55 protein-coding genes, 1 pseudogene and 1 riboswitch (1 of these 57 cut by a window edge) are annotated in these 56743 nt (G+C 58.5%); of the genes and pseudogenes, 32 read left to right on the top strand and 24 right to left on the bottom strand.

Annotation, left to right across the window (positions count from 1 at the left end; translation table 11 throughout):
* Positions 1-1386: 1386 nt before the first annotated feature.
* The 3 genes from PH547_RS04150 to PH547_RS04140 all read right to left on the bottom strand — a co-directional run bounded on the left by PH547_RS04150 (position 1387) and on the right by PH547_RS04140 (position 3613).
* Positions 1387-2292, bottom strand: a complete 906-nt coding sequence (locus PH547_RS04150; protein WP_104823671.1) for an MBL fold metallo-hydrolase — start codon at positions 2290-2292, stop codon at positions 1387-1389.
* A gap of 128 nt (positions 2293-2420) precedes the next feature.
* Positions 2421-3029: an NAD(P)-dependent oxidoreductase gene (locus PH547_RS04145; protein WP_104823670.1), complete on the bottom strand. Its 609-nt coding sequence runs from the start codon at positions 3027-3029 to the stop codon at positions 2421-2423.
* A gap of 26 nt (positions 3030-3055) precedes the next feature.
* Positions 3056-3613, bottom strand: a complete 558-nt coding sequence (locus PH547_RS04140; protein WP_285167471.1) for a protein-disulfide isomerase — start codon at positions 3611-3613, stop codon at positions 3056-3058.
* On the opposite strand from PH547_RS04140, the gene PH547_RS04135 reads away from it, so the two are divergent.
* The 5 genes from PH547_RS04135 (at position 3511) to PH547_RS04110 (ending at position 8741) form a co-directional block, all read left to right on the top strand.
* Entirely contained in the window at positions 3511-4098 is a 588-nt protein-coding gene (locus tag PH547_RS04135; RefSeq protein WP_285167470.1) for a substrate binding domain-containing protein, read from the top strand. The genes PH547_RS04140 and PH547_RS04135 overlap by 103 nt on opposite strands.
* An 851-nt stretch (positions 4099-4949) precedes the next feature.
* Positions 4950-6557, top strand: coding sequence for a bifunctional AfsR/SARP family transcriptional regulator/alpha/beta hydrolase (locus PH547_RS04125; protein WP_245463859.1), 1608 nt, complete (start codon positions 4950-4952; stop codon positions 6555-6557).
* A gap of 178 nt (positions 6558-6735) precedes the next feature.
* Positions 6736-7575 carry an alpha/beta fold hydrolase gene (locus PH547_RS04120; RefSeq protein ID WP_104823665.1) on the top strand — a complete coding sequence of 280 codons (840 nt, stop codon included), beginning with the start codon at positions 6736-6738 and terminating at the stop codon, positions 7573-7575.
* Positions 7576-7659: 84 nt separating this feature from the next.
* A complete protein-coding gene (locus tag PH547_RS04115; RefSeq protein ID WP_104823664.1) occupies positions 7660-8058 on the top strand; it encodes a hypothetical protein in 399 nt (132 codons plus the stop codon).
* Between the two features lie 212 nt (positions 8059-8270).
* Positions 8271-8741, top strand: coding sequence for an MEKHLA domain-containing protein (locus PH547_RS04110; protein ID WP_104823663.1), 471 nt, complete (start codon positions 8271-8273; stop codon positions 8739-8741).
* Between the two features lie 18 nt (positions 8742-8759).
* Here PH547_RS04110 and PH547_RS04105 read toward each other — a convergent pair whose 3' ends face one another.
* The 3 genes from PH547_RS04105 to PH547_RS04095 all read right to left on the bottom strand — a co-directional run bounded on the left by PH547_RS04105 (position 8760) and on the right by PH547_RS04095 (position 10590).
* Positions 8760-9173, bottom strand: a complete 414-nt coding sequence (locus tag PH547_RS04105) for a hypothetical protein (RefSeq protein WP_245463857.1) — start codon at positions 9171-9173, stop codon at positions 8760-8762.
* A 2-nt stretch (positions 9174-9175) separates the two neighbouring features.
* A complete protein-coding gene (locus PH547_RS04100) occupies positions 9176-9487 on the bottom strand; it encodes a hypothetical protein (RefSeq protein WP_285167469.1) in 312 nt (103 codons plus the stop codon).
* 311 nt (positions 9488-9798) lie between these two features.
* Positions 9799-10590 carry a S24 family peptidase gene (locus PH547_RS04095; RefSeq protein ID WP_104823660.1) on the bottom strand — a complete coding sequence of 264 codons (792 nt, stop codon included), beginning with the start codon at positions 10588-10590 and terminating at the stop codon, positions 9799-9801.
* 159 nt (positions 10591-10749) lie between these two features.
* Here PH547_RS04095 and PH547_RS33825 point away from each other — a divergent pair, with 159 nt between their 5' ends.
* The 5 genes from PH547_RS33825 (at position 10750) to PH547_RS04075 (ending at position 13785) form a co-directional block, all read left to right on the top strand.
* Entirely contained in the window at positions 10750-10956 is a 207-nt protein-coding gene (locus tag PH547_RS33825) for a hypothetical protein (protein ID WP_104823659.1), read from the top strand.
* On the top strand, positions 10953-11201 hold the full coding sequence (locus PH547_RS04090) for a hypothetical protein (protein ID WP_104823658.1): 249 nt from the start codon (positions 10953-10955) through the stop codon (positions 11199-11201). Before PH547_RS33825 ends, PH547_RS04090 begins: the two co-directional genes overlap by 4 nt.
* Positions 11202-11289: 88 nt before the next feature.
* Positions 11290-11454, top strand: coding sequence for a hypothetical protein (locus PH547_RS04085; protein ID WP_285167466.1), 165 nt, complete (start codon positions 11290-11292; stop codon positions 11452-11454).
* A gap of 305 nt (positions 11455-11759) precedes the next feature.
* A complete protein-coding gene (locus PH547_RS04080) occupies positions 11760-12848 on the top strand; it encodes an NAD(P)H-dependent flavin oxidoreductase (RefSeq protein WP_104823623.1) in 1089 nt (362 codons plus the stop codon).
* A 76-nt stretch (positions 12849-12924) separates the two neighbouring features.
* Positions 12925-13785 (top strand): sugar phosphate isomerase/epimerase family protein, encoded by an 861-nt coding sequence (locus PH547_RS04075; RefSeq protein WP_104823622.1) that lies wholly within the window; start codon positions 12925-12927, stop codon positions 13783-13785.
* A 141-nt stretch (positions 13786-13926) separates the two neighbouring features.
* Here PH547_RS04075 and PH547_RS04070 read toward each other — a convergent pair whose 3' ends face one another.
* From PH547_RS04070 to PH547_RS04060, 3 genes are all read right to left on the bottom strand, one after another.
* Entirely contained in the window at positions 13927-14133 is a 207-nt protein-coding gene (locus PH547_RS04070; protein ID WP_104823621.1) for a hypothetical protein, read from the bottom strand.
* Positions 14134-14435: 302 nt separating this feature from the next.
* Complete coding sequence (locus PH547_RS04065) at positions 14436-14732, bottom strand: hypothetical protein (protein WP_104823620.1); 297 nt, start codon at positions 14730-14732, stop codon at positions 14436-14438.
* Positions 14733-14866: 134 nt separating this feature from the next.
* Positions 14867-15838, bottom strand: coding sequence for a polysaccharide lyase family 20 protein (locus tag PH547_RS04060; protein WP_104823619.1), 972 nt, complete (start codon positions 15836-15838; stop codon positions 14867-14869).
* 220 nt (positions 15839-16058) lie between these two features.
* Between PH547_RS04060 and PH547_RS04055 the strand changes: the two genes are divergently transcribed.
* Complete coding sequence (locus tag PH547_RS04055) at positions 16059-16547, top strand: heme-degrading domain-containing protein (RefSeq protein ID WP_104823618.1); 489 nt, start codon at positions 16059-16061, stop codon at positions 16545-16547.
* Positions 16548-16590: 43 nt separating this feature from the next.
* On the opposite strand, the gene PH547_RS04050 is transcribed toward PH547_RS04055, so the two are convergent.
* Complete coding sequence (locus tag PH547_RS04050; protein WP_104823617.1) at positions 16591-17847, bottom strand: AGE family epimerase/isomerase; 1257 nt, start codon at positions 17845-17847, stop codon at positions 16591-16593.
* Between the two features lie 267 nt (positions 17848-18114).
* Here PH547_RS04050 and metH point away from each other — a divergent pair, with 267 nt between their 5' ends.
* On the top strand, positions 18115-21891 hold the full coding sequence (gene metH / locus PH547_RS04045) for a methionine synthase (protein ID WP_285167463.1): 3777 nt from the start codon (positions 18115-18117) through the stop codon (positions 21889-21891).
* A gap of 55 nt (positions 21892-21946) precedes the next feature.
* On the opposite strand, the gene PH547_RS04040 is transcribed toward metH, so the two are convergent.
* From PH547_RS04040 to PH547_RS04030, 3 genes are read right to left on the bottom strand one after another with little or no spacing between them, the layout of a single operon-like run.
* Positions 21947-22711, bottom strand: coding sequence for a GntR family transcriptional regulator (locus PH547_RS04040; RefSeq protein ID WP_104823615.1), 765 nt, complete (start codon positions 22709-22711; stop codon positions 21947-21949).
* Positions 22708-23592, bottom strand: coding sequence for a glucosamine kinase nucleotide-binding domain-containing protein (locus PH547_RS04035; protein ID WP_104823614.1), 885 nt, complete (start codon positions 23590-23592; stop codon positions 22708-22710). Before PH547_RS04035 ends, PH547_RS04040 begins: the two co-directional genes overlap by 4 nt.
* Positions 23593-23628: 36 nt before the next feature.
* A complete protein-coding gene (locus PH547_RS04030) occupies positions 23629-23919 on the bottom strand; it encodes a hypothetical protein (protein ID WP_158704474.1) in 291 nt (96 codons plus the stop codon).
* A gap of 223 nt (positions 23920-24142) precedes the next feature.
* On the opposite strand from PH547_RS04030, the gene PH547_RS04025 reads away from it, so the two are divergent.
* From PH547_RS04025 to phnF, 7 genes are all read left to right on the top strand, one after another.
* On the top strand, positions 24143-25402 hold the full coding sequence (locus PH547_RS04025; protein ID WP_104823613.1) for an ABC transporter substrate-binding protein: 1260 nt from the start codon (positions 24143-24145) through the stop codon (positions 25400-25402).
* A 305-nt stretch (positions 25403-25707) separates the two neighbouring features.
* Positions 25708-26661 carry a carbohydrate ABC transporter permease gene (locus PH547_RS04020; RefSeq protein ID WP_104823612.1) on the top strand — a complete coding sequence of 318 codons (954 nt, stop codon included), beginning with the start codon at positions 25708-25710 and terminating at the stop codon, positions 26659-26661.
* 12 nt (positions 26662-26673) lie between these two features.
* Positions 26674-27513, top strand: coding sequence for a carbohydrate ABC transporter permease (locus PH547_RS04015; protein ID WP_104823611.1), 840 nt, complete (start codon positions 26674-26676; stop codon positions 27511-27513).
* Positions 27510-28574 carry a Gfo/Idh/MocA family protein gene (locus tag PH547_RS04010; protein WP_104823610.1) on the top strand — a complete coding sequence of 355 codons (1065 nt, stop codon included), beginning with the start codon at positions 27510-27512 and terminating at the stop codon, positions 28572-28574. The genes PH547_RS04015 and PH547_RS04010 overlap by 4 nt, the downstream gene beginning before the upstream one ends.
* A gap of 13 nt (positions 28575-28587) precedes the next feature.
* Complete coding sequence (locus PH547_RS04005; protein WP_104823609.1) at positions 28588-29592, top strand: ABC transporter ATP-binding protein; 1005 nt, start codon at positions 28588-28590, stop codon at positions 29590-29592.
* Between the two features lie 163 nt (positions 29593-29755).
* Entirely contained in the window at positions 29756-30442 is a 687-nt protein-coding gene (locus PH547_RS04000; RefSeq protein WP_104823608.1) for a class I SAM-dependent methyltransferase, read from the top strand.
* A 1-nt stretch (position 30443) separates the two neighbouring features.
* The gene (gene phnF / locus PH547_RS03995) at positions 30444-31172 is read left to right on the top strand and encodes a phosphonate metabolism transcriptional regulator PhnF (RefSeq protein ID WP_104823607.1); all 729 of its coding nucleotides are present in this window, start codon (positions 30444-30446) and stop codon (positions 31170-31172) included.
* 5 nt (positions 31173-31177) lie between these two features.
* On the opposite strand, the pseudogene PH547_RS03990 reads toward phnF, so the two are convergent.
* From PH547_RS03990 to PH547_RS03960, 7 genes and pseudogenes are all read right to left on the bottom strand, one after another.
* Positions 31178-31528 (bottom strand): annotated as a pseudogene (locus PH547_RS03990) (VOC family protein).
* Between the two features lie 57 nt (positions 31529-31585).
* Complete coding sequence (locus PH547_RS03985) at positions 31586-32062, bottom strand: 6,7-dimethyl-8-ribityllumazine synthase (RefSeq protein WP_104823606.1); 477 nt, start codon at positions 32060-32062, stop codon at positions 31586-31588.
* Positions 32063-32152: 90 nt separating this feature from the next.
* Positions 32153-32300: riboswitch (FMN riboswitch) on the bottom strand.
* 90 nt (positions 32301-32390) lie between these two features.
* On the bottom strand, positions 32391-33452 hold the full coding sequence (locus tag PH547_RS03980; protein ID WP_104823605.1) for an ABC transporter ATP-binding protein: 1062 nt from the start codon (positions 33450-33452) through the stop codon (positions 32391-32393).
* Between the two features lie 11 nt (positions 33453-33463).
* Positions 33464-34252 carry an ABC transporter permease gene (locus PH547_RS03975; protein ID WP_104823604.1) on the bottom strand — a complete coding sequence of 263 codons (789 nt, stop codon included), beginning with the start codon at positions 34250-34252 and terminating at the stop codon, positions 33464-33466.
* A complete protein-coding gene (locus PH547_RS03970; RefSeq protein WP_104823603.1) occupies positions 34249-35142 on the bottom strand; it encodes an ABC transporter permease in 894 nt (297 codons plus the stop codon). The genes PH547_RS03975 and PH547_RS03970 overlap by 4 nt, the downstream gene beginning before the upstream one ends.
* A gap of 71 nt (positions 35143-35213) precedes the next feature.
* Positions 35214-36317, bottom strand: a complete 1104-nt coding sequence (locus tag PH547_RS03965; RefSeq protein ID WP_104823602.1) for an ABC transporter substrate-binding protein — start codon at positions 36315-36317, stop codon at positions 35214-35216.
* Positions 36318-36501: 184 nt separating this feature from the next.
* Positions 36502-37374: a MurR/RpiR family transcriptional regulator gene (locus tag PH547_RS03960; protein WP_104823601.1), complete on the bottom strand. Its 873-nt coding sequence runs from the start codon at positions 37372-37374 to the stop codon at positions 36502-36504.
* A gap of 179 nt (positions 37375-37553) precedes the next feature.
* On the opposite strand from PH547_RS03960, the gene PH547_RS03955 reads away from it, so the two are divergent.
* From PH547_RS03955 to PH547_RS03930, 6 genes are all read left to right on the top strand, one after another.
* The gene (locus PH547_RS03955; protein ID WP_104823600.1) at positions 37554-38321 is read left to right on the top strand and encodes an N-formylglutamate amidohydrolase; all 768 of its coding nucleotides are present in this window, start codon (positions 37554-37556) and stop codon (positions 38319-38321) included.
* 130 nt (positions 38322-38451) lie between these two features.
* On the top strand, positions 38452-40023 hold the full coding sequence (locus PH547_RS03950; protein ID WP_104823599.1) for an amino acid permease: 1572 nt from the start codon (positions 38452-38454) through the stop codon (positions 40021-40023).
* Positions 40024-40172: 149 nt separating this feature from the next.
* Positions 40173-41543 (top strand): glutamine synthetase family protein, encoded by a 1371-nt coding sequence (locus PH547_RS03945; RefSeq protein ID WP_285167458.1) that lies wholly within the window; start codon positions 40173-40175, stop codon positions 41541-41543.
* A 161-nt stretch (positions 41544-41704) separates the two neighbouring features.
* The gene (locus tag PH547_RS03940) at positions 41705-43090 is read left to right on the top strand and encodes an aldehyde dehydrogenase family protein (protein ID WP_283051063.1); all 1386 of its coding nucleotides are present in this window, start codon (positions 41705-41707) and stop codon (positions 43088-43090) included.
* A complete protein-coding gene (locus PH547_RS03935; protein WP_283051061.1) occupies positions 43087-44235 on the top strand; it encodes an iron-containing alcohol dehydrogenase in 1149 nt (382 codons plus the stop codon). Before PH547_RS03940 ends, PH547_RS03935 begins: the two co-directional genes overlap by 4 nt.
* Positions 44236-44513: 278 nt before the next feature.
* Positions 44514-45227, top strand: coding sequence for a ParA family protein (locus PH547_RS03930; protein ID WP_285167457.1), 714 nt, complete (start codon positions 44514-44516; stop codon positions 45225-45227).
* A 67-nt stretch (positions 45228-45294) separates the two neighbouring features.
* Here PH547_RS03930 and PH547_RS03925 read toward each other — a convergent pair whose 3' ends face one another.
* The gene (locus tag PH547_RS03925; RefSeq protein ID WP_245463852.1) at positions 45295-46746 is read right to left on the bottom strand and encodes a L,D-transpeptidase; all 1452 of its coding nucleotides are present in this window, start codon (positions 46744-46746) and stop codon (positions 45295-45297) included.
* A 223-nt stretch (positions 46747-46969) separates the two neighbouring features.
* On the opposite strand from PH547_RS03925, the gene PH547_RS03920 reads away from it, so the two are divergent.
* The 3 genes from PH547_RS03920 to PH547_RS03910 all read left to right on the top strand — a co-directional run bounded on the left by PH547_RS03920 (position 46970) and on the right by PH547_RS03910 (position 48659).
* On the top strand, positions 46970-47809 hold the full coding sequence (locus tag PH547_RS03920) for a DUF4432 family protein (RefSeq protein WP_285167456.1): 840 nt from the start codon (positions 46970-46972) through the stop codon (positions 47807-47809).
* A 73-nt stretch (positions 47810-47882) separates the two neighbouring features.
* Positions 47883-48221 carry a protein tyrosine phosphatase family protein gene (locus PH547_RS03915; RefSeq protein WP_028752425.1) on the top strand — a complete coding sequence of 113 codons (339 nt, stop codon included), beginning with the start codon at positions 47883-47885 and terminating at the stop codon, positions 48219-48221.
* A gap of 93 nt (positions 48222-48314) precedes the next feature.
* A complete protein-coding gene (locus PH547_RS03910) occupies positions 48315-48659 on the top strand; it encodes a RidA family protein (RefSeq protein ID WP_104823592.1) in 345 nt (114 codons plus the stop codon).
* A gap of 42 nt (positions 48660-48701) precedes the next feature.
* Here the strand turns inward: PH547_RS03910 and PH547_RS03905 are convergent, their stop codons facing one another.
* From PH547_RS03905 to PH547_RS03895, 3 genes are all read right to left on the bottom strand, one after another.
* Entirely contained in the window at positions 48702-50360 is a 1659-nt protein-coding gene (locus PH547_RS03905) for a thiamine pyrophosphate-binding protein (RefSeq protein ID WP_104823591.1), read from the bottom strand.
* Positions 50357-51559, bottom strand: coding sequence for a succinate--glutarate CoA-transferase (gene caiB / locus PH547_RS03900; protein ID WP_104823590.1), 1203 nt, complete (start codon positions 51557-51559; stop codon positions 50357-50359). The genes PH547_RS03905 and caiB overlap by 4 nt, the downstream gene beginning before the upstream one ends.
* A gap of 161 nt (positions 51560-51720) precedes the next feature.
* Entirely contained in the window at positions 51721-52653 is a 933-nt protein-coding gene (locus PH547_RS03895; protein WP_285167504.1) for an alpha/beta fold hydrolase, read from the bottom strand.
* Between the two features lie 170 nt (positions 52654-52823).
* Here PH547_RS03895 and PH547_RS03890 point away from each other — a divergent pair, with 170 nt between their 5' ends.
* The 4 genes from PH547_RS03890 to metF all read left to right on the top strand — a co-directional run.
* On the top strand, positions 52824-53573 hold the full coding sequence (locus PH547_RS03890) for a ribonuclease T2 family protein (protein ID WP_104823589.1): 750 nt from the start codon (positions 52824-52826) through the stop codon (positions 53571-53573).
* A 124-nt stretch (positions 53574-53697) separates the two neighbouring features.
* Positions 53698-55347, top strand: a complete 1650-nt coding sequence (gene ettA / locus PH547_RS03885) for an energy-dependent translational throttle protein EttA (RefSeq protein ID WP_104823588.1) — start codon at positions 53698-53700, stop codon at positions 55345-55347.
* A gap of 193 nt (positions 55348-55540) precedes the next feature.
* The gene (locus PH547_RS03880) at positions 55541-56566 is read left to right on the top strand and encodes an ArsR/SmtB family transcription factor (RefSeq protein ID WP_104823587.1); all 1026 of its coding nucleotides are present in this window, start codon (positions 55541-55543) and stop codon (positions 56564-56566) included.
* 1 nt (position 56567) lies between these two features.
* Positions 56568-56743, top strand: the start of a protein-coding gene (gene metF / locus PH547_RS03875; RefSeq protein WP_104823586.1) for a methylenetetrahydrofolate reductase [NAD(P)H]. 727 nt of this gene lie beyond the right edge of the window; the window shows 176 of its 903 coding nt (coding positions 1-176); its start codon is at positions 56568-56570; the stop codon falls past the right edge of the window.

The raw sequence follows: 56743 nt of genomic DNA, 5'->3' as shown, positions 1-56743 counted from the left end.
GAAGTAATGCAACGTCGGGCAATGTTGACATTTCTCCCGATTAGCGTACACAGATTCCAGCTCGAAGACGTACACAGACGTTACATAACGCTTTGTTTTCGTTTAAAATTCAGGCTTACGCCGATGTGCCCGCTTCCTCCCTCCGGGCCCACCAATTTTTTGTATTCCAATAACTTAGCTGCTGGTTTTATGTACCAGTCCATGGGCAGCCACAATGCCGACGCCGATAGAGTCGGGTCCGCTTTCGCCCCATCGCGGACGGGTCGTGAGGGATATCAGTAAATTTAACGGCTGCGGCAACCGTTTCGAATAAGTTTTATAATATTAGCGGCGGCAGTTTAGGTTGCTCGGAACCCGAAACGATATTTGGACGACCTGCAGATGCGAGACCAACAACGACACGACGAAGCTTGGAAGGTCGAACGGCCATCGCGGGCACGTGCGGCGCTAAAATTTGTCAAAGAAAATAAATTGGTATCCTTGGTAACCGCAATGATTGTCTATGCGGCTGTTTTCGATAGCGGACATCGGCCTCTCCGCATGCAGGGGTTATATGACTTATTGGGTCCTACCGCCTTCGCTTGGGTCTCGCGCGCGATAGCCGCGCTATGGGTCCTCGCCGTCTACCTCCTGATGCGCGATAGATATAGAACCGATCGGCGCATAGAGCGCTTTGTCGACGCCAGAGCGATGTTGGAACCCGAGAGAAAAGTTTTAAAACCCGAGGAGCGGTGAGAACGCTACTGAGGCGGAAAAGTGGACGGCTGACAAATGATGATTAGCCAACGCCTCTCGTCTATTCTCGGTCCCAGCTTCGGCTGAAATGGAACGGTGAATAGTTTGTAGTTCGAATCTCATGCCTTCCCCCTCAAGCAGACTGGCGGCAAATCGAAGACGCTCCTCCATCGCCGACGTCTCTCTCCACAGCATCAACACCTCCCGCCAAAGCGGAAAGTGTTACCCATGTCTCCGATACAATACGTCACCTATCTCTCAGGTCGTGCATTCAACGATCATTGAAAAGATTGACTTATTTCGCGATAATTGGCCCACTTTTTTCCGACCACCGAATGCGGTGGGACAATCTTGTCCTGTTTCTGTTCCAGAACGAGGTGCTTGATGCCTGCCTCCGCGGGGCGCCTATGATTGGCTCTCGCCGTGTAGACTGTGGTCTACTGCTTTGTCGTCCGCGATGTCCTGGTGGCACTTTGACCAAGATCCTTCATGCAGTTTCGAAGGCTGCCGTCATAACGGGGACGGCAACTTCGCGCCATTGGTGGGCGTTCGGATGATCAGTGAATCTCGATAACGCGATGAAAGATCTTGTCCGCTTGCAATTATCTATGCGCATGGAAGGGCGCGGCGAATACGCCGCGCTCAGCCTCTTCAGTTTCCCCAGGTCATTTCGCCCTTCGCGACCTTCGCTCCAATTTCCAGCGAAATCGGTATCGCATCGTTCGGATAGAGCTTCTTCATCACCTCGATGAGTGCCTTGGAATCCTTGGCCTTCGCGGCTTCGGCCTCGAACGCGACGAGGTAGTCGCGGGTGTAGGTCACGCTGGAAGCATCAGTCGGCCACGCTTGAGTGGTGTGACCAGGCACGACGATCTTGGGGTGGCGGGCGAGGATGCCTTCAAGCGCGGCCTTCCATGCCGTGCGTTCTTCGGCAGTCGGCATGTCCGCGACCCAGGGGTACATGCCCCCGAACACCGTCACGCCCCCGAACACGGCGCTCAGCGAGGGAACCCAGATGTAGCGGCCACGGTCTTTGACGCCCGGCGCAGTGACGATTTCCAGCTTTTCGCCGTCGACCGACAGGGAGGTGATGTCGCTGACCTCAGGGAAGATGAGGTCCGCAACGGCCTTAGGACCATTATCACCCAGAACCGGCGACCATGCCTTAATCTTGCCTTCAGCCTTCTTGCGCATCAAGGCTACGGTATCAGCGGCAGCAAGAATGCGGGCGTCCGGAAACGCCTGGTGAACAGGTGCGAGGCCGAAGTAGTAGTCGGGATCGTTGGTCGTGATGTAGATCGTGGTCAGGCGCTTGCCGCTAGCCTTGATGGCATCCGCAACGGCCTTGCCGTCCGAGAAGCTGAAGCTCGAGTCGATAAGAACTGCTTCGCTCTTTCCGGTGATGAGAACCGGGGCGCGCAGAAAGCCGGCTTCGGTGGTCTTGAAAGCCTTCCACGACAGAGCAGGCTGCTCCTGCGCGGTTGCGAACGAGGCGATAGCGATCATTACAGCGGCGGCGGCCGCGATCGACTTGAGGGTATTGCGACGGTTGGGCATTGATTTAGTTCCTGATGGAGGTGGAAGAGAGATCCGGAGCCTACCAAGGAGGCAAGCGGATCCGGGCGCAGCCGCCACCCCATTGATGAGCGGCTGCGCTAAAGGCGAATGGTGCTGAAAACTGGCGGTTAGTAGCCGACGGTGAAGCGCTGCTTCACGTGCGTTGGTGCTTCGATTTCGTTGACGAGCGCGACGGCGAAGTCTTCAAACGAAATGCTGCTGCCGTTTTCGTTGGCCAGGAGCCGGTCCTTGCCGAGGCGGAAGTTACCTGTACGCTCGCCCGGCACGAAGGCAGCGGAGGGCGACAGGAAGGTCCAGTCGAGGCCGTCCTCGGCCTTGAGCTGTTTGAGATAGTCAACGCCACCCTGGGCTTCGGCCTTGTACATCGCCGGGAATTCGGGTGTGTTGACGAGAAGGACGCCCGGTGCGACTTCAAGGCTGCCGGCGCCGCCGACCACATAGTAGCGGCGAACGCCTGAGGCCTTGACGGCGCCGATCAGCTTGTCGGGATTGGCGGCGGAAAAATGGACCGAGCTGATGACGGCGTCATGTCCGGCCAGGACGTTTGCTAGAGCGTCCGGAACGTCAATGTCACCCGCCGCGGCGGTGACGTTCGGCAGGGTGTCGACCTTAGAGGGGTCGCGGGCGATGGCGGTAACGATATGGCCGCGTGAGGACAGTTCGGCGAGAATGCGAGAACCGGCTTGGCCGGAAGCGCCGATGAGTGCGATTTTCATGATGATCTTCCTTTTGGGTGTGGTTTTCAGGCTGCTACTGGCAGCCTGGAGAGTGCTGCGACGAGATGCTGCGGGCCGCGGTAGAGGGCTTCGCCGCTCAGAACGTGCGACGTCCCGTTGACGACTGCGACGAGCTGCGGAACGCCGCGAATGCCGAGGGTGTTCATCCGAACATGTGTTTCTTCCATTCGCTCCATAGTCCGCTCACGCAGATCCACATCATTCCGGAGTCGGTCGGCGAAAGCCTCGATCGCCAGTTCGGAGCCGTGGTCGGCGGCCACCCGGACGGCAACCTCGGTCACCTCGTCGATGCTGGATGTGTCGCGCCCCTCGACATACCGGGCGATCTGCACGGCATGTAGGAAGTGGGGTTCAAGGCGGGCATCCTGCTCGCCAAGAGCGGTCAGGGCCAGCGTTGCCGACCGGGAATCGAAGACGCCGTTCGGCGCCAGCAGGACGTTTTGGCGGTAGGCTTCCGAAAATGGCTGGCCCGTCAGGCTCTGGATACGCTGGTCGTTGCGCCAGGCATGGTCAGCGATGGACGAGATCGGCCGTCCGCCTACGAAAAGGCCGGAGGGCAGCATCTTGTATCGCGAACCATCTCGATCCATCCCTGACGGCGAAACGTCTGGGGCATTGCCCATCGCGCCTGTATGCCTCCAAGGACTACCTGGCAGCGTGCGGCGAGCCTGCTTCACCGGAAAACCTAATAGCCCATCGGTGCCTGACCTATGCACATCTGGGTGGCTCAGAATGGGTGCTGAACAAGGACGAGGGTGAGGTTACAGTAGCTGTGTCAGGAGGGTTTCAGACGAACGACGCTCTGGCTTTGCAACGTGCCGCTCTTTCAGGTCTCGGCATCGCCATGCTGCCGTGCTTCGCGGCGGATGAAGAAGTCCGCGCCGGGAAACTCGCGGTCGTCCTGCCGGACTGGAAGCCGCGGTCTCTCGGCATTCATGCTCTCTACGTTTCCCGCAAGCATCTCCCGACGGCTGCGCGGGCTTTGATCGACTTCCTTTCCGAAAAGCTCGGCAGTTCCCCCCGTCTGGGATCGGCAATCACCTCGTAAGGTCCGGGGCGTCCGCCGCCTTCACACCAATAAAGGAATTGAGCAAACGTCGAACCAACCTTTTGCGCTTCATCAGGCCAAAGTCCGGATTTGATCGGGACTTAGGTCCGTGTTCAGAAGCAGCGCTCATGACGTATTAACATCCCAGTTGTGAGACACAGCCTTGCAAATGAGGGTGTGCAAATCGGGATGGGAAGAACACATGAAAATGATCGCAATCGCAGCACTGGCGTTTGCAACGGCGTTACCAGCGTCGCCGGCATTCTCTCAGATCTACTTTGAGTACGGGACCGGTCCTCGCTACTACGATGATCGGCCACCACCGCGATACTATCACCGGCCACGCTATGCATACGATGGCTACTATGACGGCCCGAGATATGACTATGGTCGCCGGTGCTGGACAGAAAAATACTACAGGTACAGCTATCACCATCGGGTGAAGCTATACAGGACCGTTTGCGACTAGCGCTCGACACCCCCGGGCGTACTGCATCACTGTGGGTGGGCAAATTTGCCTACCCACAGTGATCGACGATCATTGCGGCATATCACCTTGTCCTCCGGATGGCTTGCCTCATTGTGCAGTATCCTAAAGGCCCCCTACATGGGAACGGCAAAAGCCAAAATCCGAAGTAACAGGCGTAGTAGACGTTAAAAACGGGCCATATACTCCCTCATCATTTCGCCATTCATCCACCTTCTTGCATGGGTCAACGCAACGAAGGGTCGCTAGCCAAGCGAATGGGCCGATCACCCAAGGTGTTAGCCTCACGGTAACCGCAGCCGATTTCATCTTGGGCTACATTGCTTTAAGCTGTCGGCTGAACACTTCCGCGAGTCAGTGTGCCATGGTCGGCCAGCTAACCATCAAGCTATTGGGCGAACTCGAGGTCAAGCAGCAGGGAATACTTCTGTCTCTGCCGCAGTCGAAGAAAACCCGCGCTCTTCTTGCCTATTTGGCCGTCATTGGAAGACCCCAGCGTCGCGATCATCTTTGCAAGATGTTCTGGGAAGTTCCAGACGACCCTCGGGCTTCGTTGAGGTGGAGCCTCCATAAACTCAGGCCGATCGTGAATACTGACGGTCATGTGCGTTTGCATGCTGACCACAATTCCGTTCTCCTCAGCCCGCAGATGATCGACGTGGATTTCAAGCGCATGTCGTCTCTCCGACCTGCTGACGTCGACGCCTTGGATACGGAGACATTGGAGTTGCTTGCCACAACGTTTCGCGGCGAATTTCTTGAAGACCTCTGCCTGCCGCACTGCCCAAACTTTGAAGCGTGGCGGCTATGTCACCGGGATATGGCGCTTCGGTTGCACATGGCAATTCTGCGCGTCCTCCTTCGACGCCTTCAAGACAGTCCTGAGCGAGTAAACGTTTATTCTCTGGTGCTTGACCGTCTTACCAAAGAGATTGCCACTGTCGATCTCCCCGAGCAATGGTCGGAGCTTTCAGTCTCCGGGGCTGGGCTGGGCAAGGGGGCTCGCGATGCCCTTAACCAATCACCGCGACTTTCACGGCCTGGATCAGGTCTCGTCTCCCGGACTTTTGAAACGGATGTTCCGTCGCCACCGGTAACACCGAGCAAGAGATCGCAGGACATTCGCTTCTGCAAAACCGCAGACGGGGTAACAATTGCTTACGCGGTGTGTGGACAGGGATCGCCGATCGTGCGAGCCGCACATTGGATGTCGCATCTCCAGTATGATTGGGAAAGTCCGGTGTGGAGGCATTGGATCGATGCCCTTTCGGAGAAGGCGAAGCTGATACGCTATGACGAACGCGGCAATGGCCTTTCGGACTGGATTGCCGAGGATATTTCGTTTGCGGCGATGATTGCGGACCTGGAGAGTGTGGTCGACGCGGCAAGCCTCGACCGGTTCACGCTTCTGGGTGTATCGCAAAGCTGCGCCGTCTCCGTTGCCTATGCCGTCCGACACCCTGAACGGGTTTCGGGGCTCATCCTATATGGCGGATTTGTAAAAGGCTGGCGCAAGCGAGGTGACAGCCATGAGGTCGCCACGCATGAGGCGATGACCGCATTGATCCGGGAAGGGTGGGGCCAGAACAATCCGGTTTTTCGGCATCTGTTCACTGCGATGTTCATTCCAGGGGCAGACCACGTGCAAATGGATTGGTTTGACGAACTGCAGCGCATTTCTGTGTCGCCCAGCAACGCGGGTCGCCTGCACGAAGCATTCGGAGAGATCGACGTTTCGGATGCCCTGTCGCAGGTGACGATTCCGACCCTCGTCTTGCACGCAAGAAAAGATGCAGTCGTTCCCTTTCAGTCCGGAAGAGAGTTTGCAGCCGGCATCCCCGGGGCTCGATTTGTCGATCTCGACAGCGCCAATCACATTCTCCTCGCCGACGAACCCGCCTTTGAGCAGTTCGTTCGTGAAGTCACGCGCTTCGTCGCCGAAACAACGCAGCCTCGAGTTATCGCGCCTTGACGCGGACCTGACCGCCTTAGAGAAGCCATCAACTGAGCGGGATGTGCTCGCGCCTCGACTGCGGCGGCAATTTTCAACGATTGGCCCGGCACTTTCAACGGTTTCTCCTACATTCTTTCTCATGCGCGCGGAATAGAATGCCTGCTGCGGTTTTGGAGGATGACAAGGAGGCACGGCGATGAAGGTTCACACCGTAACTGGCGGCGCGGGATTGCGATTGCATGTTCGCGAGTGGGGAAGAGAAGACGCGCCGTCGATCCTCTTCATCCATGGGTGGTCACAGAACCATCTCTGCTGGAAAAACCAGTATGAAAGCACGCTTGCGGAGGATTTTCGTCTTGTGGCCCTGGACCTGCGCGGTCACGGCATGTCGGACGCTCCCCTTGAAGCGGAGTATTACAATGAACCGCAGCTTTGGGCAGACGATATCGCCGCCGTAATAGATCAACTGAACCTCGGCAAGCCGGTTCTTGTGGGCTGGTCCTATGCCGGCTTCATTATTTGCGACTATCTGCGCGCCCATGGAACTGCCCATGTTGCGGGCATCAACTTTGTGGGCGCGGCGACCACGCTAAACAAGGCGGCGCTCGGCACTTTGATTGGCCCGGGCTTCCTCGACCATGTCATTGGCGCCACGAGCGACGATTTGCCTGGGAACATCGCAGCGATCCGCAATTTCGTGCGCGCTTGCACTTATTCGCAGCTACCTTCCGAGATATTCGAAACGGCCATTTGCTGGAATATGACCGTGCCAGCGAAGGTCCGGGCTGCGTTGCTGGCCCGTGAGATCGATTCCGACGACGTACTGACAGCACTTGCTGTGCCTGTCCTTGTAACCCACGGCCAAGAGGACACTGTGGTCCTGCCGGCGATGGGGCGGCATCTTCTAGCATTGTGCCCGGGAGCGACCGCATCGTGGTATGCCGCAACAGGGCACGCACCTTTTCTGGAGAACCCTGGTCGGTTCAACAATGAGCTATACCGCTTTGCACATCACGGTGATCTTCGGAGTATCTAGCTATGTGAGCTCAAATTTTCGTACATCCTGGCAACCATCCTCAAGTTCGCGTGTTCTTTACACAGTCTCGAGGAGGACCAGGGAATGAAAACGATTCTATCTATCGCCGCGCTGACCCTATCGCTTTCTGCTGGCGTCAGTTTCGCCCAGCAAGCTCCGAATACAACGGCGCCGACGCCGCCGGCCCAACAGCCCACCCAGACAGAAACAGCGCCGCCGGCAAACTCGCCGCAACCACCAGCAATGGGCCTGCACCGACCTGATGACGATGCAATGCGAGGCGGTTGGCATAGGGGTTCAATGAACCGTCGTCCGTTCTTTTCCAAGGCGGCTCGTTTCCGCATCGAGAACGGCGATGTCAAAATAGACATCAAATGTGCCGAAGACGAACCCATGAAGGCATGTGCGGACGAGCTAAACCAAATTCTGGACAGGCTTGAGGGGCGGCGGTCCTCGTCGCGTTACGACGATGATGATCAATAGCCGAATGGGCGATCGGGATTGATTGTGGAAGGTTTTCCGATCCCGCTTTGGTCTAAATCATTGATTTTTGGTGGCTATGGCTTGCCCTCCCGGCACGCCACCTTTGAATTTATGCGCAGGACTAATTACAAGTGCCAGCGAGATGTTCTATTTGGTTTCCGGCATTTCCGGCCTTAAAGAAAAAACCGGAGATGCTCGCAGGAAAGATATCCATGGCCATTAGTTCAGAACGCAACAGCTCCGATTTGTCGGTTGATCGCGAGTTTTTCGATCTGCTCACCGGAAGTTATGCCCGTATCGTCGGAACGCCTCTTGTCGACGAGGGGCCCGGACCGAGTTGGCTCTATAACGATGCTCCGTTCGTGGTCGTCGCGCATAATACAGACGCCGATCCGCGCTTTATTTATGCCAACAAGGCTGGCCAGGCTTGTTTCGAATATCCCTGGGACGAATTCATCACTTTGCCGTCGCGTCTCTCGGCGGAGCTTCCGAACCGTGCCGAACGTCAGCAATTGTTGGATGCGGTTACACGCGACGGCTTTATCTCGGGTTATCGCGGGTTGCGGATCACGAAGTCGGGACGGCGCTTCTGGATGGAAGACGGCATCGTCTGGCAACTCATCGACCGCGACGGAAATCGGCGTGGGCAGGCGGCGACTTTTTCGAAGTGGAAAGACGTGTAGATCGGATCGGCCATAGCCTCAGTCTGTCGCAATCTGATGCTGGAGGATAATCACGCCACCGGCCCCCAATATCGTTTCCCGTTCGATTTCGCGAAATAAGTCGTAATCGGTCTCCTTAGACTGTTCATACTCGATGGCGAACAGCTCGGCGGCGTGGCGGCCGGCGGACGTCCTGTCGTTTTCGATCACGGCGGCAATGCGGCGGAACAGTTCGGCCTCAAAGCTGCCTATGCTGCTGATCGTGTTCGGCCGTACCAATCGCGATCCCCCATCCAGTTTGATCGCCGAGACGTAAAATTCGCCGTCATAACCATCTCCTGCCGATGTCAGTTCGGCGCGGCCGTAGAGCAGCAGGCCCGTTTCCCAACGGTCGCAGAGGCTTATGGCGAGTTCATCGAAGGAATATTCGCAGGAGAAAACTTCGCTGGGCATCATCACGCGGCCATTTGTGCAACCGACACGAGCGATGTGGTTGACAGGTGATGGATCTCTTCCATCAACATTGCCCGATCCCTGGCAATCGACATTCCGAATGGCCGGGCATCGATGCGCAGCAATTCCAGTCTCAGATTTGCAATTCGCTCGGCGCGGCTCTGGTCTTCGGTTTTGGTCGCATCGGTTGCTTGCTGGCGTGCCCATGTCCAAGCCGTCGAGAGTGCACGGGCGAACCATTGGCGCCTGGCGGCCGCGGTCGAAGGCCGGCGCAGCCGCGTGTCACGGCGATAAAGCGTCCAAGCGGTGGTCATGACTTCGGATCTCGCATGCATGGATGGCGTTTTCCCTTCTGCATCCGGCGGGCTGCATTCAGCCGATTGCCGATCCGGTTTCGCTGGCTTCACGCAAGATCTCTGGACTTGCGCGGGCTCATTCCGTCTCGGCCTACCGGCTCGTGAAAGGCAAACTTTCATATGGCACGATATGTGTCAACATATTTTGTGTCTATTGACTGCAAAAAACACGATAGATGTTTATGGCTTATCTAGGAATAAGCGTCCGGCTCCGCTTCTAGTTAGTCGGAAGCGGATGACTGATGGGGCAGGGGAGAATCGGTTACGACCTACTTCCTGGCAATATGTCCGCAGATGCGCCCGATGATCGTCAGCCGCGCCAATTCCACCGTAAAGGTTTCCAGTGCGGGATTGTCGGAGATGATCTTCACCTGGCTTGGCTGGGTGAAAGGAACGCGCTGGAGGCGTTTGATCTGCGGTTCGGAATAGCCGTCGCTGATGGCATAGACCGTATCGGTTGCCATCTGATTCTGCGAGAGATCAACGACGACGCGGTCGCCGGGCATGTAGGTGGGCTGCATGGAATCGCCGATCACTTCCATGATGATGGTGTGGTTCGGCGATGCCTTTGCCTCGTTGCGCAAATAGCCTGAGGGAATCAGCCATTCCGCCACGATCTTATGGCCGGCGACATTGCCTGCGCCGACCGGCAGATTGATAACCTCGCCGACAGTGCCGCTGCCGGCGCCGAGTTTGACGTCCACCTCCGGCGTCGCGCCTTCGATCTTCGGCTGCCAATGTTCCCGACTGTAACTGAGGTCATCGCCGCCTTCGGCAAATCCTTCATTGTATTGCTCATCGGGATCGAAGGAGGTGACCACCATGCGTGGTCCTGGCCGCTCCACCTTCCTTGGCCCTTCGCCCGTCAAAAGATAGCCGGCGGTGGTGCCGAACTTCTTGGCGTAGCGATCGGCGATCTCGGGGCCGAATTCGTTCTGGCCGTTTTCATGCGCTCGATAGGTCGAGAGGCCAATGCCGAGCGCCTCCGCCGCCTTCGTCGCCGAGGGATAGTTTGCGGCTTCGCGCGCCGCCTTTAGTCGTTCGCCCATGGATTTTTGCATGATCCAACACTCGCAAAATAATTAACATAAATAATGTTGACATCGACATTAATAACAACATATTTTGTGTCCATCAAGATGCCGGCGGTTAAATTCGCTGCAGGCCGAAGTGCTGAGGCGAACGGCGCCTAGCGGAGGATGGTTTTGGGGAGTGATCGGATGATCTCAATTAGGAGGGACACAAAGGTGGGTTCGAGCTCACGCTATTTCGACTTCTTCTGGGGTTGCCCTGGCTGTGGCCGGGCATTGTCGATCGCGGAGGTGATCGAGCGGCACTGTGAAACTTGCGACGAGCATGTCGAGCCAACGGAAATGTCTGATCCCGGTTCGGTCGGGAGCGAGCCGGCTACGGAGAAAGCGATATGAGCGAGATCATTCAGGGTTTTCTCGCCTGCGTCGGCGCTGCTCTTTTCTTCCTTTGTGTTCTTGCCGCTCTGGAGCCGATTGTTTCGTCTTCGAGGTCTGCTGGTCAGGATGATGCCAGCGGCGCGCCGGAGGGAGATCTGGTCCATTTTCGCATGATTGATGATGAGTTTCAGTCAGAGGCCAATCGAAGCGAGCTTCGAGGGCTTTGGTCACTCTGGTGGCGCTCCAGAATCCGCCCCCGATGACATGGCGCTGACAGCCTGCCGCTCGGCATTTGAACCACTTTCAAAACTTAATTCGAAGACCTGGTCTAGGCGACCAGAGGAGGTTTCCATGAATGAATTTCATCTGCGCGCCATCAATTGGCCGCTACCGGAAAAGGACGCCGCGGCCATGAATGCGACGGCGTTCGTGGTTGGTGTCTGCGCCATGTGGATCGCTGACCTGATTTTCGATTCGATTTCCCGATGGATAGGAGGTGGAAGGGCCGCACCCTGACTGCCACCGCTATATGCCGTATTGTCGCGTTGATTTCAGTTTTCTCCAATGCATTCGTCGGTTTTACTGTGCCGACCATTTCCCTATCTCGCCCTCTCCTTAACGGGAGAGGCCCCCTTTTGCGTTTGTGGTTTTTGTAATCGTTCCAGGCATTGCTTTTGCTGAGGCAAGTTTATTCCGGTCGTCAGCATGAGATCTTCATTCCATCGACAACCGCTATGGATACATCTGCACTAATCATTACCGCCACCGTTACTAGGCTGATAATGATGGCAGGCGGACTTTGGAGATGAAAGGCGCTTGTGATGAGCCAATGGCCAGATACCCGGATCCTTGACCTATTCGATATCGACATTCCCATTATCCAGGCTCCCATGGCAGGCGCGACGACGCCAGAAATGGTAATTGCAGTAAGCGAGGCTGGCGGTCTCGGATCCCTGCCAAGCGCTCAATACAATCCGGAGCAACTCCGCGCGGCTCTGGATATGATAAGAGCGGCAACGAAAAAGCCAATCAATGTGAACTTCTTCGCTCACACCATGCCTGAAGACGATCCTGCGCGGCACATGGCATGGCGAGCACGGCTTGCCCTCTACTATGTCGAAGCAGGGCTTGATCCTGCCGCACCGGTTCCGGCTGGCGGACGCGCGCCATTCGATACCTCCTTCTGTGAAATCGTAGAGGCCTACCGGCCTGAGGTCGTCAGCTTTCATTTTGGACTACCGGATGCGGATCTGGTCCGACGAGTGCGGGCAACCGGAGTAAAGATAATTTCGTCAGCGACTACGGTAGCGGAGGCGCGGTGGCTTGCCGAACGTGATGTCGACGCCATCATCGCCATGGGTTTCGAGGCTGGCGGCCATCGCGGCAATTTCCTGACGCAAGATATGGCGACGCAGGTCGGCACGATGGCGCTGGTGCCGCAGATTGCCGATGCTGTCACGGTCCCCGTCATTGCCGCCGGCGGAATTGCAGATGGGCGGGGGATTGCGGCAGCTTTCGCACTTGGCGCCTCCGCCGCGCAGATCGGCACGAGCTATCTGTTTACGCCCGAGGCGAAAATTCCCGCGGTCCATCGCGCGGCACTGGAGCATGCAGGCGACGATAATACGGCGTTGACCAATGTCTTCACCGGACGGCCGGCGAGAGGTGTGATGAACCGCATCATGCGAGAGGTGGGGCCACTCTCTCATCTGGTGCCCGCGTTTCCGACGGCCGGCGGTGCCTTGGCGCCACTGCGCGCCAAGGCCGAAGCGGCTGGTTCCGGTGATTTCACCAATCTTTGGTCCGGCCAAGCCGCCAAACTGGCGCAGTCACTCCCGTCGGCTGAGTTAACCGCGGTTTTGGCGAATGATGCGATCACCGTTATGAGACGGTTGGCAGGGCGTGGCTAACCAAGTAAATAAGGCTGGCCGCTAAACTCGCTGGGCGCGCTTTTGCTCGTCGCGGGCAAAAGAGGGGGAGATATCAATGGCTTTCTCGGCTGATCTGGCAGATCGTTTTGCCGTTTCTACATGGTCGCTGCACCGCGCGCTCGGCAGCACTTATCCTTACAAGCCCGGCGGCACGGATGCCCCAGCGCGGCAACCGACTTATGGGGAAGGCTCGATCGCTCTGATCGATCTCCCGAGACAGTTTGCCGAACGCGGCATCTTCCGGATGGAAATCTGCTCGTTTCATTTGCCGAGCCGTTTGACTGCTTACATCGCCGATCTGCGGAATGCCTTCGACAAGGCAGGCGTCAAAGTGCAGACGCTGTTGGTTGAAGACGGCGATCTCAGTAATCCTGAGACGGCGGAGCGTGACGCTGAATGGATGGCGAGCTGGATCGAGGTCGCCATGGCGCTCGGCGCCGAGAATATGCGCGTGATTGCCGGTAAGGCGCAGCCGACTGACGAAGCGCTGAGCCGGGCAGAAAAACATCTTCGTTGGCTGGCCGAGCGGATTGCCGGAACCGGTATCCGACTTGTTATCGAAAACTGGTTCTCGCTGCTGCCGGGGCCGGTCGAGGTCAACCGTGTGCTTGACGCGCTTGACGGCAAGCTTGGTCTCAACGGCGATTTCGGCAATTGGAGCGGCGCGGGCAAATATGGCGATCTCGCCAAGATCATCGGTCGCGCCGAACTCTGCCATGCCAAAGCGCATTATTCGGAAACAGGCCTCGATACCGAGGATTATGTTCGCTGCGTCGAACTCTCCAATGCTGCGGGCTACAAAGGCCCGTTCACGCTGATCTACGACTCCTCGTTTTATGGGGACGAATGGTCGGGGATTTTGGAGGAGCGGGATTGTATCGCGGGCGTGTTGCGGAAGGCCACAACGGCGGCATGACGGCGCCATGATTGCTGCGGAGATCCAGCTCTGCCGCGATTATGCTTCGCGCATGGGCAAATCCCGCGCTTCCGATTTATCCACGAATTGCGGCGAGGCGCGCCTTCTGCCGATGAGGCCGCAGCACAGGCGCTATGAATTTCAGTGAAATTCGTAATCGTGAAGGGCGCCGAGCAGTCGATCCTGTGTCTGATAGCCAGCGTCATAGAGGCTGATCGCGACGTTGGCCGCGGACAGGCCTTCCTGGCTTTGCAGTTTGATGCTGCGTTCGGCACACCAGGCGTAGAGCGCGCCAGCAAGGATATCGACATCATCGGGATATAGGGGCGAGTTGACCATCATAGACATTCGCTACACCGTGGTTGGAAGCTCGAACTTGAGCGGAAGCGGAGCAAAGACTGCTTTGATTCCAAAAGTTTGCAATCGGCTTCTCTTGCCGGCGTTAACGCCTGCCTGATTTGATACAGATACAGTTTCGTATCGGCACAGGTGCTTGCTCGAAGGAGACTATTGCGGTGTCTGGTCCGGCGCGTGCGGTGCTGGATTTTCGATCTGTTCCCTGCCGTTATGCGGTACAACGAACAGCAGGACACCCAGCGCAAGGGCGAGTGCCACCATGATCAAAAGGATAAGTCTCGGCCGCGAAGGCATCATTGATGAACCGGCTGCGACGCCTCGACCGCTGCTTCGATCAATTCCTCGGCATAAGATAGGGCAGAGGCTGTGTCCTCGCCATCGAGTTTCAGTTCCCGGCATTTGCGGTGCATGGCCCTGCGAATGTCTGCAAGCAGGGTCGCGTCGACATCGACATGCCCCTCGAAGAAAACATGAGTCAGAGCAGATTGGGCTACGACTTCGAGTACTGCGACACGTCCCTCGATTTCGCCAAGCGAAGGAATGGCGTTTTTCTCCACATGGTGTTTGCAATCGCGATGAGTGGTGAGCATTTCAGTGGTCTCCTCTGCTGAGGCAGATAACCAATGAGAGGCAAAAAGGTTCACTGAGATTTTACGAAAATCTGGGCCGGTGGCAACTGGCTTTTCGCCGCGATGTCATTGCCGGGAAGGCGTACGGAAACGGGTCATTTCATAGGGCAGAGGTTCGCATCCGACAGGACATCGGCGCAGCGAGGCGAGCGGCGAAAATCGTCGTAATAGAGTGTCCATTCCGTCGTGTCGGCGGCGCGATAGGGGCCGAACTTGAAATACTGATTTTTGCCTAAACCCTTGTCGGCATGACCGATATGTCCCTTGACGGTGACAATCCATTTATCGTTGGCGAAGATCTCGATATGGCCGGTACCGTCAGGGCCAGGCTTGCTGTAGATCGCAAAGTCGATCCAGCCGGATTCCGGTGTCGGTAATTTATTGCCATGGTCGGTGATGGTGATGGCACTGGTGCAGCCGGTGAATTCCTTGCCATCCTCCTTACCCCAACTGCTGTCGGTGGCGACAAGGGCTCGCATCTGATTGGTGTCCGAGCGGAACCAGACCGGCGTCTGATTGTCAGCACACTTCTTTGTTGCGTCGCTGACCTCGGTTGTCGGTGGAGCGACATAGTTGGTCTCGACTGTGGCGAAGAGCTTGCCGTTGTTCAGTCGCAGCGCCAGGAAAGGGCTGAAATCTCCCTTTGCCTTCGGTCCGATCTCGCGCTTCCACTGCGCAATGAGATAGCGATGATCACCGGAGGGAATAGGGTCGGCGAATTTGACCGCAAAGCCATACCAGACGCCTTGGTTATAGGGGACGCGATATTTGGTGCGTTCCCAGATTTCTGCTCGTTCACTGCAGTTCGTCTTGTCCGGTTGGCAGAGCGGCTTGACGCTGAGCTTCAGCGCGCCGGTGCCGGTGCGCTTTACTTCCGATTGGAATTCGATCTTGCCAGCTTTCTGTTCGGAATTGTCACGATAATAGAGATGGCCTGAAGGGGAGAAGTCGGTACCATCGAAACCATCGCGCAGAACCAATTGAGCTGGATTCTCGGCCATAGCGGGAGTCATGGCGCAGGTGCAAGTGCAGGCCAGGATAGCGGGCAGTGCATATTTTGCGTTCATGACAGCAGGCTCCTTCAGCGGATGATCGTGGAATACTATCAATGACCTGTTCGTCTTCGAGGGGCAAGAGGAGGCGACTTTGGGTACGTGATCAGCGGCAGATGTCGATCTTGTGCTCGGCCAGAAGTGGCGGCTCGGTTTCGACATACCGAAGAGATAAGTAGACAAATCATCTCGTTCGCGTTTGATAAGCCGGCCAATTCTGGAGGAAGGATTTTCCATGACGATCGAACACGACCTCAGCCGCATCGCCCTGCAAGAGGAGACGCTGCGCTTCGATGCTTTCGATCTTTCGACCGCATGGGTGCTTGGCAAGTTGCTGCATGACCTTGCCAGCGAACGCAATTTGGGTGTCGCGATCGATATCACATTGCATTCCATGCCGGTCTTCTACATCGCGCTGCCTGGCTCGACGCCGGACAATTCCAACTGGATCCGCCGTAAGCGCAATATGGTGTTGCGCTATTTCCGCAGCAGTTATGCCAGCACTCTGCGACTGGAGCAGCAGGGCAAGACGATCGAGCACAACGGGCTTTCAAGCGCCGACTATGCTGCATCCGGCGGCAGCTTTCCGATCTTCGTTCTCGGCACGGGTTGCATCGGCGCAGTCACCGTATCGGGACTTCCGCAGCGTGAAGACCACAATCTCGTCGTTGAGGCTCTGGCGCTCACGCTTGGCCACGAACTGCATAATCTCAGCCTGTCATAAAAGAGGATAGCGGCGTCCGACTTAGCGGACGCCGCCCTTCATCTCAGATTTTGCCGCCAGCCTCGGCGATGACTTTGGTCAGGCTGCCTGTTGCCGGGAAGAGGGGGATGAGGCAGGCCTGGAGGGCGTGATAAATATCGCCCTTGCCGGGGAAAATCGTATGGGCGGGAACCAAGTCTTCCGTGAGTTCCTCATGCCACCCACCATTCTTATTGTCGATGAAGAAGCGGCCGATGGTGCCCCAGATCTTTCGATAGCTCTCCTCGTGGAAATCGCTCGGCACATGTTCGTTGAGATAGTGCGCGGCACCGGCGCCTTCGCATGCCGGCCACCAGAGCTTGTTGCGTTTGGCCGGCGTATCAGCCCAATCGAGCGTATAGAAGAAGCCGCCTTTGTTGCTGTCCCAACCCAGTGACATTGATTGAGAGAACAGACCCTTGGCGGCATCCGGCATCCAGTCGTGCTGCTTGCCGCCGAGAGACCAGAGCTGCAGGACGAGGCGCGCCCATTCCAACCAATGGCCGGGCGTCGTGCCCGAGGGGCGGAACATTTCGTTGCCGCGATAATCCTTGTCGAGTTCCCAGTCGGTATTGAAATGTTCGGCGACGCGCCAGCCGACGGAACCGGCGGAGCGGCGAATGACGAGATCGGCGATGCTTTCGGCTTTGTCGAGGTATGTTTTATTTTCGGTCGCTTCGAAGGCTGCCATCAGCGCTTCCGTCAGGTGCATATTGGAATTCTGGCCGCGATAGGCGCCACCATCGATCGGCGACCAATCCTGGTTGAACTCCTCGGCGATGGCGCCGTGTTTTTCCTCCCAGAATTTCGTGTTCAGAATTTCGGTGACATCGGCAAGCATGCCGTCAGCAAGCGGATGACCGATGGTCTTGGCGGAGGAGGCGGCGAGCAGCACAAAAGCGTGGCCATAGCCTTGCTTGCTGGCATCGACGGGGCCATCATTGTTGAGCGACCAAACATATCCGCCATGGGTGGCATCACGGTGATGCTTCCAGAGATAGTTCATGCCGTGATCGACAATATCCTCGGAGCCGGGGCGGCCGAGCAGCGAACCGATCGAAAAGCAATGAACCATACGCGCGGTCGAATGAATGCCCCGCACAGGGTTGGCTGCATCGAGCGGCCTGCCGGCATCATCCATATCGTAGAATCCACCCTTAGGATTGATGCAGCGATATTGGAAGAAATCGAAAAGCCCGCTTGCCTGATCAAGCAACCAACGGCGGTGATAGGCCCGCGAGCTCCAATTGCCGAGTGCTGCCGTTTCACGCTGTATGCCCATGCTATCCTCCCAAGACTCTTTTGCCACAAGCCGTATAGCGCTGCCTGAAAGCACTGTCATGGCTTTAACCAATGAAACTGTGTCGGCTGCCTCGCGTTGTCCATGCCTATAGGGGTTGGCGGGCGATCGCATCGATATTTTTTGGACACGCGGCAAACTAGAGCAGCATTATTCTTGCGCCGCGCTTCTCCAAGGCATAGATATGTTGACATAAAGATATCTTTATGTGATCTGGATGCGTCGCAATCAGGCCAGTGGAGTTCGCATATGTTTGACAATCTTTTTGGCTCGGAAACAGCGAAACGCGATGGCAGTGAAGTCTTCTCGGCCCTGAAGCAGGCAGCGAGCGAGCGAATCCTTGTGCTTGACGGCGCCATGGGGACACAAATCCAAGGGCTCGGCTTTGAAGAGGATCATTTCTGCGGCGATCGCTTCATCGGCTGCGCCTGTCATCAAAAGGGCAATAACGACCTTCTGATTCTCACTCAGCCTGACGCCATCGAGGAAATCCATTACCGCTATGCCAAGGCCGGCGCGGATATTCTGGAGACCAACACATTCTCTTCGACCCGCATTGCCCAGGCCGATTATCAGATGGAAGGTGCGGTTTACGATCTCAACAAGGAGGGTGCGGCAGTTGCCCGCCGGGCGGCGGTCCGCGCCGAACGCGAGGATGGCAGGCGCCGTTTTGTCGCTGGCGCTATCGGCCCGACCAACCGCACCGCTTCGATTTCCCCCGATGTCAACAATCCCGGCTATCGCGCGGTGAGCTTCGACGATCTGCGACTGGCGTATGGCGAGCAGATCGACGGCCTAATCGATGGCGGCGCCGATATCATCCTGATCGAAACAATCTTCGATACGCTGAACGCCAAGGCGGCGATTTTTGCCTGCGAGGAGCGGTTCGAGGCTAAGGGCGTCCGCTTGCCGGTGATGATCTCGGGGACGATCACCGATCTTTCCGGCCGGACGCTCTCCGGCCAGACGCCGTCGGCCTTCTGGAATTCGGTGCGCCATGCCAGCCCCTTCACCATCGGCCTCAATTGTGCACTTGGCGCGAATGCCATGCGGCCGCATCTGCAGGAACTTTCGGCCATTGCCGATACCTTCGTCTGCGCCTATCCCAATGCCGGCCTGCCGAACGAATTCGGCCAATATGACGAAACGCCTGAGATGATGGCGGCGCAGGTCGAAGCTTTTGCACACGACGGCCTCGTCAACATCGTCGGCGGCTGCTGCGGCTCGACGCCGGAACATATCGCCGCAATCGCTCAGGCAGTTTCGAAATACCCGCCGCGCCAGCTTGCGGTGCACCGACCCTTCATGTCGCTCTCCGGCCTGGAGCCCTTCGAGCTGACCAAAGACATTCCGTTCGTCAATGTCGGCGAGCGGACCAACGTTACCGGCTCGGCAAAATTCCGCAAACTGATCACCAATGCCGACTACACGGCAGCGTTGGCCGTTGCTCGCGACCAGGTCGAAAACGGTGCGCAGGTCATCGACATCAATATGGACGAGGGCTTGATCGATTCCGAAAAGGCGATGGTCGAGTTCCTCAACCTGATCGCCGCCGAGCCGGATATCGCCCGCGTGCCCGTCATGATCGACAGCTCGAAATTCTCGATCATCGAAGCCGGTCTGAAATGTGTGCAGGGCAAACCGATCGTCAACTCTATCTCCTTGAAAGAGGGCGAGGAGAATTTCCTCAAACAAGCCCGGCTGCTGCGCAATTATGGCGCTGCCGTCGTCGTCATGGCGTTCGACGAGCAGGGGCAGGCCGACAGCTATCAGCGCAAGGTCGAGATCTGCGCGCGCGCCTACAAGCTTCTGACTGAAGAGGCGGGGTTGCCGCCGGAAGACATTATCTTCGATCCGAATATCTTCGCGGTCGCGACCGGCATCGAGGAGCACAACAATTACGGCGTCGATTTCATCGAGGCGACGCGAACAATCCGCCAGACCATGCCTTTGGTCCATATCTCAGGCGGCGTTTCGAATCTTTCCTTCTCCTTCCGCGGCAACGAGCCGGTGCGCGAGGCGATGCATGCCGTATTTCTCTACCATGCCATTCAGGCCGGCATGGACATGGGCATCGTCAATGCCGGCCAGCTCGCAGTTTATGACAACATCGATCCCGAGCTGCGCGAGGCCTGCGAGGATGTCGTTCTTAACCGCCGGCCCGACGGCACAGAGCGGCTGCTCGAAATAGCCGAGCGTTTTCGTGGTGCCGGTAACCGGGAAGCCAAGGTACAGGATCTCGCCTGGCGGGACTGGTCAGTCGAGAAGCGGCTCGAGCACGCATTGGTCAACGGCATCACCGAATATATCGAAGCGGATACCGAAGAGGCGCGGCAAAAGGCCGAGCGACCGCTGCACGTCATCGAAGGTCCGTTAATGGCTGGCATGAATGTCGTCGGCGACCTCTTCGGTTCAGGTAAGATGTTCCTGCCGCAGGTAGTAAAGTCGGCCCGTGTCATGAAGCAGGCCGTTGCCGTGCTGCTGCCTTATATGGAGGCGGAAAAGCTCGCCAATGGCGGCAACGGCGAACGCCAGGCGGCAGGCAAGGTGCTGATGGCGACCGTCAAGGGCGATGTGCATGATATCGGCAAGAACATCGTCGGCGTCGTGCTTGCCTGCAACAATTACGAAATCATCGATCTCGGCGTCATGGTGCCGGCGACGAAGATCCTGGAAACGGCAATCGCCGAGAAGGTCGATATCATCGGCCTCTCCGGCCTGATCACCCCGTCCCTGGACGAGATGGTGCATGTTGCTTCGGAAATGGAGCGGCAGGGGTTCGATATTCCACTGCTGATCGGCGGTGCAACCACCAGCCGCGTGCACACTGCCGTGAAGATCCATCCACGCTATGAGAAGGGCCAAACGGTCTATGTCACCGATGCCAGCCGTGCCGTAGGTGTCGTCTCGGCGCTGTTGTCGCCGGAGGCTAAGCAGGGCTATGTCGATACGGTTCGCACGGAATATGCCAAGGTCGCCGCGGCACATGCCCGCAGCGAGGCGGAGAAGGTACGGCTGCCGCTCGCAAGGGCGCGCGAGAATGCCGAGAAGGTTGATTGGGCGAATTACAAGCCTGTGACGCCGCAGTTCTTTGGAACGAAGGTGTTCGAGAATTACGATCTGGCAGAGCTTGCCACATACATTGACTGGACGCCGTTCTTCCAGACCTGGGAGTTGAAGGGCCGTTTCCCGGCCATCCTCGAAGACGAGAAACAGGGTGAGGCGGCGCGGCAGCTTTATGCCGATGCACAGGCCATGCTCGAAAAGATCATCGCGGAGAACTGGTTCCGCCCGCGCGCCGTTGTAGGCTTCTGGCCGGCAGGCACGGTCGGCGATGATATCAGATTGTTCGCCGATGAGGGCCGCACCGACGAACTCGCGACCTTCTATACACTGCGCCAGCAATTGTCGAAGCGGGATGGCCGCCCGAACGTGGCGTTATCAGATTTCGTAGCGCCCGTTTCGAGTGGCGTCGGCGACTATGTCGGCGGTTTTGTCGTCACGGCCGGTATAGAGGAAATTGCCATCGCCGAGCGTTTTGAGCGCGCCAATGACGATTACTCTTCGATCCTCGTCAAGGCGCTCGCCGATCGCTTCGCCGAGGCTTTTGCCGAGCGGATGCATGAGCGGGTGCGGCGCGAGTTCTGGGGCTATGCCAAGGACGAAAACCTCGATGGCGACGAGTTGCTGGCGGAGGCCTATGCCGGCATCCGCCCGGCGCCGGGCTATCCTGCCCAGCCCGACCACACCGAAAAAGAGACCCTGTTCCGTCTGCTCGATGCGGAAGCGGCGACCGGGGTGAAGCTCACCGAAAACTACGCCATGTGGCCCGGTTCCTCCGTCTCCGGACTCTATATCGGCCATCCCGACTCCTATTATTTCGGTGTAGCAAAGGTCGAGCGAGATCAGGTGGAAGACTATGCGGCCCGCAAGGGCATGCCCGTTGCGGAGGTGGAGCGCTGGCTGGGACCGGTGCTCAACTATGTGCCGGAAAGCCGCGATACCGCAGTGGATGACGCGGCATGATGATCTGATTTGACGGTGTGGAAAAAGCGAGTGAGGGATGCTCGTTAACTCAACCCTAAGTCGCTCCAATCGTCAGCTCCGCAACAAAGTCATAAGCGTCCCCTCGATAGAGCGAGCGGGTAAATTCCACGGCGCGACCGGAGCCGAGGTAGGAGATGCGTTCGATCGATAGGCCCGCAGCCCCGACGGGGACGCCTAGCAGGCCGGCGTCGGCCTCTTTCATGTTGGTCGCAGAGATGCGTTGGACGGCACGGACCGGGCGGACCTGGCGCTTTTCGAGCTCGGCATAAAGCGACGCGGTCACTGTGGATGGGTCCGGCAGGAACTCGCCGGAGACGCTGGCATGTTCGATGGCCAGCGGCTGGTCGTCGGCGATGCGCAGACGGCTGAGGCGGGAAACCTTGGTGCCGGCGGCAAGGCCGAGGATCATCATTTCATCGGGCGAGGGGGTGTGCACGCCCTTATGCAGCCATTCGGAGCGTGCTGTCATGCCCCGCCGTGCCATGTCTTCAGTGAAGGACGTTAGCTGCGATAGGCGCTGTTCGACCTTGGAGACCGGCTTGGCGACGAAAGTGCCGGAGCCATGGCGACGGACAAGGATGCCCTCTGCCACGAGATCGTCGATCGCCTTGCGTACCGTCACGCGGCTGACGGCTGCATATTCGGCTATGTCGCGTTCCGGCGGCAAGGCATCACCATGTTTCAGCGTGCCAACCTTGACGGCGTCTTCGAGCGTGCGGCGCAGCTTGACATAAAGCGGGCCGGTGCCGCCGGCGAGCAGGCGTTCCGGCGAGAAGATATGGCTCAAATCCTCGGTCATGGCGTGCTCCCCATGTCTTTTTGCAGGAGCTTTGCCGCCAGTTCGACCGCGCCGCGCAATACGTCGCCTTTCGGTTCCGCGAGAAGCGCCTTGTGTCGCGAAGCGAGCCAGGGATGATATGCCTTCGAGAGACCGCCCAGTAGGCAGACCGCCGGGCATTCGGGCCAAAGCAGCGTGTCGAGGCTTTCGGCGATAGCGTTCACCGCTGTCTTGACGATGCCGACAGCGACCACATCGTCCCTTTCGGCATGTTCGAAGACCATCGGCGCGTAACGCGCAAAATCTTTCGGTTTGGAAGCATGGGCGAATTCGACGATGCGTTCGGGATCGCCGTCGAATTCAGCCATGATCTTTTCGGTGATTGGCGAGGGTGGCTGCACCTTGTCGTGCGCCAGAAGTGAGCGCTCCAGCAGATCGCGGCCGAGACGCGCACCACTTGCTTGGTCGCCAATGACAAAGCCCCAACCACCGATGCCCCAAATCTTGCCGTCGCGTCGAGCATTGTAGACGGAACCGGTGCCGAATGCGCCGATTATCCCATCGGCATCGCCGAGCGCACCCTGAAGCGCTATCGTCGCGTCGGTGACGACATGGCTGTTTGCAAAGGGCAGCGCTTTTTCGATGCGCTTGCCATAGTCACCGACGTTGGCGCCGGCCGTGCCGACAACGGCGGGCAGTGTATGGACCAACTCCGGATCGAGTCCGGCGTCGCTGAGGGCTTCTTGGGCGGATGCGACGATGTTGACCAAAGAGTTTTCGAGATCGGAAAGGATATTGGCTGCCCCCGCCTTGCCGTTACCAAGGACTTTACCCAGCCTGTCTGTCACAGCAGCGCGGCAGCTTGTTCCCCCGCCGTCGATACCGATCGCAAACTCCGTCATCACACCCTCCGGATAACCACCCGTTCCCCATTTTTCCTACAATACCAAAAAAATACCATTTACCAATAGGCAATGCGTCGCTTTTTGCGTTTCTGTATCATATTGAAAAATATCAATAAAATTTTTTATCTGTTTTTCCGACTCAGAAAAGTTAAATTTCGGCTGGACAATTGGTATTTTTTTGGCCTTAATTCTTCCAAGGGAACAGTTCGAACAGGCATCGGCAGAACCGGCAAGATAACAATAGCCGGAACGCCAAGCAGAAGGTGACGGACCTCTGCCGTTGTCAGGAGCCGCGTAGATCAAACAGGGTCTGCGCGACAGCATTCGTCATGAAATTCCCGTGTGTTGAGTTTCTGGTGTCCTTGTCCGGTCGTCCGGCGGGTCACGATTGATCGGGCCGATCAGGCACAGTGCCTTGCGCCCTTGTGCATTTGGGGCCGGCAATGTTGGCGGTCCTTGTGGAGCGTTGGCTGTTTCCTCGGATATGCCAACGGATTTTCAGATCGAGAACGGTGCCTTTTTCCGGGCGCTTAAACAGGAGAGGGAAATGAAAAACAATGTTCTGAAAGGCTTACTCCTCGCATCCAGCCTGCTGACCTCGGTCGGCTTCGCGCATGCGGCGGACGTGACGCTGACGGTTGAAAGCTGGCGCAACGACGACCTGCAGATTTGGCAGGAAAAGATCATCCCGGCATTCGAAGCCAAGAACCCTGGCATCAAGATCGTCTTCTCGCCGACGGCTCCGACCGAGTACAACGCATCGCTGAACGCCAAGCTTGAAGCTGGTTCCGCCGGCGACATCATCACTTGCCGTCCGTTCGACGCTTCGCTGGACCTCTTCAACAAGAAGCAGTTGTCCGACCTGACATCGCTGAAGGGTATGGATAACTTCTCGCCGGTCGCCAAGGCTGCCTGGACCACGGACGACGGCAAGTCGACCTTCTGCGTGCCGATGGCTTCGGTCATCCACGGCTTCATCTACAACAAGGATGCCTTCGACAAGCTCGGCCTCAAGGTTCCGGCGACTCGCGACGAATTCTTCGCAGTGCTGGACAAGCTCAAGGCCGACGGCACCTACATTCCGATGGCCATGGGCACAAAGGATCTGTGGGAAGCTGCAACCATGGGCTACCAGAACATCGGCCCGAACTACTGGAAGGGTGAAGACGGTCGCCTGGCTCTGATCTCTGGTAAGGAAAAACTGACGGATGCTCCGTGGGTCGATCCTTACAAGGAACTCGCCAAGTGGAAGCCTTACCTCGGCGACGGCTTCGAAGCCCAGAGCTATTCTGACAGCCAGAACCTCTTTACGCTCGGCAAGGCTGCCATCTACCCGGCCGGTTCGTGGGAAATCGCGCTGTTCAACACGCAGGCTCAGTTCAAGATGGGTGCCTTCCCGCCGCCGGTCGCAAAGGCTGGCGACACGGCTTACATCTCCGACCATCCGGATATCGGCGTCGGTCTGAATGCCAAGAGCAAGCATGCGGAAGAGGCCAAGAAGTTCCTGAGCTGGGTCGCCTCGGACGAGTTCGCCAACATCTACGCCAACGCGCTGCCGGGCTTCTTCAGCCTGAACTCGCATCCGGTGAAGATGACCGATCCGCTCGCTCAGGAATTCGTTTCCTGGCGTGACAATCACAAGTCGACGGTTCGTTCGACGTACCAGATCCTGTCGCGCGGCACGCCGAACCTGGAAAACGAAACCTGGACGGAATCCGCCAACGTGATCAACGGCACGGACGCGCCGGACGCTGCTGCCAAGAAGCTGCAAGCCGGCCTCGACAAGTGGTACAAGCCGGCCAAGTAAGCCTGCTTTGACGTAAGTCGGGTGAGGGGCCTCGTGCTCCTCACCTTGTTCTACCGCCGGTGCATGCGGATAGAAGGACAGAGGTCATCGGTTGCTGCTTTCCCGCTTTTGATGGGTAAGTGCATGACGCGCCTTCATTATCTTGTATGCCGATATGAGCCGCCGGACCCGCGGCTGTCGCGACACCACATCGAGCCGCGCCCGATATTGTTTCTCCATGTTTGGCCGGAGAGCCGGAACAGCGGGCGAATTGAACGTTTGCGCTGCCGTCCCGATGCGTAGCCAATAAAAGCAGGCAGAAAGCCATGAGCAAAGCCAGTATATCAGCCGCTTTTGATGCGGTCCCGATCAAGCGCCAGAAGCGTTGGCATATCTTCGTTTTCCTTCTTCCGGCCTTCATCGTCTACACGGCGGTGATGATCCTGCCTCTGATCGAGACATTGCGGCTGTCGCTGTACAACGTCGTCGACAACCAATCGACCTTCGTGGGTCTCAACAATTTCAAAGTGTTGTTCGGGGATGATCGCTGGTCGCATGATTTCTGGAATGCGCTGCGCAACAATTTGATCTTCTTTGCCATCCACATGTGCGTGCAGAACCCGATCGGTGTCGCGCTCGCGGCGCTGCTGTCGCTGCCGAAGCTGCGGTTCGTCGCCTTCTATCGCACCGCCATGTTTCTGCCGACGCTGCTTTCCTTCGTCATCGTCGGTTTCATCTGGAAGCTCATTCTGTCGCCGCTCTGGGGTGTGGCGCCCGATTTGATGGGCATGGTCGGCCTTAAGTCGTTCTTTGCTCCCTGGCTCGGCAAGCCGGGCACGGCTCTCGTCACCGTCGCGCTGATCTCGGTCTGGCAATATGTCGGCATCCCGATGATGCTGATCTATGCCGCGCTACTGAACATCCCTGAAGAGGTGATCGAGGCGGCCGAGTGCGATGGCATCACCGGTTGGAGCCAGTTCTGGAAGATCAAGCTGCCACTGGTGCTGCCGGCGATCGGCATTATCTCGATCCTGACCTTCGTCGGCAATTTCAACGCTTTCGACCTTGTCTACACCGTGCAGGGCGCGCTGGCGGGGCCGGATGGTTCCACCGATATTCTTGGCACGTTGCTCTACCGCGTCTTCTTCGGCTTCCAGCTACAGCTCGGCGACCGCTCGATGGGCGCGACCATCGCGACGGTAATGTTCCTGATCATTCTCGCCGGCGTCTCATTCTATCTTTTCATCGTCCAGCGGCGCATCCGCCGCTACCAGTTCTGAGGAGAGGCGACGATGTCCAAGGCACGCACTTCCCTTGTCCGCTCCGGCCTCGTGCATCTGGCGTTGATCGCCTACACGTTGCTTGCCATCTTTCCGGTGTTTCTGACCATCATCAATTCCTTCAAGGACCGCGCCTCGATCTTCCGCGCGCCCCTGAGCATCCCAACGCCATCCAGCTTTAGTCTGATCGGTTATCAGACCGTTCTAAAGCAGGGGGATTTCCTGACCTATTTCGAGAACAGCTTCATCGTGACGATCGTCTCGATCGTCTTGACCCTGCTGTTCGGCGCCATGGCCGCCTTCGCGCTGTCGGAATACCGCTTCCGCGGCAATACCATCATGGGGCTTTATCTCGCGATCGGCATCATGATCCCGATCCGCCTCGGCACGGTCGCCATCCTGCAGGGTATGGTCGCAGCCGGCTTGGTCAATACGCTGACTTCACTGATCCTCGTCTACACGGCGCAGGGCCTGCCGCTCGCTATCTTCATCCTGTCCGAATTCATGCGAACCGTCTCGGATGACTTGAAGAATGCGGGCCGCATCGATGGGCTCAGCGAATATGCGATCTTCTTCCGCCTTGTGCTGCCGCTGGTTCGTCCGGCCATGGCGACGGTCGCCGTCTTCACCATGATCCCGATCTGGAATGACCTGTGGTTCCCGCTGATCCTGGCGCCGAGCGAGGCGACCAAGACGGTGACGCTGGGCTCGCAGATCTTCATCGGCCAATTCGTTACCAACTGGAACGCGGTCCTGGCGGCGCTGACGCTCGCCATCCTGCCCATCCTCATCCTCTACGTCCTCTTCTCACGCCAACTCATTCGCGGCATTACATCCGGAGCAGTCAAGTGAGCTCATCTCATAAGCCGATCCGCGTGTTGGTCGCCGGCCTTGGCAATATGGGCCGCAGCCATGCGCTTGCCTACCACAACAATCCCGGTTTCGAGATTGTTGGCCTCGTCAATCGCTCGAAGCCGAAGCTGGCTGATGAGCTGCAGGGTTACACGATCCATCCGGATTTCGAGACGGCGCTGAAGGCGTTGAAGCCCGATCTTTGCTCGATCAATACCTATTCCGACAGCCACGCGGATTATGCCGTCATGGCTTTCGAGGCGGGCTGCGACGTATTCGTGGAAAAGCCGCTGGCGACGACCGTTGAGGATGCGGAGCGCGTTGTGGCCGCAGCCGAGAAAGCCGGCCGCAAGTTGGTGATCGGCTATATCCTGCGTCACCATCCGTCCTGGATGCGATTGATTGCCGAGGCGCGCAAGCTCGGCGGTCCTTATGTCTTCCGCATGAACCTGAACCAACAGTCGAGCGGACCGACCTGGGAGACGCATAAGGCGCTGATGCGCACCACGTCGCCGATCGTCGACTGCGGCGTGCATTATGTCGACGTCATGTGCCAGATCACGGACGCCAAGCCGGTCGAGGTGCGCGGCATGGGTCTGCGCATGTCGGACGAGATCGCGCCGGATATGTACAATTACGGCCATCTGCAGGTGATCTACGAAGACGGTTCGGTCGGTTGGTACGAGGCCGGCTGGGGGCCGATGATTTCCGAAACGGCTTTCTTCGTGAAGGATGTGATGTCGCCGAATGGCGCGGTCTCGATCGTCATGGACCCCAACGCCAAGTCGGACGACATCGACACGCACACCAAGACCTCCGTCATCCGGCTGCATACGGCCGAGACCGGTCCGAACGGCAAGTTCATCCGTCCCGATCAGGATCTGCGCATGGACGGAGAGCCGGGTCACCAGGAGCTGTGCGATCGCGAACAGGCCTTCATGCTGAAGGCCATCCGCGAGGATATCGACCTTAGCCGCCATATGGCCGACGCTGTTCAATCGCTACGCATCTGCCTCGCCGCCGACGAGAGCGTGCGCACCGGCAAGCCCGTTTATTTGTAAGGGATAAGAGACTGTGGGATCGCTTCAACTGAAATCCATTCGCAAGGCCTATGGTACGCATGATGTGCTGAAGGGCATCGACCTCGAGGTGAAGGATGGCGAGTTCGTCATTTTCGTCGGCCCTTCCGGTTGCGGTAAGTCGACTCTTCTGCGCAGCATCGCCGGCCTGGAGGACGTAACCTCGGGCGCGGTTTTGATCAATGGCAAGGATGTGACGGTTACGCCGCCCGCCAAGCGCGGCATTTCCATGGTGTTCCAGTCCTATGCGCTCTATCCGCATCTGACGGTGAAAGATAATATGGGCCTCGGCCTGAAGCAGGCTGGCACCGCCAAGGATGAGATCGAAGGTCGTGTGGAGAAGGCGTCGAGCATGCTTTCTCTCGCCCCCTATCTCGCCCGTCGTCCCGCCGAACTCTCCGGCGGCCAACGTCAGCGCGTCGCCATTGGCCGCGCCATCGTGCGCGAACCGGAGCTTTTTCTATTCGACGAGCCGCTGTCGAACCTCGATGCGGCATTGCGCGTTCAGACCCGGCTTGAAATCGCCCGCCTGCATCGCAGCCTGAAGGCAACGATGATCTATGTCACCCACGATCAGGTCGAAGCCATGACGCTGGCCGACAAGATCGTCGTGATGAACGCCGGCGCGATCGAGCAGATCGGTTCGCCGATGGAGCTCTATAACCGGCCCGCGAACATCTTCGTCGCCGGCTTCATCGGTTCGCCGCAGATGAACTTCATTCCGGCGGAGAAGCTCGAGCAGAGCGGTGCCAAGACCATCGGCATCCGTCCGGAGCATATCACTTTGTCGCGCGACCACGGCACCTGGGCCGCCAAGGTCATCCATGTCGAACATCTCGGCGCCGATACGATCATCTATCTCGAATCCGAGCAAACCGGCCTTCTGACCGCGCGCCTCTTCGGCGAACACAAATACGAGCCGGACGAAACGGTCTATGCGACGCCGGAGACCAGACATATGCATCGCTTCGACGCAAACGATCAGGCCATTCGCGCTTAGGCGTCGGCATTTGGCATATTGAAGAGGGCTCTGCTTTGGCAGGGCCTTCTTTTTATTTGTCCAGCGATTGGCCCTAAAGTGATCCAGTCGTCCGGACGAATTCATGTGCCTGTCACAGAGGTGCGCTATCACTCGCTCAGTCAACACCAACAGCGAGCGCATCATGACAAATGCAGCAACCACTTATGCAACTTGGCATACCGAACCGAATGGTGACATTGCGATGGCGGAATCGCACAGCCCCTATTGGCGGCATTTCATCGAGAGCGTGCCAGAGCGGGATTTTTCGTCGAAAACGGTGCTGGATTTTGGCTGCAATCGCGGCGGCTTTCTGCGGCTGCTTCATGCGATGCGGCCGTTCCGTCGCGGCGTCGGCATCGACATTGCTTCGGAATCGGTTGCGGCGGCTGTGGCGGCCAAGGGCAACATGCCGCTGCAGTTTCAAGTCACCACCGATCTTTCGCCTTTTGCCGATAGCTTCGATGTCGCATTCAGCTATGAGGTCGTTTACCTGCTGCCGGAGTTGAAGCGGCATGCCGAGCAGATGTTCGAGGTCATGCGCAATGGCGGTGTCTATTACGCCGTCACCGGTTGCCACAACGAAATGCCGCTTTGGCCGAAGTGGCGCGAATTGATCGGCGGCAACAGCAATGCGCCGGTGCAGGATCGCTCTCCGCAGGACTATATCGATGCCTTCGCAGCCGCCGGCTTCGATGTTTCCGTTCGGCGTTTCGGCTATAGCGGCTTCGTCAGCGGATCGAAGGATCGCAAATATTATCCGAGCATTCTCGACGCGCTGAGCTATCCTGCTGAATACAAGCTCCTGTTCCGGCTCGAAAAGCGCATCTGATATGGAAACGATCGATCGCAAGAGCGGCAGTGCTCTCTGGCATCAGATCGGCGAAATCCTGGCGGCGGATATCGCCACCGGGACCTTTGCTCCGGGCGCCAAATTGCCGACCGAACCTGAACTCATGCAACGTTTCGGTGTTAGCCGTTTCACTGTCCGCCAGGCGCTCGGCCATTTGGAGCAGCGGGGATTGGTGCGCGCGGAGCAGGGGCGAGGGACCTTCGTTCACAGAGGGGCTCTCGACTATAGGCTCTCGAAGAAGACGCGGTTCTCCCAGAATTTGATCGAGCAAGGTTTCGAGCCTGGCGGCGAATTATTGATCCACGAGGTCGTCCCGGCATCCGAGCTTGTCGCGGCGCGGCTGAGGCTTGCGCTTGGCGCGCCGGTCATCCATCGCCGCGGTGTCATGACGGCGGATGGAGTGCCCGTCGAACTTGGCGACACCTACTATCCGGCTGACCGATTTCCGGATTTCGACAAGGCGAGGCTGCAATATCAGACCATTACCGCAGCACTCGCGAGCTACGGCGTCCACGACTATGTGCGCCTATCGACCGAGATTGAGGCGCGCATGCCGAATGCCGAGGAGGCGCGGTTGTTGCGGCAGCCGAAGTCAACACCGGTATTGGTCGTTCTCAAAGTGGATGTCGATAACGATGGTGCGCCCATTACCTATTCCGAGACTTTATGGTCGGCGGAGCGGGTGACCTTCAACGTCGATTTGGGATGAACGGCCTATCGATGGGACAGAATATTCACGATCTTGCCGAAGGGATCGCGGACGTAGAAACGCCGGACTCACCAGGGTTCGTCGTTCAGATCGTAGACGATGTCGAGCTGCATCGACCGGGCGCGCTGATAGACCTGATCGACATCGTCGACCTCAATCGAAAGATCGGGCACGGTCGCGCCTGAGCCGCCTTCGCTGGCTATGCTGATCTGCGGCACAGTCTGCGCCTTCGAGGCAAAGGTGATGATCCAGCCGTGGTCCATAACGATATCCAAGCCGAGCAGGTCGCCATAGAAGGCGCGAGCGCTGGCGGGATCGGCCGCATGCAGATTGGGGACAATTCGCAGGACGGTCATGCGATGCTCCTTGCCGGAGGAATGGAGGCGGGCCTTTGCCGCCTCCACCATCTTAACTCAGACAGTCACCGATGGCAGCAGCTTGGCGCGTTCGCTGAGGATCTGCCGGCAGGCATTTGCCACTTCCTGACCCTTGATGACGAAATGCTGCTTGAAGAAATGAATATGCGCTTCCGTCTCCTGGAAATGATGCGGCGTCAGCACGGTCGAAAGAATCGGAACGCCGGTATCCAATTGCACGCGCATCATTGCATCGAGAACGGTGTCGGCAACGAAGTCGTGGCGATAGATGCCGCCGTCGACGACGAAAGCGGTCGCGATGATGGCGCTATAGCGGCCGTTGCGGGCGAGCGTCTGCGCATGCAACGGGATTTCCAGGGCGCCGGGTACATCGAAAATGTCGATGGGGGAGGCGCCTTCGGTCTTCTGCCATTCGGCGATGAAGGCATCGACGCACTGATCGACGATATCGGCATGCCAGCGTGCCCGGATCAACGCTATGCGGCCCGGCTGCGTAGAAATGGAAATGGTCATGAACTCTGCCTTTCAAGGGTTTAACTCAATATCCCTTGGGCGAACACGCAAGGCCGCAGAAGCCCCTTGCGCGAAGGAGCCGTCGACCCGGCTTGCTCTCTTCCATCCGGACTATACCGTCGGCTCCGGCCTCTCACCGGATCTGCTGACCCTTCCAGCGAACCGGAAGGCGCTCGCGGGCTCGGAGATCAGCCTCCATACCGCCGGTGGGGAATTGCACCCCGCCCTGAGAACGCCTGGACTATAATTGCGGTGCAACAGAAATCAAAGAAAAACGCCGGGCGATTTGCCCGGCGCGTGCGAAAAATCTGTCCAATTGCGCTGCTTATCAATCCTGGATGACCAGCAGATCGGAGGAGGCGAAGCGTAGCGTGACTTTCTCGCCGACGCTCGGAGGCATCATTCCGGGGCTGTTGAACATGTCGAAGGAAATGGTGTTGCCGCCGACATTCATGCGCGTGCGGATGACCGAACCCAGGAAGTGGGCCGAGGAGACTTCGCCGGTCAGAGCAGTGTCGCCCTTCGCCGATTCTGCCAGCGAGCCGGCTTCTGGGCGCAGCGCCAGCGATACGGTGTCGCCGGGCTTGTAGGCGGTGACCGACTGCTTCAGTGTCACACCCTGATCGCCGATCATGATGCGGTTGCTGTCCGGATCGACGACCTTGCCTTCGATGAGGTTCAGCGTGCCGACGAAGGAGGCGACGAAGCGGGTGGCCGGCGTGTTGTAGATTTCGAAGGGCGTGCCGATCTGGTCGGCGCGGCCGGCGTTCATGACGACGATGCGATCGGAGATCGACAGAGCTTCTTCCTGGTCATGCGTCACGAAAACGGTGGTGATGCCGAGCTGCTGCTGGATGGCGCGAATTTCTTCACGCAGCGATACGCGGATCTTGGCATCAAGCGCCGAGAGCGGTTCGTCGAGCAGGAGGACCTGCGGCTTCACGGCGATGGCGCGGGCGAGCGCCACGCGCTGCTGCTGGCCGCCGGACATTTGGAACGGATAACGACCGGCAAGATGATCAAGCTTGATCAGGCCGAGCATTTCCTTGACGCGCTTGTCGATGTCAGGCTTGGCAACGCCGGCGACCTTGAGGCCGAAGGCGACGTTGTCATGCACGGTCATGTTCGGAAACAGTGCGTAAGCCTGGAACACCATGCCGATGTTGCGCTGGTTCGGCTTCAGGGGACGCTGATCTTTGCCGTTGATCGTCAGCATGCCGGCGGTCGGCGTTTCGAAACCGGCGATCATGCGCAGAACGGTCGTCTTGCCGCAGCCGGACGGTCCGAGGAAGGAGACGAATTCTCCTTTCTCGATATGCATGGTGAAGTCATGAACGACCTTGGTTTCGCCGAAGGACTTCTTGATGTTGGTAAGTTCGAGAAAAGCCATGGTGTGAAGCCTCACGCCTTAATCGGAGCGGATCTGGAGAAACGGGAAACGAGCTGGAGAAGGCCCATGCTGAGCCAGGTCACAGCGAGTGCGATGATCGCCAGCGCCGAAGACTGATAGGCCTGATTGGCGCCGACGAGCTGCATATAGGGGCCGAAGGCCGGACGATTGAGCAGCGAAGCCATGGTGAATTCGCCCATGACGATCGCCAGCGTGATGAAGGCGCCAGACAGAACGCCGCTCATGACATTGGGAAAAATGCAGCGGAACATGATGGTGGTCCACTTCGCGCCGAGGCTTTCTGCGGCTTCCGTCAGGGTACCTACATCGATCGTGCGCATCGCCGTATCCACCGAACGATACATATAGGGGAGCGCCAAGACAATATAGGAGCAGACGAGCAGAAAGTTCGTCGATTGCTCGAAGCCCGTCAGCGGCAGGATCGACGATGAATTGTAGAGACGCAGGTAGCCGAAGACGATCACGATCGCAGGAATGACCAGCGGCATCAGCGTAATGAATTCGACGACCGGGCGTAACTGTGGCAAGCGAAGCCGCACCCAATAGGCCGTCGGGACAACGAGCAGCATGCCGACGACAATGGTCAGCGCGGCCATGAGCATGGAATAGCCGAACGCATAAAGGAAGTGCGCATCGGAAAAGACCGATGCATAGGCATCGAAACTATAGGCATCGCGGCGCATGCGCAGCGAGAATTCCAGCGTGCCGATAAGCGGAACGATGAAATAGAAGGCGCCGATGACGACCGCGATCCAGGCGAAGAATTTTTGCAGCTTCATTTCTGCCACCGTTCTGCGCGCATGCGCATGATGATGTAGATGACGTTGGAAATGCCGGTGATGACGATCATGCCGAGAGCCATCGCATAGCCGAGGTTGGCGTTATGCAGCACGTCGCCGCGGATCTGGGCATAGAGCTGGATCGGTATGATGTTCAGCGAGCTGCCAGTCAGGGCGATTGCGGTCGCAATGGCGCCGAAGGCATTGGCGAACAGCAGCAGCGTCGTGCCAAGCAGGCTCGGCCACAGGATGGGGAGTGCCACCATCAGCCAATACTGCCCATTGGTCGCCCCAAGGATCGAGGCCGCCTCGCGCCATTCCTTCTTCATACCGTCCAGGGCTGGCGTGATGATCAGAACCATCAGCGGAATCTGGAAGTACATGTAGGTGATCGTCAGGCCGACGAAGCTGTAGAGATTGAAGCCTGCATGAAAAATGTCGAAGCCAAGCCAGTTTTTCAGCAGCAGCGTGACGAGGCCCAGGCGACCGATCGTGGCGATGAATGCAAAAGCCAGAGGCACACCGGCGAAATTTGAAGCGACGCCGGAAAAAGTCAGGAAGGCATGGCGCACCCAGGCCGGAAGTCCACCCATGACCAGGGCCCAGGCCAGATAAAAGCCGATTAGTGCGCCGCCGAGCGCCGAGGCGACAGACACTCTGATGCTGATCCAGTACGAGTCCAAGATGGATTTTGTGAAAAGATCGCCGATGTTCTTCAACGTTAGGCTGCCGTCGGGCGTCAGAAACGCACCTGCGACCAGATAGATCGTTGGGAGTATGAGAAACAGAAGCGCGAAGATCAGGAAGGGCGCAATGCCCAGCCAATCGACAACCACGCGCTTATTGATCATGGGGGCGGTACTGATCGTTGATGTCGTGACGATGCTCATGATTGGCCCATTCCGCGGCGTCAAAAAAGGAAAACCTCCCCGCCGAAGCGGGGAGGTCATATTAGCTGAAATTACTGTACGTTCGAACCGACGACAGAATCCCACTTGGTAGTGATGGCGGTCTTGCCGGCAGCCTGTTCATCGAGCGTCGGGAAAACGGCCTTTTCATAGGCTGCTGCCGGCGGCAGCTTGTCGAGAAGTTCCTGCGGAACCTTCTTGTTCTTCGCCAGGTCGTTGAAGCGGATCGGGTGGCAATAGCCCTTCAGCCAGCCGATCTGGCCTTCGTCGGAATAGAGGAATTCCATCCAGAGCTTGGCAGCGTTCGGGTGCGGAGCGAAAGCCGAGATCGCCTGAACGTAAACGCCAGCGACAACGCCCGAAGCCGGAACTGTAACGTCAACCGGCGGGTTGCCGTTCAGGCTGTCGCGCCATGCGAGGCCGTTGTAGTCCCAGGCGACGACGATCGGGGTTGCGCCCTGAGCGAGCGAAGCGGACTTGCCGATGACCGGAACGAAGTTGCCAGCCTTGTTCAGCTTTGCGAAGTAGTCGAGACCAGCAGCGCCGACCTTGGCGGCATCCTTTTCGCCGGCAGCCAGGCCAGCGGCGTAAACGGCCTGTACGGCCTGGTTGGAGGTGCGCGGGTCGCCAGCGAGCGATACGGTGTTGGCGTATTCCGGCTTCTGCAGGTCAGCCCAGTCCTTCGGCGGGTTCTTCACGACGTCTTTGTTGGTGACGAAGGAGAGAACGCCGTAGTAGTCGCCATACCAGAAGCCGTCGGCATCCTTGGCGCTGTCCGGAATCGAGTCCCAGGTGGAGACCTTGTAAGGCTGCAGCAGGCCGTCCTTCTTGGCGGTCGGGCCGAAGGAGAGACCAACGTCGATTACGTCGGGAGCCTGCGGGCCGGTGTTGCCCTTGTTGGCGCGGATTGCTTCAACTTCATCGCCCGACCCGGCGTCCGGGTTCAGTTCGTTGACATCGATGCTGTACTTCGCCTTGAAAGCAGCGATGAGGTCGCCATAACCGCACCAGTTGTGGGGCAGGGCGATGGTGGTCAGCGTGCCTTCCTTCTTGGCGGCAGCGATAAGGTCTGCGCTCGGTTCAGCAGCAGCAATGGCGGTCGTGGCGACGAGCATTGCAGTGGAGAGCGTCAGAAGACGATGAATTTTCGAGGTCACTGGTATTCCTCCTTTTGGGTTTTCAGTGTCTGGCGTTGCTGTTAATGACGTTGCATGAAGGTTGTGTGACGGATTTCAATGGGTTGCGCTTCCTGAACATCGGAGATTTACTTTTATTCGCTAACGATGACAGGCCTGTCTTGCTAGCCGATCCTTAGGTTGTAACTTTATACTTTCCTCCCTGCTAACCTAGCTTGCGGAACAGCCTTGTTTGTTCGAACAGGCCTTCAAGCGTTTTCATGCGCTCACTCGTCTCGTCCCAGGTCGAGCTTTGTATGGCTTCGATCAGCGCTTCGACGATGAAAAGGGTGACGACGGAGGAATCCCAGGCCGAAGGCGCTTCGATCTGCACGCGGAATGTGTGCTTTGCATATTTGACGGCAGGGGTCGCCCATTGGTCGGTGAAGACGATGATCTCGGCTCCGCAACGCCGGGCGGCGGCGGCGAGGCTGACTATTTCCTGCTCGTAACGTCTGATATCGAAGATCACCAGCAGATCGCCGGGATTCATGTTCAAAACATATTGCGGCCAGGAACTGGAGTTGGAGGAGAGCAAGGTCGTGTTCGGGCGGATGACCTGCATATGGGTAAAGAAATATTCGGCAAGCGCGCCGGTGATGCGTCCACCGACGAAATAAAGCCCGCGTTTGTGCTCTGACAGCAGCGCAGCGACGTTATCGAAGGTGGCTGCATCGATATCCGTCAGGGTCTGGCGGAGATTGCCCATAATGGCGTCAGCAAAGCGGTTAAGGATGTGCGTGCCGGGAGCATTGGACGCCCAGCGGTCGTGTTTGGTGAGCGGATTCGAGATGGTCGCCTCGACTTCCTGATGGAGGCGGGACTGAAAGTCCGGGTAACCCTTGAAGCCGAGTTTCTGCACCATGCGCGCCACTGTCGGCGTGGAAACCCGCGCATTTTCGGCAACTGTCGTAATGCTGCCCAACCCCGAAACCGGGTAGTTGTCGAGCAGGCTCTTGGCGAGCTGCTTTTCGGCGCGCGTCAGCGCGTCGAATTGGGCATTGATTACGTCCGAAACTGTTTTCGACGCATTGCTCACTCTATTTTTGCTCCCCGGGACGGTCTTATGCCGGTCTCCTGGAAGGAATATAACTACGCTGTCACATTTCGAGTCAATGTCACAAATGAAGAAATAATTTCAGTTTCCAGTTGACAGTCGCCGAAACCTGAAGAATTCTTTTCTTATAAAGATTTTATTAAGAGGGTAGGGCGCCTTTGATGCATGCCGCGCAAGGCATTCTGACGGAAGCGGATGGCGATTGCGTCGCGGTCGAACGGCCGGACGGAAAAAGCGCGGTTTTCATCATCTGCGAACATGCTTCACGCACGTTGCCCAAATATTTCGGCGATCTGGGCCTTTCGACCGAAGCGCTGTCCAGCCACATCGCCTGGGATCCGGGTGCGCTAGCGGTCGCCACGAAGATGTCCGGCAGCCTCGATGCTACGCTGGTTTATCAACGCTTCTCGCGGCTGATTTACGACTGCAACCGTCCGCCCGAAAGCGCGGGCGCGATGCCGGAGGTTAGCGAGATCTACACGATCCCCGGTAACCAGGACCTGCAAACCTCCGACCGGCAAGCGCGCACGAACGCTCTTTATATACCGTTCCATGACCGCATTCGCGCGCTCCTGAAAGAGAGGGCGGCGAGGGAACAAAACACCGTGATCGTCACGGTTCACAGCTTCACGCCTGTTTACAATGGCAGGCAGCGGGCGGTGGAGCTCGGCATTCTGCACGATGAAGACCGCTGGCTGGCGGATCGCATGCTCGATGCTGCTGCAGAGGCGCCGCTCTACCGCACCGAGCGCAACGAGCCTTACGGGCCAGAAGATGGCGTCACCCATACGCTTAAACTGCATGGGCTCGCCAACGGTTTGCATAACGTTATGATCGAGGTCCGCAACGACCTCATCCGAGATGACGTCGGCCAAGGGGTCGTGGCCGACTATCTAACAGGGCTTATCCAGAGCAGTCTGGAAGCCTGAGCATAGAAGAAAAGACCCCGGGGAGCAGTTCAACTGCGATCGGGCCGCATGGCAAAAAGCCAGCGGCGCAAGTGGCACAATGGTGGCCCGCAATTCCGTGGGCGACCGGGTTTTAGGGGGAATGACATACATGTCTGATTACACAGAGTTGGACAAGAAGCAGGACGTGCATATTCTGCACTCCATGGGCTATGCCCAGGAGTTGGAACGGCGCATGAGTTCTTTCTCGAACTTTGCCGTATCCTTTTCCATCATTTGCATTCTTTCGGGCGGCATCAATTCGCTCGCCCAAGCGACTTCTGGCGCAGGCGGTGCCGCGATCGGCATCGGCTGGCCGGTCGGATGCTTCATTTCGCTGGTCTTTGCCGTGGCGATGGCGCAGATCAGCTCCGCTTATCCGACTGCGGGCGGGCTTTATCACTGGGGCTCGATCCTCGGCAACCGTTTCACCGGCTGGCTGACTGCATGGTTTAACCTGCTCGGCCTCGTCACCGTTCTCGGCGCCATCAATGTCGGCACCTATTATTTCTTCATCGGTGCTTTCGGCGGCTATTTCGGTATGGTCGATACGACATTGGTTCGTATCGTGTTCCTGGTGGTCATTACCGGCCTTCAGGCGCTCGTGAACCATATGGGTATCGGGCTGACCGCGAAGCTCACCGACTTCTCCGGCTATCTGATCTTCGCAACCTCGATCGCACTTGCGGTCGTGTGCCTGATCGCCGCACCATCCTATGATTTCGCGCGGTTGTTCACCTTCACGAATTACTCGGGTGTGGCAACGATTGCCGCCGATGGTTCGGCAACCGGAGCACCGGTCTGGCCGCAGGTTTCCACCTTCTGGGTCTTTGCGCTCGGCCTCCTGCTGCCGATCTACACGATCACCGGCTACGACGCCTCGGCGCATACATCGGAGGAAACGGTCAAGGCAGCGCATTCCGTTCCGCGCGGCATGGTAGCCTCCGTGCTTTGGTCGGCCTTGTTCGGCTATATCATGCTGTGTGCATTCGTTCTGATGATCCCGAATATGGACGACGCCGCAAAGCAGGGCTGGAACGTGTTCTTCTGGGCGATGGATGCTCAAGTGAACCCCATCGTCAAGGATATCCTGTATCTCCTGATCTTCATCAGCCAGTGGCTGTGCGGCCTTGCAACGGTCACCTCTGTATCGCGCATGATCTTCGCGTTCTCGCGTGACGGCGGTCTTCCTGCATCGAAGGCACTTTCCAAGGTCAGCCCGACACACCGCACGCCGGTTTCCGCGATCTGGACCGGCTCGATTCTTTCGGTGCTGTTCGTCTGGGGTTCGTCGCTGGTGTCGATCGGCGATACACCGGTTTATACCATCGTCGTTTCGTGCACCGTCATCTTCCTCTTCTTCTCCTTCGCGATCCCGATCACGCTCGGTCTGTTCGCCTGGGGTACGTCGAAGTGGGACAAGATGGGCCCGTGGAACCTCGGCGAAGGGTTGTTCAAGCTTTTTGCCGTGCTGTCTATCATCGCGATGATCGTGATCTTTGTTCTCGGCATTCAGCCGCCGAATGACTGGGCAGGCATCATCACCGTCGGCTTCTTTGTCCTGACCGCGATCGTCTGGTTCGGCTTCGAGCGGCGCCGCTTCAAGGGACCGCCGATCGGCGACGCGATCGCCAAGCGCAAGGCCGAAATCGCAGCGGCAGAAGCGGCCGTCGGCGAAAGCTAAGCATCGGAGCTGCATTTCTCGAACGGCGGGGCCGCCTGCGTGCGGCCCCTTCACCGGTATAAACGAAACGCACGGCGCCGGGTTGCTCCCAGCTACGAGCCGCCGTTTTGTTGTCCGACACCCCAATTCATTGTTCAGGCGGATCACTCATGAGCACTAGCTATACGTTCGACGACCTCAAGAAAGATGTGGCCGAGGGGCGCATCGATACGGTTTTGGCATGTCAGGTGGACATGCAGGGTCGCTTGATGGGCAAACGTTTCCAGGCGGAATTCTTCGTCGAGAGCGCCTGGAAGGAAACGCATAGCTGCAACTATCTCCAGGCGACCGACCTCGAGATGGAGACCGTCTCGGGTTACAAGTCGACGAGCTGGGAAAAGGGCTACGGCGACTATACGATGAAGCCCGATCTCGCCACGCTTCGCCGCATTCCCTGGCTTGAGGGCACGGCGCTGGTGCTTTGCGACGTGCTCGATCATCACACCCATGAAGAGGTGGCGCATTCGCCGCGCGCCATCCTGAAGAAGCAGGTCAGGCGGCTTGAAGCAATGGGCATGAAGGCCTTCATGGCATCCGAACTGGAATTCTTCCTGTTCGATCAGAGCTATGACAGCGCCCGTGAATCCGGCTATCGCAACCTGCATCTCGCCAGCGGCTATAATGAAGACTACCACATCTTCCAGACCACCAAGGAAGAAGGGGTGATGCGGGCGATCCGCACTGGCCTGCAGGGAGCCGACATTCCGGTCGAAAATTCCAAGGGGGAGGCTTCGGCGGGGCAGGAGGAAATCAACGTCCGCTATGCCGATGCGCTGACCATGGCGGATCGCCATGCAATCATCAAAAATGGCTGCAAGGAGATCGCCTGGTCGAAGGGCAAGGCCATCACCTTCCTGGCGAAGTGGAACTATAATTCCGCCGGCAGCTCGTCGCATATTCATCAGTCGCTATGGAGCGCTGACGGCAAGACGCCGCTGTTCTTCGACAAGGAACAAGAACATGGCATGACGCCGCTGATGAAGCATTATGTCGCCGGCCTTTTGACGCATGCCAGCGAGATCACCTATTTCCTCGCGCCCTATATCAATTCCTACAAGCGTTTTGTCGCCGGCACCTTTGCGCCGACCAAGGCGATCTGGAGCACCGACAACCGCACGGCGGGCTATCGTCTCTGCGGCGCCGAGACCAAGGGAATCCGCATCGAATGCCGCGTCGGCGGCTCCGACCTCAATCCCTATCTCGCTTTTGCGGCGCTGATTGCCGCCGGCCTGGATGGCATCGAGAACAAGCTTGAACTAGAGGCACCCTTCGTGGGGGACGCCTATGGTGCCCGCGAGGTTCGCGAAATTCCGCGCACGCTGCGGGACGCTGCGGTGGCGCTGAGCGGCTCTCAGATGCTGCGCGCCGCTTTCGGCGACGATGTCATCGATCACTACACCCGTGCTGCCGAATGGGAGCAGGAGGAATATGATCGCCGCATCACCGACTGGGAGGTGGCGAGAGGATTCGAAAGAGCGTAAGCCTTCCTGTGATTTTTGATTTCCGCCCGATTTTCGTCGTCAGGCGCGGGCAGGGAAGGTGGCTGCGGTAAATCGCTTCTTTCGGCGATGTAAGCTCTTGGGGTAGTTTCTCGGCGATCAGCCGAGACCATATTCGTGACTATAGAAACAGGATTTCGATCATGACCATGATCACATGCGTGTCCCCGGTAAATGGGGAGATTTATGCGGAGCGTCCGGCGCTGTCGCTGGATGCGGCCAAGGAAGCGGTCGCCCGCGCCCGCAAGGCTCAGAAGGACTGGGCGCGCCGCCCGCTGGAAGACCGCGTTCAACTGGTGCTGAAGGGTGCTGCGCGCCTCAACGAAATGGCCGATGTCGTCGTGCCGGAGCTCGCATGGCAGATGGGCCGCCCGATCAAATACGGCGGCGAATATCGCGGCTTCAACGAGCGCTCGAATTATGTGGCGTCGATCGCAGCCGATGCGCTGTCGCCGATGGTGGTGGAAGACAGCGCGAATTTCGCCCGTCGTATCGAGCGCGAACCGCATGGCGTCGTGTTCGTCATCGCGCCATGGAACTATCCCTACATGACCGCGATCAACACGATCGCCCCAGCGCTGATGGCCGGCAATACCGTTGTTCTGAAACATGCCAGCCAGACGCTGCTGGTCGGCGAGCGGCTGGTTCAGGCTTTCGTCGAGGCCGGCATTCCTGCTGATGTCTTCCAGAATGTCTTCCTCGATCATGAAACGACGTCGGCGCTGATCGCCGCCGGCAGCTTCAACTTTGTCAACTTCACCGGTTCGGTCGAAGGCGGACGATCGATCGAACGTGCTGCCGCCGGCACCTTCACCAGTCTTGGCCTCGAACTTGGCGGCAAGGATCCGGGCTATGTCATGGAAGATGCCGACCTCGAGGCGGCCGTCGACACGCTGATGGATGGTGCCACCTACAATTCCGGCCAATGCTGCTGCGGCATCGAGCGAATCTATGTGCATGAATCGCTTTACGACGCCTTCGTCGAGAAGTCGGTCGCCTGGGTGTCGAACTACAAGCTCGGCAATCCGCTGGAGCCGGAAACTACGCTTGGCCCGATGGCGAACAAGCGTTTCGCCAAGGTGGTCCGCGAGCAGATCGCCGATGCCGTCGCCAAGGGCGCCAGGGCGCTGGTCGACCCCAAGCTTTTCCCGGCCGATGACGGCGGCGCCTATCTCGCGCCGCAGATACTCGTCGATGTCAATCATTCCATGGCCTTTATGCGCGAAGAGACCTTCGGCCCCGCCGTCGGCATCATGAAGGTGAAGAGCGATGCGGAAGCGCTGGAATTGATGAATGACAGCCCTTACGGCTTGACAGCGTCGCTCTGGACCAAGGAAGTCGAGCGCGCTTCGCGCATCGGCCGCGATATCGAAACCGGCACCGTCTTCATGAACCGCGCCGACTATCTCGATCCGGCACTGTGCTGGACCGGCGTCAAGGAAACAGGTCGTGGCGGCTCGCTCTCCGTGCTCGGTTTCCATAACCTGACGCGCCCGAAATCCTACCATTTGAAGAAGGTAACAGCATGAGCAATATCTCAGCCAATTGGAGCTATCCCACCGCCGTCAAGCTCGGCCGCGGCCGGATCACGGAACTGGCGGATGCCTGCAAAAGCCTGGGGATCAAGAAGCCGCTCCTGATCACCGACCGAGGGCTCGCCTCGATGGCGATCACCAAGACGGCGCTGGATATTCTGGAAGACGCCGGCCTCGGCCGTGCCATCTTCGCCGACGTCGATCCGAACCCGAACGAGAAGAACCTTGAGGCCGGCGTCAGGGCCTTCAAGGATGGCGGTCATGATGGCGTCGTCGCCTTCGGTGGCGGCTCGGGCCTCGATCTCGGCAAATGCGTTGCCTTCATGGCTGGCCAGACACGACCGGTCTGGGATTTCGAGGACATCGGCGACTGGTGGACCCGCGCCAATGTCGAGGGCATTGCTCCGATCGTCGCTGTTCCAACGACCGCCGGCACCGGCTCTGAGGTCGGCCGCGCCAGCGTCATCACCAATTCTGTAACGCATGTGAAGAAGATCATCTTCCATCCGAAGTTCCTGCCGGGCGTCGTGATCTCCGATCCGGAACTGACCGTCGGCATGCCGAAGATCATCACTGCCGGCACCGGCATGGATGCCTTCGCCCATTGCCTGGAAGCCTATTCCTCGCCGTTCTATCATCCGATGTCGGCCGGCATCGCGCTGGAAGGCATGCGGCTCGTCAAGGAATTCCTGCCGCGCGCCTATCGGGAAGGTACCGACCTCGAAGCCCGCGCCAATATGATGAGCGCCGCTGCCATGGGCGCTGTCGCCTTCCAGAAAGGGCTAGGCGCCATTCACGCGCTGTCGCATCCCATCGGCGCCGTCTACAACACGCATCACGGCATGACCAATGCCGTGGTTATGCCGTCCGTCCTGCGCTTCAACCGCAAGGCCATCGAAGAAAAGATCGCCCGTGCTGCCGCCTATCTCGGCATTTCCGGCGGTTTCGACGGTTTCTATGACTATGTGTTGAAGCTGCGGGCCGAACTCGGCGTTCCGGAAAGCCTCTCGGCTATGGGCATTGCGCCCGATCGCATCGACGAGCTTTCGGCCATGGCGATCGAAGATCCAAGCGCCGGCGGCAATCCGGTGCCGATGACGCTGGAGAACACCAAGGCGCTGTTCCACGACTGCTTCTAAGGCAATGTCGGCTTTAATTTTCAGTCGTGCCGCGAGATGATTGCGGCACGATTTTTTGTGCCTATATGGCAGGTTGACGATCGCAATCTTCACCGGCAAGTGGCGTGCCGATGGTGTAGCCTGCTAGGCCCTCGCCGACGCGATATCTTAACGCGCGACAAGCGCCATTAGGGCTTTGTTAACCATATTTCGAAACAATACGTTAATCGCACCAATGACTCAGACGGTGCTGAAATGAGCGATGTTCGTGCTCACCGCCATCTTGCCGGAGACCGACAATGCCAGTTATCACATTTGCAAATACGAAGGGTGGCGCAGGGAAGACGACGGCGGTCTTGCTGTTGTCCACGGAGCTGGCGCGACGCGGTTATCGCGTCACCATTCTTGACGCTGATCCGCAGCACTGGATTTCGCACTGGTACGAAATCTCCGGCCGTGTTCCCAATATTTCCGTCATCGATTTCGTGACGAGCGCGTCCCTGCCGATACATCTTTCCGAGAACAGTGCGACGGATTACTTCATCCTGGATCTGCCGGGTGCCCGCACGCCGCTGTTGGCAACGGCGCTCGGTCTCTCCGATCATGTGCTCATTCCGATCCAAGGCTGTGCGATGGATGCGCGGGGCGGCGCGCAGGTGCTGGAGCTACTGCAATATATGGAACAGAAAGCCGGCATTCACATCAATCATTCGGTCGTTCTGACCCGCGTGAATTCGATGGTGACGACCAGAGCGCTGCAGGTGGTGAAAGCGTTGTTGTCTCAGCGCAGTGTCACGGTTTTAGAAACGCCGATCATCGAACGCTCCGCTTTCCGCGATATCTTCGATTGCGGCGGCACGCTCTATACCATGGATCCGAACCGGGTCAGCAATCTCGACAAGGCTCAGGAAAATGCCCGCGCCTTCGCCGAGGAAATGATGCGGCTCTTGCCGGCGCGGCTGACGGCTTCGGCCCGCAGCGCTGTTCATGAGGCGATCCGCACCGCGGCCTAGCAAGCTTTCACAATAAAAAGGCCGCCGGATGGCTCATCCGGCGGCCTTATCATTTGCTCAAATGCGATCAATCGACGAATTCGACGACTACGCCGGGCTTGACCATCTTGGCAAGTTCGGTCGCATCCCAGTTGGTCAGGCGCACGCAGCCGTGGCTCTGCGACTTACCAATCTTGGAAGGGTCCGGGGTGCCGTGAATGCCGTAGGTCGGTTTCGATAGCGCCATCCAAACAAGACCGACCGGGCCATTCGGGCCGGGCGGAATGTCGAGGATCTTGTCGTTGGCGCCCTGCTTGAAGTTGATCTTCGGATTGTACGTGTAGCCCGGATTGAAAGCGACGCGCTCGACCGTGACCGTGCCGGAGGGCGACGGCGTGTCGGTCGAGCCAATGCTGGCGGGGTAGGCGGCAATCAGCGCGCCGCTGGCGTCATAGGCGAAAACCTGCTTGCGGCCCTTGTCGGCCAGAATCTTGGCAACGGTGCCGGTCTTGCCCGGGCCGGTGTTGACCACTTTGATCGTGGTGCCGGGAACCGTGAAGTCGACGCCGGGATTGAGTTCCTTCAGATAGCCTTCATCCATATGGAAACGTTCGGCCAGCATTTCCGTGGTCGAGGTATAGCCGAGCGACGGCATCTGTGCCTTCTCGGCATAGTCTTCAGGGATCGATGCGACATAGGGGCCAGCGGCATCGGCAGGCGTGATCGTATAGTTGATGATCGGCATGCCGCCCGATAAGCGCAGTTGTTCGAGGATCGAATCCGTGTCGTTCGGGTTCAGCGTCTGACCAGTCATCTGCTGGTAGGCGTAGACCGCCTTGGTGACATTGGCGCCCATGCGGCCATCGATCGCGCCCGGCGAAATGCCCTGGCGAGAGAGGAAGACCTCCAGCGCGGTGATCTCCACCTTCGACTTGCCCTTCAGCGTGATGACGGGCTCAGCAGGCGGCTTGCGTTCGATAGCAGGTGCCTGTTCCTGCGGATCGATCGACGCGTAGTCGGCGCCATTCGGATTCTGTGTGGCTTGTCCGCCCGGCAGCGATTGATTGTCGAGCGGCTCGCTCTGGATTTCGCCGTCGCGCGGAATGCCGCTGGTGACGACACCGCGATCCTGCTGATCATAGCCATTGTCGACATAGCCACCATCATCGCCGCGATACTGGCGATAGTCGCGGTAGCCGCCATTGTTGGAAAGCTGCGTGTCGCCATATCGGTTGCCGTCGCCATAGCCATCGTCATTGTAGGCGTCGCGGCGAGGCGCGCGGGGGTAATAAGTGCTGGCGCGCATCTCGGTAGCGACGACGTTGCCGTAGCGATCGATCAGCACGCGATGGCCGCGCCCGTCGCGGGCGACGGTTACGCTGCCTTGGTTCGGATATTGATCAAGGATTCGTCCGTCAGGGGTCACAAGAACCACGTCGTTCCCGCCGTGATAATATTGTGCCTGCGCATTGTTCAGCGCGAGGGCAGAGGTCGCGGCAGTCAGAGCCAAAGTAAGGCTGAATTTCAGGAACCGGTTCACGTCTGTCGAATCCTCGGGTGATGGCTGAGCCGACACACACATGGCAATTTTGACGCCAGTGTGGAATTTAAGATTATCATGCTGAATAAAAGATAAAAATTTGTGTGATCAAGGCGTCAAGTTAACGTTCGGTAAGACAAACCACCACTAAATCTGGATTTGTCCCATTTTGGAGCCATTTTTGATGGGATGGCCGGGGAGCCGCTAGGGAGGATTGCAGGAGATGATGGATTTCGCCGCAGCCAAGGGACCGAAGCTGACGCTGGATGAGAACTCCGTGCTGGACATCGGCGCCTGCATCGTCGACGGCAACAATCTTGCGCCCGGCCGCGCCATTCCGGATGATGGCGACCCGCGCATCGATCATTCGCTGGAGGGCTTTCTCTTTACCTGCGGTTCGGATCATATCCGCCATCCGGAGCCAATGTCTGACGCTTTCGAGGGCAAGCGCTATCCGCTGCACGGCTCTGTCTCCTCGCATCCCGCCAAGATCCTATGGACCCGATCCGAGAACGGCAATGCGGAGTGCCGCGCCGATATCGATATCGTCACCGCCGAACGCCGCACGGCACGGCTGGAGCGTCATTGGCGCATCGACGGCGCGACCGGCGAGGTTTCGCTTAACGACCGTGTCGTCAACACCAGCATCGAGGCGATGCCGGTCTTCCTGATGTATCACATGAATATTGGTGGCAAATGGTTCGATGACGGCGTGCGCCTCTCTGGCCAGATGCTGGAGAACGGCGGTTTCCCATGGACCTTCGGCGAGGAAAAGGGCGGTCTTTTCTGCGTGCCGGCGACGGCGAAGGGCGAGGATTGGTCCGAAGTGTGCCTCGGGCCGATCGCCGCCATTGGCGGCAAATCGCTGCGGGTTCGATTCGGCACGGATACGCTGCCGTTCCTGCAGGTCTGGCGCAACCAGCGCGCGCCGGCGCACGTCCTCGGAATCGAGCCCGTTTCGCATCGCCTGGCATCGCGCGGCGAGCTGGAGGAGGCGGGTGAATTCAATATTCTTCAGCCCGGGGAAGCCAGGAGTTTCGCACTCAACTTTGCCTTCGTCTGAAGGGCTTGAGCGGTTGACGCTTGCCCTATGGCGGCGTAGACCATGGCCCTCGGTTTCACAGAGGAAATGAACCATGGATATCCGCCCGATCGATGACGAATACTCGGTTTCCGGCCAGATCACCCTGGAGGATCTCGATCAGATCAAGGCCATGGGTTTCAACTCAATCGTCTGCCATCGTCCGGACAATGAGAGCCCGGATCAGACGCCGTTTTCTGTCATTGAAGCCCGCGCCAAGGAGCTTGGCCTTGAAATCGCGCATGTGCCCGTTGGGCCGATGGGTGTAACCGAAGAAGCCGTGCAGGGCATGGTCGACGCGCTCGACGAATTCCCGCGGCCGATGCTCGGCTATTGCCGTTCCGGCGCGCGCTCGACCGCGATCTATCAGAAGACGCATCATATCCGCGGCTGAGCGACTACCGCCAAACACGCAAGAGATTGAGGGCGCTGCCGATGGGTGGCGCCCGGTTTGTTACCCGTCACTGAACAACATCAGGAGAGAAGCATGAGCATCAAGCGTATCGACGCCGGAGCCCGTATGAGCGGCGCTGTTATTCACGGCAACACCGTTTACCTCGCCGGCCAGGTTGGTGAAGGCGAAAGCGTCACGGATCAGTGCAAGTCGGCGCTGGCCGAAGTCGACCGCCTGCTGGCCGCCGCCGGAAGCAACAAGTCGAAGATTCTGCAGACGATCATCTACCTCTCCGACATCGCCTATTTCGCCGAAATGAACGCCGCCTGGGAAGCCTGGGTCGATCCGGCAAACACGCCAGCCCGCGCCACCAGCGAAGCTAAGCTCGCTGCGCCGAAATACAAGGTCGAGTTCATCGTCACCGCTGCGATCGACTGATCTGAGCTTCGATGCATTTTTGAAAAGCCGGTGAGTTCGCACTCATCGGCTTTTCGATTGCGAAATTTCCGTCAGGGTCCGTGAGGGCGTGATGGCCTCGGGATCGAGGACGATTTCGATGATCGCCGGCCTGCCGCTGGCGCGGGCGCGTTCAAAGGCTGGGCCGAATTCCTCGGTAGTCTTCACCGTTTCGCCATGGCCGCCGTAGGCGCGGGCAAAGGCTGCGAAATCCGGATTGTTCAATGCTGTAGCGCTGACGCGGCCGGGATATTCCCGCTCCTGGTGCATGCGGATGGTGCCATACATGCCGTTGTTGATGACCAGCGCAATCAAAGGCAGATGATATTGCACGGCGGTTGCGAATTCCTGTCCGTGCATCATGAAGCAGCCGTCACCTGCAAAGCAGATCACCTCGCGCTCAGGAAAGAGCTGCTTGGCGGCAACCGCGGCCGGCAAGCCATAACCCATCGAGCCCGAAGTCGGGGCCGCCTGAGTGTTGAAGCGGCGAAAACGATGGAAGCGGTGCAGCCAGGTGGCGTAATTGCCGGCACCATTGGTGAAGACCGTATCGGGCGCGGTATTGGCCTCGATCCAATCCATGATCCGGCCCATATGCACGGCACCAGGGCTCTTTTCCGGCGTTTTCGACCAGGCGAGATAGGCCGCGTGCATGCGCTCCGTCCGCTCTGCCCAACGCGGTTCCGCCGGTGCTTCGAGATCGGCGATTGCCACCACGAAGTCGGCGGGGCTTGCGCAGATCGCCAGATCCGGACGATAGACCCGGCCGAGCTCCGACGGATCGGGATGGATGTGGACGAGTTGTTGGTGCGGGTAGGGGATATCGACCAGTGTGTAGCCGGACGATGGCATCTCGGAAAGGCGTCCGCCGAGAAGGATCAGCAGGTCGGCTTCCTTGATCTCCTTCGCCAGCGCGGGGTTGATACCGATACCGACATCGCCGGCATAATTCGGATGCAGATGATCGAACAGCATTTGCCGACGGAAGGAGCAGCCGACGGGCAGCTTGAAGCGTTCGGCGAAGCTCCGGAGGTTAGCGACCGCGTCCTCGTCCCAGCGCGTGCCGCCGAGGATAACCATTGGCCGTTCCGCTGCGATCAGGCGCAAATGGAGATCATCGATCTGGCTGCGGCCGGGATGGGCAGCGACCGGCATGTAGCGCTTGGCATGTGGGGCTTCGACCTCGTCGCGCAGCATGTCCTCGGGTAGTGTCAGCACGACGGGGCCGGGCCGGCCCGAAGTGGCCACCGCGAAGGCGCGGGTGACGAATTCCGGAATGCGGGCGGCATCGTCGATCTCGCCGACCCATTTGGCGAATTCGGTGAAGGCGCGGCGGAACTCCACCTCCTGGAAGGCCTCGCGCTCGCGGGCATCGCGCTGTACCTGGCCGATGAAGAGGATTAGCGGGATCGAATCCTGTCGGGCAATATGCAGGCCGGCCGAGGCATTGGTCGCCCCCGGCCCGCGGGTGACCATGCAGATGCCGGGCTCACCCGTCAGCCGACCCCAGGCGTCCGCCATCATCGCCGCGCCGCCCTCCTGGCGGCAGACCAGCACATCGATGTCGCTGTCATGCAGCGCATCGAGCACGGCCAGAAAGCTTTCGCCGGGAACGCAGGAGATGCGCTGCACGCCATTTGCCTTGAGGGCTTCGACGATAAGCTGGCCGCCGGTGCGTTTCATGGTTTCGCCCTTCCTTCCAGTTCCGCCAATTCGGCGAGAACCTCCTCCTGATGTTCACCAAGGCGCGGGCTTGGCCGCGTATAGGTCAGCGGCGTTTCCGACAAGACGACCGGCGTCCGTACGCTCGGGATGACGGTGCCTGCGGCATCCTCGAGGTCGATCCGCAGGCCGCGAGCCTCAATCTGCGGGTCGGCGAACATGTCTTCGATCGTATTGATCGCGCCGGCCGGCACGGCATTGTCCTCGCAGGCTTTCAGCAGATCCGCCTTTTTCCAGGAAAGCGTTTTCGCCGAGATGAAAGCGCGGACGTCGTGGCGATGGGCGACGCGCGCCTTGTTGGTTGCGTAGCGCTCATCATTTGCCTGCTCGTCGATGCCGAGAATCGTGCAGAGGCGGCGGAACTGCCCGTCATTGCCGACAGCAAGGATCAGGTAGCCATCGGCCGTCGGCACGACCTCATAGGGCGAGATATTGGGATGCGCATTGCCAAGGCGAGTGGGAGCCTTGCCGGAGATCAGGTAGTTCATGTTCTGATTGGCAAGCACGGCGGATTGCACGTCGAGCAGCGCCATGTCGACAAGCTGACCTTCGCCGGTCTTCAGCGCATGGATGAGGGCTGCTTCGATCGCGGAGACGGCATAGATTCCGGTAAAGATATCGGCGATCGCGACACCCGCCTTCATCGGCTGCCCATCTGGCTCGCCGGTAATCGACATGAAGCCGGACATGCCCTGGACGATATAGTCATAGCCTGCGAGACCGGCATAGGGACCGGTCTGGCCGAAGCCGGTGATCGAGCAATAGACCAGTTTTGGATTGATCTTCCGCAGGCTCCCGTAGTCGAGTCCATATTTGACGAGGCCGCCCAGCTTGAAATTCTCGATCAGCACATCGGCGGTTATGACCAGCCGCCGAACAAGGGCCTGGCCCTCTTCGGTCTTCAGATCAGCGACAACGGAACGTTTGCCGCGATTGGCGGAGTGGTAATAGGCGGCGGACAGGTTTTTCCCATCCTTGCCTTCGACGAAAGGCGGACCCCATTGGCGCGTATCGTCGCCTCCATCCGGGTTCTCGACCTTAATGACATCGGCGCCGAGATCGGCCAGCATCTGCCCTGCCCAGGGGCCGGCAAGAACGCGGGCGAGTTCGATGACACGAATGCCGGAAAGGGGTGGTTTCTTGGTTTTATTATCGGTCATATCGGTCCCGATGGGCGGCTACGGCACGAAAGTGTTCTCAGATGTATCGGATACCGGCCCGGAAGCAAAGCGCCGCTCGCGCCAGAGAATATGGAGGCTTCGGTTGATGCAAACGGGGCAGGGAACCGCCGGTGGCATTTATTCAAACATTCCTTTGGGAATCAGTCCTTTGCCGTCACTTGCTGACACCAGTCGGCAAAATCCGAAATGGTTGTGGCCGCACCGATCTCGTTCAGAGTCTCATGCCGCATGTCCTGATAGATGGTCATGGTGGTATGCGAGAAGCCGGCCTTTTTCAAATGATCTGACAGCCAGGAAATTGCTTTTCCATTGTTCGTCGCCGGGTCATGCCTGCCGCCGATAAGATGGATCGGCATGTCGCGCCGAAGCCTATCGAGGTGATCCCTTTGTGGTGCACGGAAGGTCAGTTCGAAAATATCCAGCCACAGCGACACCGAGGCATCGAAGCCGCAGAGCGGGTCGGCAATGTACTTATCCACCTCTTCGGGAATACGGGATAGCCAATCGAATTCGGTGCGGCGGTTGGCGATCGATTGGCCCCAGGCGCCGAAGGTCAGCTTCGGCAACAGCCCGCTCGGGACATCGGACCCCTTCAGCATGCGTTCTGCCTTCAGGATGATCTGCGCCGCGCGCCCGGCGAGACCAGGGTTGAAATTCGAGTTCCAAACGGTGACGGCATCGAACTTGTCGGGATGCGTCACGGCTACGTTGAGGCTGATCAGCCCGCCCATGGAGTGGCCGAAGAGAATGATCGGCAGGCCGGGATGGGCGGTTGCGGCAAGCTCGCGCATCGCCAGCACATCGGCAATGACCGCATCGACACCATTGCGCCTTGCGAAGCGGCCGAGTGGCGCATCGACAGCTTTTGTCTCGCCGTGGCCGCGATGATCGTGAGCATAGACATGAAAGCCGCGCGCTGCCATCGCTGCGGCGAAGCGTTCATAGCGACGGGAATGTTCGGCAAGACCGTGGCTGACGAGAAGCATGCCACGCGCGGCGCCATCTGCCGGCGCATGATGATAGGCGAGCGTCGCGCCCGTCGGACTATGCAAATGCCTCGTTTCGGCAAACATCATGCGTGTTTCCTCCCCATGTGGGACGAAAGGTCATCGCCGGCGGGATTGCAATGGACGGCGAGGGAAGCTCACAGAAATAAATCTTCGTGGTTTTTGCGATTCAGGGTTGCGTGCGGCAAATCAAACTGCTTATTTGTTCTCATATTGTTCTATTTTGGAGGTATGAAATGAAGCCTTGGCTTCAAAGGTTTGCAGTTGCGGTTCTGACTGCGGTGGTGATGGCGACGAGTGCCGTGGCTGAGGAGAATAGCCATGGACGGACGCGCTTTATTCTGGCGGCGAGTTGGGAACCCGCGTTCTGCGCGACGAACCAAAAGAAGGCGGAATGCCGAAATCAATCAGCGAATAATTTTGACGCCAAGAACTTTTCACTACACGGCCTCTGGCCGATGCGGCAGGAATATTGCGACGTTTCCGATGATCTGAAGCAGTCCGATCGCGGCCGGGACTGGAAAGACCTGCCGGCTGTTCAACTCTCGGCGGAAACCAAGGCCGCGCTGGACAAAGTCATGCCCGGCACGCAATCCGGTCTGGAGCGGCATGAGTGGATCAAACACGGCAGTTGCACCAAGCTCAGCGCCGATGATTATTTCGGGACTGCGGTGGGGTTGATCAATGAACTCAATGCGTCCGCTGTGCGCGATCTTTTCGCGCAGAATATCGGCAAGACGCTCGATGCCGAAACCATCAAGGCTGCTTTCGACAAAAGTTTTGGCGAGGGCGCCAGTGGCCGCGTGAAGATGAGCTGCCGCCAAGTCGGCAAGGTGCGGGTGATCTCGGAACTGACGATCGGCTTGTCGGAAGACGCTATTCAGCCGTCGGAAGGAAACGAGCCGCGACTCGAGCAATTGATCCAGGGCGCCGGCAGCACATCGTTCGGCTGCGATCAGGGCGTGGTGGACGCAGCGGGTTTCTGACACCCAGCAGGCGGCTCGGCGCGATAAATGCCCTCGGACAAGGTTTCTCCGTTGCCCGAGGGCGGGGTTTCGCCTACATAGCGGCACAATTCGCAATGTATCCGCCCGTGGAGTAACCCAAGCTATGGCACGTCAGTTCATCTATCATATGGCCGGTCTAAATAAGGCCTATGGCGCCAAGAAGATCCTCGAAAATATTCATCTCTCTTTTTATCCCGACGCCAAGATCGGCATTCTCGGCCCGAACGGTGCCGGTAAGTCGACCGTGCTGCGCATCATGGCCGGCCTCGACAAGGAATATACTGGCGAAGCCTGGTTGGCCGAAGGCGCCACTATCGGCTACCTGGCGCAGGAGCCTCAGCTCGATCCCAACAAGACGGTGTTCGAAAACGTCATGGAAGGCGTTGCCAAGAAAACCGAAATCCTCAATCGCTACAACGAATTGATGATGAACTATTCCGACGAGACGGCGGACGAGGGCGCCAAACTCCAGGATATCATCGACAGCCAGAATCTCTGGGATCTGGAAAGCCAGGTCGAGATGGCGATGGAAGCATTGTGCTGCCCGCCGCGCGATGCCGAAGTCACCAGCCTTTCCGGCGGTGAGCGCCGCCGTATCGCGCTTTGCCGCTTGCTTCTCTCGCAGCCGGACCTGCTGCTGCTCGACGAACCGACCAACCATCTCGACGCCGAGACCATCGCCTGGCTGGAAAAGCACCTGCGCGACTATCCGGGTGCCGTGATGATGATCACCCACGACCGTTACTTCCTCGACAATGTTACCGGCTGGATTCTCGAACTCGACCGCGGTCGTGGCATTCCCTACGAAGGCAATTATTCCGCTTATCTGCAGGCCAAAGCCAAGCGCATGCTGCAGGAAGCCCGGGAAGAAGCTGGCCGTCAGAAGGCAATCAGCCGCGAACAGGAATGGATCGCCTCCAGCCCCAAGGCCCGTCAAGCCAAGTCCAAGGCGCGTATCAACGCTTACGAACAGCTAGTCGATGCTGCCGAAAATCAGCGCCCCGGTGATGCGCAGATCATCATTCCGGTCAGCGAGCGTCTCGGCCAGGTGGTGATCGAGATGGAGGGCATCACCAAGGGCTTCGAAGGTCGCACGCTGGTCAACGATCTGTCGATCAAGCTGCCGCCGGGCGGCATCGTCGGCATCATCGGCCCGAACGGCGCCGGCAAGACGACCCTGTTCAAGATGATTACCGGGCAGGAAAAGCCGGATTCCGGCTCGATCCGCATCGGCGAGACAGTGCATCTCAGCTATGTCGACCAGAGCCGCGACGCGCTTGACGGCAATAAGACCGTATGGGAGGAAATCTCCGGCGGCGCCGAAATCATCAAGCTCGGCAAGTTCGACATGAACTCGCGCGCCTATTGCGGTGCCTTCAACTTCAAGGGCGGCGACCAGCAGCAGAAGGTCGGCAATCTCTCCGGCGGTCAGCGCAACCGCGTTCACTTGGCCAAGATGCTGAAGGCTGGCGGCAACGTGCTTCTGCTCGACGAACCGACCAACGACCTCGATACGGAAACGCTGGGGGCGCTGGAAAGCGCGCTCGAAAACTTCGCTGGCTGCGCCATCATCATCAGCCATGATCGCATGTTCCTCGACCGCCTGGCCACGCATATTCTGGCCTTTGAAGGCGAAGGCCATGTTGAATGGTTCGAAGGCAATTTCGAAGATTACGAGCAAGACAAGATCCGCCGCCTCGGCCCCGATGCTCTCAATCCGGGCAGCCAGGCGCACAAGCGCCTGACACGATAAGTTTGCTGTCTTTCTGTCATGGAGAGCCCCGGCAAGTCCGGGGTTTTTCTTTGCCGTAGGTCAGGAAGCGCATATTCCCCGGTCGACAAAACCTAACAGATTTCCGACGTCGAATTCTCCCAGCCAGCAATTGGGTCTTGCAGATCGAATGCAAATCACATAAAGATATCTTTATATCTTGATTGGGTGCTGGATGACGGATCTCGTGAAATTCGGTTTGGATGATCTGGTGGACATACTGAAGGCGGCCGGCGAGCCGACGCGGTTACGTCTGCTGGCGCTTCTTGCGGCTGGCGATCTCACCGTGACGGATCTTACCGAAATTCTCGGCCAGTCGCAGCCCCGCATTTCCCGCCATCTGAAGCTGCTCGGCGAGGCCGGCCTGATCGACCGCTATCAGGAGGGTGCCTGGGCCTATTTCCGTCTGAAGCAGGAAGGCAAGGCGGTCGTCCTCGTGCGCACGCTTCTCCGCCACACGGCTGAAAACGATCCGGTGTTGCTGCGGGATGGCGAGCGGCTTTCTGCCGTCAAGCGTGTCCGTGCGGAACGGGCACAGGCCTATTTCAGCCGCAACGCTGCGGAATGGGACGAGCTTCGCCGACTGCATGTGGCCGACGAGGATGTCGACAAGGCGCTGATCGACTTGATTGGTCCGCAGCAGATCGACTCTTTCCTGGATCTAGGCACCGGCACGGGCCGTATGCTGCAATTGTTGGCGGGTCATTATCGCCGCGCGGTCGGCATCGACGCCAGCCGTGACATGTTGGCCGTGGCGCGCGCCAATCTCGACCGCTCAAACATCACCGCCGCTTCCGTGCGGCATGGCGACATTTTCAACCTGCCGCTCGAGGCGCAGGATTTCGACCTGATTACCATCCATCAGGTGCTGCATTTCCTCGACCAGCCGGAGATTGCCATTAACGAGGCGGCGCGAATGCTCAGGCCCGGCGGCCGGCTGGTGATCATCGATCTTGCGCCGCACGGGCTGGAATATCTACGCGACGAACATGCGCATCTGAGACTCGGTTTCTCGCATCAGACCATATCGGAATGGTTGAAAATGGCAGGGCTTGATGTCGAACAGGTGCAGGACCTTCATTCGGGGAAGGAAGGCGGTCAAGCGCTGACGGTCACGATCTGGCTGGCGCGCGACCCGCGGCTGCTGATCGCCGCCGGGCAGGATCGCCAATCGTCCCCCATTCTTGCCGGGAGAGCTTGATATGCCTTCAAAGACTGAAAACGGCCAGCGTGGCATTCGTATTTCCTTCGAATTCTTCCCGCCGAAATCGGACGAAGCCGAGACGCAATTGTGGAACACGGTGGCTGATCTGGCCGAATGGGACGCGGATTTTGTCTCGGTTACCTATGGCGCGGGTGGTTCGACCAAGGCGCCGAC

Origin of the sequence: Rhizobium cerradonense, from assembly GCF_030182455.1 — a bacterium.
GTDB lineage: Bacteria > Pseudomonadota > Alphaproteobacteria > Rhizobiales > Rhizobiaceae > Rhizobium.
The sequence above is the reverse complement of the archived record's forward strand: the minus strand, read 5'-3'. Positions and strand labels throughout refer to the sequence as shown.

Bases quoted from the DNA above. Each gene is read 5' to 3' on its own strand.
- PH547_RS04150 (WP_104823671.1), bottom strand. From the start codon at position 2,292: ATGCCCAACCGTCGCAATACCCTCAAGTCGATCGCGGCCGCCGCCGCT.
- PH547_RS04145 (WP_104823670.1), bottom strand. From the start codon at position 3,029: ATGAAAATCGCACTCATCGGCGCTTCCGGCCAAGCCGGTTCTCGCATT.
- PH547_RS04135 (WP_285167470.1), top strand. From the start codon at position 3,511: ATGGCTGGCCCGTCAGGCTCTGGATACGCTGGTCGTTGCGCCAGGCAT.
- PH547_RS04140 (WP_285167471.1), bottom strand. From the start codon at position 3,613: ATGCTGCCCTCCGGCCTTTTCGTAGGCGGACGGCCGATCTCGTCCATC.
- PH547_RS04125 (WP_245463859.1), top strand. From the start codon at position 4,950: ATGGTCGGCCAGCTAACCATCAAGCTATTGGGCGAACTCGAGGTCAAG.
- PH547_RS04120 (WP_104823665.1), top strand. From the start codon at position 6,736: ATGAAGGTTCACACCGTAACTGGCGGCGCGGGATTGCGATTGCATGTT.
- PH547_RS04115 (WP_104823664.1), top strand. From the start codon at position 7,660: ATGAAAACGATTCTATCTATCGCCGCGCTGACCCTATCGCTTTCTGCT.
- PH547_RS04110 (WP_104823663.1), top strand. From the start codon at position 8,271: ATGGCCATTAGTTCAGAACGCAACAGCTCCGATTTGTCGGTTGATCGC.
- PH547_RS04105 (WP_245463857.1), bottom strand. From the start codon at position 9,173: ATGCCCAGCGAAGTTTTCTCCTGCGAATATTCCTTCGATGAACTCGCC.
- PH547_RS04100 (WP_285167469.1), bottom strand. From the start codon at position 9,487: ATGACCACCGCTTGGACGCTTTATCGCCGTGACACGCGGCTGCGCCGG.
- PH547_RS04095 (WP_104823660.1), bottom strand. From the start codon at position 10,590: ATGCAAAAATCCATGGGCGAACGACTAAAGGCGGCGCGCGAAGCCGCA.
- PH547_RS33825 (WP_104823659.1), top strand. From the start codon at position 10,750: ATGATCTCAATTAGGAGGGACACAAAGGTGGGTTCGAGCTCACGCTAT.
- PH547_RS04090 (WP_104823658.1), top strand. From the start codon at position 10,953: ATGAGCGAGATCATTCAGGGTTTTCTCGCCTGCGTCGGCGCTGCTCTT.
- PH547_RS04085 (WP_285167466.1), top strand. From the start codon at position 11,290: ATGAATGAATTTCATCTGCGCGCCATCAATTGGCCGCTACCGGAAAAG.
- PH547_RS04080 (WP_104823623.1), top strand. From the start codon at position 11,760: ATGAGCCAATGGCCAGATACCCGGATCCTTGACCTATTCGATATCGAC.
- PH547_RS04075 (WP_104823622.1), top strand. From the start codon at position 12,925: ATGGCTTTCTCGGCTGATCTGGCAGATCGTTTTGCCGTTTCTACATGG.
- PH547_RS04070 (WP_104823621.1), bottom strand. From the start codon at position 14,133: ATGTCTATGATGGTCAACTCGCCCCTATATCCCGATGATGTCGATATC.
- PH547_RS04065 (WP_104823620.1), bottom strand. From the start codon at position 14,732: ATGCTCACCACTCATCGCGATTGCAAACACCATGTGGAGAAAAACGCC.
- PH547_RS04060 (WP_104823619.1), bottom strand. From the start codon at position 15,838: ATGAACGCAAAATATGCACTGCCCGCTATCCTGGCCTGCACTTGCACC.
- PH547_RS04055 (WP_104823618.1), top strand. From the start codon at position 16,059: ATGACGATCGAACACGACCTCAGCCGCATCGCCCTGCAAGAGGAGACG.
- PH547_RS04050 (WP_104823617.1), bottom strand. From the start codon at position 17,847: ATGGGCATACAGCGTGAAACGGCAGCACTCGGCAATTGGAGCTCGCGG.
- metH (WP_285167463.1), top strand. From the start codon at position 18,115: ATGTTTGACAATCTTTTTGGCTCGGAAACAGCGAAACGCGATGGCAGT.
- PH547_RS04040 (WP_104823615.1), bottom strand. From the start codon at position 22,711: ATGACCGAGGATTTGAGCCATATCTTCTCGCCGGAACGCCTGCTCGCC.
- PH547_RS04035 (WP_104823614.1), bottom strand. From the start codon at position 23,592: ATGACGGAGTTTGCGATCGGTATCGACGGCGGGGGAACAAGCTGCCGC.
- PH547_RS04030 (WP_158704474.1), bottom strand. From the start codon at position 23,919: ATGCTGTCGCGCAGACCCTGTTTGATCTACGCGGCTCCTGACAACGGC.
- PH547_RS04025 (WP_104823613.1), top strand. From the start codon at position 24,143: ATGAAAAACAATGTTCTGAAAGGCTTACTCCTCGCATCCAGCCTGCTG.
- PH547_RS04020 (WP_104823612.1), top strand. From the start codon at position 25,708: ATGAGCAAAGCCAGTATATCAGCCGCTTTTGATGCGGTCCCGATCAAG.
- PH547_RS04015 (WP_104823611.1), top strand. From the start codon at position 26,674: ATGTCCAAGGCACGCACTTCCCTTGTCCGCTCCGGCCTCGTGCATCTG.
- PH547_RS04000 (WP_104823608.1), top strand. From the start codon at position 29,756: ATGACAAATGCAGCAACCACTTATGCAACTTGGCATACCGAACCGAAT.
- phnF (WP_104823607.1), top strand. From the start codon at position 30,444: ATGGAAACGATCGATCGCAAGAGCGGCAGTGCTCTCTGGCATCAGATC.
- PH547_RS03985 (WP_104823606.1), bottom strand. From the start codon at position 32,062: ATGACCATTTCCATTTCTACGCAGCCGGGCCGCATAGCGTTGATCCGG.
- PH547_RS03980 (WP_104823605.1), bottom strand. From the start codon at position 33,452: ATGGCTTTTCTCGAACTTACCAACATCAAGAAGTCCTTCGGCGAAACC.
- PH547_RS03975 (WP_104823604.1), bottom strand. From the start codon at position 34,252: ATGAAGCTGCAAAAATTCTTCGCCTGGATCGCGGTCGTCATCGGCGCC.
- PH547_RS03970 (WP_104823603.1), bottom strand. From the start codon at position 35,142: ATGAGCATCGTCACGACATCAACGATCAGTACCGCCCCCATGATCAAT.
- PH547_RS03955 (WP_104823600.1), top strand. From the start codon at position 37,554: ATGCATGCCGCGCAAGGCATTCTGACGGAAGCGGATGGCGATTGCGTC.
- PH547_RS03950 (WP_104823599.1), top strand. From the start codon at position 38,452: ATGTCTGATTACACAGAGTTGGACAAGAAGCAGGACGTGCATATTCTG.
- PH547_RS03945 (WP_285167458.1), top strand. From the start codon at position 40,173: ATGAGCACTAGCTATACGTTCGACGACCTCAAGAAAGATGTGGCCGAG.
- PH547_RS03940 (WP_283051063.1), top strand. From the start codon at position 41,705: ATGACCATGATCACATGCGTGTCCCCGGTAAATGGGGAGATTTATGCG.
- PH547_RS03935 (WP_283051061.1), top strand. From the start codon at position 43,087: ATGAGCAATATCTCAGCCAATTGGAGCTATCCCACCGCCGTCAAGCTC.
- PH547_RS03930 (WP_285167457.1), top strand. From the start codon at position 44,514: ATGCCAGTTATCACATTTGCAAATACGAAGGGTGGCGCAGGGAAGACG.
- PH547_RS03920 (WP_285167456.1), top strand. From the start codon at position 46,970: ATGATGGATTTCGCCGCAGCCAAGGGACCGAAGCTGACGCTGGATGAG.
- PH547_RS03915 (WP_028752425.1), top strand. From the start codon at position 47,883: ATGGATATCCGCCCGATCGATGACGAATACTCGGTTTCCGGCCAGATC.
- PH547_RS03910 (WP_104823592.1), top strand. From the start codon at position 48,315: ATGAGCATCAAGCGTATCGACGCCGGAGCCCGTATGAGCGGCGCTGTT.
- PH547_RS03905 (WP_104823591.1), bottom strand. From the start codon at position 50,360: ATGAAACGCACCGGCGGCCAGCTTATCGTCGAAGCCCTCAAGGCAAAT.
- caiB (WP_104823590.1), bottom strand. From the start codon at position 51,559: ATGACCGATAATAAAACCAAGAAACCACCCCTTTCCGGCATTCGTGTC.
- PH547_RS03895 (WP_285167504.1), bottom strand. From the start codon at position 52,653: ATGTTTGCCGAAACGAGGCATTTGCATAGTCCGACGGGCGCGACGCTC.
- PH547_RS03890 (WP_104823589.1), top strand. From the start codon at position 52,824: ATGAAGCCTTGGCTTCAAAGGTTTGCAGTTGCGGTTCTGACTGCGGTG.
- ettA (WP_104823588.1), top strand. From the start codon at position 53,698: ATGGCACGTCAGTTCATCTATCATATGGCCGGTCTAAATAAGGCCTAT.
- PH547_RS03880 (WP_104823587.1), top strand. From the start codon at position 55,541: ATGACGGATCTCGTGAAATTCGGTTTGGATGATCTGGTGGACATACTG.